Below are 57,671 nucleotides of genomic sequence, written 5' to 3'. Positions count from 1 at the left end.
CGGCGAAACTCGGCATCTCGAACTCGGGTCTGGTTCGCGGCGGCATCACCGAGGCACTCACGACGGCGCAGATCGACGACCTCCTCGCCGAGATGCCGGATTGGCTGGCCGCCGAACGCGCCACCCAGATCGAGGTCCGTCGCGAGGAGCGGCGCGTCAAGTCGCTGCATGCCGACCGACGACGCGCCCGCGAAGAGGGTGACACGGACCCGGAGAGTTAGTCCTCCGACCGGTCCGCAGCAGCACAACGGTATCCGCCCGACAGCGAGTATCGCTTCACTGCAACGTCTCTCGGCTCTCGGCCGCCAGCCCTGTCAGATGCTCCCGGAGCACGCGCTGCGCGCGAGCCGGCGGATCCGTGTCGGCGAGGAGCAGGTGCATCGCCAGACCGTCGACAAGGGCGTGTACCGCGATCGCATGAGAGTCGAGATCGCGGCCGGCGCCGATCAGCCCGTGCTCGCCGAGGACGCCCAGCACCGTCCGACAGAGTGAACGCAAACCGTCGTGGGCCTCACGCGCAGCATCCGCGAGACCGGGATGTGCCACCGACTCGGTCACCATCGCGAGGTTGACGTGCATCTCGACGCGCCGCTCGTCGTCCAGCGGTAGGACCTCGGACAACACGGCTTCGGCCCAGCGGAGCGGATCGCGGATGCGGTCGTGCTCGCGGATGCGGAGCGCCACCCGTTCATAGATCAGGCGCATCGAGAACTCGAGCAGCTCTTCCTTGTCCGCGAACACGTGTCGAAGCGAGCCCACCGAGATGTTCGCCTCGGCCGCCACCTCGCGGACCGATACTCCGGATGCGCCTTCGCGCAACACGATCCGCCACAGGGCCTCGGCTATCTCGGCGCGTCGCCCGTCCCGGTCGATCAACTTGGGCATTGACCCATGCTAGTACACCCGTGCTACCTTGACTTCGAGTTTTGATAGCACGGTTGTGTCAGCAAAAAAGTGGCACAGAACGGAGACACGATGGCGACCCGACACGCGGCGTTGGACGTCCTGCGCGGCATCGCGATTCTGGGCACCCTCGCCACCAACATCTGGATCTTCACCAACCCGGAGGGGTTGATCGGCTACATCCAGGGCGCCTACCGGGCCACCGGCTCCTGGGCGGTGGCCGAGGACCTCCTGCAGCAGCTCGCCCAGGGCAAATTCCTCGGTCTGCTCACGATCATGTTCGGAATCGGGCTGGCCATCCAGCAGCGGTCGGCTGTTCGACGAGGCCGGCCCTGGCCGGGACGGTACTACTGGCGAGCCGCGCTGCTGTTCGTCGACGGCGTGATCAACTACTTCCTCTTCACCGAGTTCGACGTCCTCATGGGATACGCGGTCACCGGCCTCATCGTCGCCTACCTGCTGTCGATGCGACTGCGTCGCCAGTACGTAGCGATCGCGATCGCTGCGTCGACGCACCTGGCGCTGCTGGGGCTGCTGAGCTGGGCCCTTCTCGCCGCGCCCGCCGCATCGAGTCCGGGCGCCGGGCTGTCCCCGAACCCCTACGCAGACGGCAGCTTCGTCGACCTCGTCGCTTTTCGCGCCGAGAACTTCCTGATGTTCCGTGCCGAGGTCCTCTTCATCCTGCCGATGTCGATCGCGCTCTTCCTCATCGGCGCGGCCCTGCTGCGCGCCGGCGTCCTGGAACCGCGCGGCGTCCGGCTTCGGCGACGCCTGATGGCCGTCGGGCTGGGGATCGCCCTACCTCTCGACTTCGCCGTCGGACTGGCCGGTGGCGATGCCGGACTCGTCGTGGGGCGGTACGGGTTGGCGCCGGTCGTCGCACTGGGGTTGCTCGCATGGGTCGCCGGGTACTACGCCGACGGCCGCTCTCCCGGGCGGTGCGGCCGCGCGCTGACACCGGTCGGTCGAATGGCGTTGTCCTGCTACGTGTTACAGAACGCGATCGCGGGTGCCGTCTGTTACGGCTGGGGCCTGGGGCTCGCGCAACATCTCGACGGCTCGACGCTGGTCCCCGCCACGGTGTCCCTGTACCTGGGCATCGCCGTGGTGCTCATGCTGTTCTCCCGCTTCTGGCTCAGCCGGTTCGAGCGGGGCCCTCTCGAATGGCTGTGGCACCGAAGCTACGACCGCATCACCACTTCCGCCGACCGGCGAATGTCACCCGAACGAGTGGACTACCCGCGGTGACGGCTGCTCGACCGCAGGTCAGCGAGCTGACCGGGATGGGTTAGCCATCCCCGCCGCGGGGTACCCGACGCGCACCATCATCCGACCGAGGAGTGAGTCGTGGACACCGCCATCTGGATCATCATCGCCGTCGTCGTCGTGATCGTCATTCTTGCGCTCGTGTTGCTGCTTCTTCGTCAGCGAAAGGCACGCCGACGGGTTCAAGCCGAGGAGATCAGGCAGAACGCCACGCAACAGGTCTCGACCGTCCGCCACCGCGAGGCCGTCGCCGAGGAGGCCGACGCCCGGGCACGGAAAGCGCAGGCCGAAGCCGACGCCAAGGCCGCAGAGGCCAAGCGGCTGCAGGAACAGGCACGCCACCACCAGGGACACGCGGCCGAGTCGCGGCACGAGGTCGAAAGCGAGTTCGCCCGTGCGGACCGTCTCGACCCCGATGTCCGACGGAACGCGGATGGACGGGACACCGAGGGACAGGGCGCCGACGGGCGTGGTGCGGACGGGCGGGACGACCCGAACACCGCAGGCCGGCACGCCGGTCAGCCGTCGAACAACCCGATCGATCCGCGTCACCGCCCGGACGCCGATCCCCGCGGACACCAGACGCCGCCGAACGCCCGCTGACGAGACCCTCTCGCAAGCGACGCCGGCCACACCTGCAGCGCGGTGTGACGGAGCCCGCTCCCAAAAGTGGTACTCAGTCCCGAGTGTTAGTGGGTACCATTTCTCTCGTCATCTGCGCCGGGACCTTCGGGGGCCGGTCTTCCGCAGCACCAGAGGGGTCCACGCATGGCGTCGTTTCTGTTCAAGCTCGGAAGCTTCTGCTTTCGCCACAAATGGTCGGTGATCGCGGCCTGGCTGGCTGCGCTCATCGCGGTCGCCGGACTGGTCGGCGCACTCCAGCCCAAGTTCGCGCAGGACTTCAGCCTTCCCGGCACCGACTCGGGGGTTGCCACCGAACAGGTCGAGCAGTACTTCCCACAGGTCATGGCCCAGCAGGAACAGGCGTCGACGAGCATCCTCGTCGCTGCCGAGGACGGGCTGCAGAACCACACCACGCAGCTGAACGAACTCGCCGCGGCCCTCCGCGGACTCCCCGACGTGATCGAGCCGCAGACTGTCGTCAACCCGCTGACGGTTGCGGCCGCTGAACCAGCACTCGCAGCGCAGGTCGTCGGCGACAACGGTCGGGTCGGCCTCTTCCAGGTTCGCCAGGACATCCCGATCCTCGACCTCACCGTCGAGAACAAGGAAGAACTCGTCTCGATCCTGGACGAGTTCTCCGTCGACGGTCTGCAGGTGGAGGCAACCGGGTCGCTGATGCAGGTGATGGAAGCCGGCGGCACGGCCGAACTGCTCGGTTTCGCCGTCGCCTTCGTCGTGATGATCGTGGCGTTCGGAGCTCTCATCGCCGCCTTCATACCTCTCGTCACCGCGATCGTCAGTGTCGGCATCACCATCCTGCTGCTCACGCTGTCGGCCGAGGCTCTGTCGATCAACGAGTCCGCCACCGCCATCGTCACGATGCTCGGCATCGCCGTCTCCATCGACTACGCGCTGTTCATCGTGTCCCGGTACCGCGCGGAACTACTCCGCGGCGGCGCGCCATCAGACGCCATCGGCCGAGCCGTCGGCACAGCCGGGTCGGCGGTGGTTTTCGCCGGCCTCACCGTGATCGTGGCGGTGGTGGCCCTCATGGTGATCGGCATCCCGATCATCACTCAGATGGGCGCGGGTGCCGGCGTCGCCGTGTTCATCGCGGTGCTGGCTGCTCTGACCCTCATCCCCGCCATTCTCGGCGCGTTCGGGCGATTCGCCTTCCTACCTCGAATCCCCTGGATCAAGCACGCCGTGGAATCCGAGGACGACACTATGGGCGTCAAGGTCGGGCGCACCGTCGTCAAGTGGCCCATCCCGTTCATCGTGATCGGCCTGCTGGCGCTCGCGGCCGCGGCCATCCCGGCAACCAAGCTGGAACTCGGTCTGTCGCTGTCCAGCGAAGCCGAAGCACCCGCGCAGGAACTGCTGAGCCGCGGTTTCGGTGAGGGCATCAACGGCCCATTGCTCGTCGTCGTGCACGACGAGGACGGCGCGATCAACGCCCCGGCCGAGGAGACCGTGCGGCACATCGCAACCCTGAGTGATGTCGCCAACCCCGAGGGGCTCACCTGGACGGGCAACCGAGCAGGCGACACCGCGCTCATCATGGTCACCCCGGAGAGCGCGCCGTCGTCAGCCGCCACACACGACCTCATGGAGCAGATCCGCGCCTTTGCACCAACGGTCGAGAACCGTGGCGCGGAACTCCACGTCGGCGGTCAGACAGCCATCATGTCCGATCTCTCCCAGAAACTCGACGATGCACTCATCCCCTACCTGGTCGTGGTCGTCGGTCTCGCATTCCTGATCATGATCGGCGTCTTCCGGTCGCTCTGGGTCCCGCTCATCGGCACCCTCGGATTCGTCTTCTCGGTCCTGGCGACCTTCGGCGTCACCGTGGCGATCTTCCAGGAGGGCTGGCTGGGATTGATCACCCACACGCAGCCGATCATCTCCTTCCTACCGATCTTCCTCATCGGCGTGGTGTTCGGGCTCGCGATGGACTACCAGGTGTTCCTGGTGACCCGAATGCGCGAGGAGTTCATGCACGGCTTGTCGGCCAAGGAGGCGATCGTCGCCGGTTACCGGCACGGAGCCCGGGTGGTCACGTCGGCGGCGATCATCATGATCAGCGTCTTCGCGGCGTTCATGCTCTCCCCGGAGACGACCGCCAAGATGATGGGTTTCGCGCTGGCCGCGGCAGTGTTCTTCGACGCCTTCGTGATCCGCATGCTGGTCGTACCCGCGGCGATCGCGTTGCTCGGCGACCGGGCCTGGGGCCTCCCGCGCTGGCTCGACCGCTTCGTGATCAACTTCGACATCGAGGGCGAAGCAGTCCGCCATCGTGGGCTCGAGGAACCGGACGACACCAGGTCCCCGGTCCCGGCGAGTTGATAAGCCGCACAATCCTTCTGACAAGAAGTGAGCACGTATGGGCAACTGCCTGACTGTGCACGCCGGCTCCGACGCCCCGGAACCCGCACCGGGGCGTCGGATGGGCCTGCGTGAACAGAACAAACTGCGCACCCGCAACGCCATCCGGCAGGCGGCGATCACCCTGATCGCCGAGCAGGGGTACGCCAAGACCACCGTCGAGCAGATCGCCGAGGCCGCCGGCGTCTCACACACGACGTTCTTCCGCTACTTCCCGTCGAAGGAACAGGTGGTCGTCGGAGACGAGCACCTGCATGCCGAGGCGCACGCGATCGTCGAGTCCATGCCGCCCGGCCTCAGCCACTTCGATCTCATCCGGCGCCTGATGACCGAGCTGCACCGCCTGACGGTCGACGACCCCTGGGTCGGCAATCCGCTCCGCATGCAACTGATCCGCACCGAGCCGTTGCTGCAGAAGACCTTTCAGGTCGAGTCCGAGCGCATGATCTCGGACATGACCCAGCTCATCGCCGACTACTTACGGATCGCGCCCGACGACTTCCGGCTCAAGGTGTTCCTCGACGCGGTGGCCGGGGTGACCTTCCATCTGGCCACCGAGTTCGACGACAACCGGGAGATGCCCCAGCTCGAGACGACCCTGCGCGCGCTCGATCTGCTCGAGCAGGGGTTGCCGGTCGGGTCGACGCACCCGTCTGACCGTTCGTCCCGCGAACATTCCCTCTAGGATTCAGAGCGTGATCTCGGACAGCGTGGCCCGACCGCGAACGACAACCCGGCTTGCCTCGTCGCTCATCGCGCTCGCGGCGTCGGTCGCCGTCGCCCTCTCGCTCGCGGCATCGGCCCAGGCCGCGCCGGCCAAGCCGACCCCGACGCCCTTCCCGGTGACCGACATCGCGCGGCTCTACGCCTCGGACATCTCGTCGTATCCGGGCGGCGTGTACCTGCAACCGGTCGAGACCTTCACCGCCCTGCGCCGCGATCACCCCGAGGTGATGGCCCGCAATCTCGAGACGGCGGTCGCGATCAACCAGTCGGCGGCCGGCAACCCGGGACTGCAGCGCCGAGCGCTCGCCGACGCACACGACGATCCGCTCTGGACGATGTCCGATGCCTTCGGCGACCGGCTCGGACGGGATTTCCGGAACGCCCTCGCCGCCGATCGCCTCCCGAAGACCACGGCCCTCTTCAGCGACTACCTCGCCCGCGCCGGTGGGCTCGCGAACGCGACGCTCGTCGAGAAGTACGTGTTCGGGTACGAGCGGCCGTTCATCGTCGCACCCGAGCGGATCCGCAAGTACATGCGCGCCGGAGCCAGCGAATACGACGCGCTGGTCAGCAACCCGTCCTTCCCGTCCGGCCACACCAGCCTGTTCTTCTGGCGGGGCACCCTGTTCGCGTCGATGCTCCCGGAACTCGCGCCGCAGTTCCTCGCCCGTGCCTCGGAGGGTGGATATCACCGCATCGTGCTGGGCGTGCACTACCCGCTCGACGTGATCGGTGGAGCGATCGTCGGGCAGGCCGCCGCCGCCGATCGCTGGAACGACCCGCAGTTCCGCCGGCTCCTCGCCGCGTCTGCCACCGAGATCCGCAAGGAACTCGAATGGCGTTGCGGCGCAGCCCTCTCGGTGTGCATCGCGCGTGACACGCCCTACGCCACCGATGCCGCGGCCCAGACGATCTACGCCCAGCGCATGACCTACGGATTCGGACGCGTCTCGTCGCCGACACATCCGATGGTGGTGCCCCGACAGGCCGTCGAACTGATCGCCGGGGCGTACCCGCGACTGACCGACGAGCAGCGGCGTCAGGTCCTGGAACAGACCGCGTCGCCCGCGGGATATCCGCTCGACGACCAGCGTCCCGGCCGCGCCTCCTGGCAGCGCCTGGACCTCGTCCGTGCTTACACCGCCGACGTCACGGTCGGCCGCGACGGTCGGGTGACCGTCCACTGAGGACCGCCCTGACCTGCTGGTAACTGAATCGTTTGTCCCACTGCCCGTTGCGAACTCGTTCGTGACGGGCAGTGTCGTGCCATGTGGTCCACTGTGTGTCCAGTTTCGCCGAACAGCTTGACACCGGCGTAAGGGTATGGCTACTTTTCGAGTGGCCCACATCACATCCGACGTGGACTCACCGCCTTGACCAGGGCGGACGGTGCCGGAATCGCGGACCCAGACACAGCGCTGGGTCGATGAACTCAATCCTTCTAAGCCCCGCCGGGGCGATGTCGCCGTGCCCTCTCGCAGGGCGGTTCCGTCGTGCCCGGAGATCATCGGGAAAGGCAGTCGAAACATGCGTTGGTCGAATTCACGCAGGAGAGCCGGACGGTTGGCGGCGGTCGCCGTCGCCGCGGCGTGCATCTTCTCGGTCGTGTCGTGCAGCAGCGACGACGGCGGATCGTCGGACGGCTCCGCCGCGGATGCCAGCGGCACCAAGGCGTCGGGCGAGGCGATCAAGGTGGGGTTGTTCAACCCCACCAAGGGCCCCGCCACCCAGGGTGGCGTGACCACCGGCAAGGACGCCGCCCTGGACTACATCAACAACCAGATCGGCGGCATCGGGGGCCGGCCCGTCGAGATCGTCGACTGCGGAATCGACCAGACCGCACCGGAATCGACGGTGTCGTGCGCCAACCAGTTCGTCGAGGCCGGCGTGGTCGCCGCGATCGACGGCTACAATGCCGAATCCGCCTCCGCGGTGCCGATTCTCACCTCGGCCGGCATCCCGCTGGTCGGCCAGATCCCGTTCAACACCTCCACCGGCGCCTCGGCGGAGAACCGCGTGTACTTCGGTCCGCCACCCGCCGCGTTCCTCGTCGGTTTCATGCAGCAGCTCAAGGCCGCGAACAAGAACTCGCTGACGCTGGCGAATGCCGATCTCCCTCAGGCACATCAGGTCTTCGACGGTTTGATGAAGCCGCTCGGCGCCCAGCTCGGCATCGACGTCAAGTCGGTCTACTACCCGCCGACCGGCCCGAACTTCACCTCGCTGGCCACCACCCTGGCCGAGGGCAACCCCGCCGCGGCCGGCCTGATGACCTCACAGAACGACAACGTGTGCACCAAGCTCGCGCAGTCGCTGCGGTCGGTGAACTACGAGGGCACCATGTTCATGGCGGCCTGCACCGACTTCATCGACACCATGGGTGCGCAAGCGGTTGGCGCACAGACCTACTCACCGATCTGGCAGCCCCCGGCCATGGACTCCGCACCGGAGCCGGCCAAGGCGAATCTCGGGATCGCCCAGAAGTTCATCGACGAGCAGGGTGGCACCGGCGGTTTCTACGCCTACGGCACCTTCGCGACCCTCGCCGACTTCGCGATCACGCTCAACAACGCCAAGGTCACCGATTTCACCGGCCCGAACGTGCTCGGTGCGCTCAAGGCAGTCACCGACTACCAGTCGTTCATCGGCCCGAAGCTCAACTGCGGTAAGCCGACCACGCCGAACTGCACCACCGAGATGCTGCTGTTCGACGTCGTCGCCGAGAAGAAGACCGAACCCGCCACCGGCGGCTTCATCACCCCGCTTCCGGCTGCGCTGCAGCGCATCCCGGGCGCTTACTGACACGGGTCGCTGGTGTGGCGGGGTGGTCACCCACCCCGCCACACCCGGCTCTGCTCCCCGATCCGAACGCTCCGCATCCTCACACGCGCGTGAGATCCGTACGCGCCGAACGAATGAGTACGCCACATGGGCCAGTTCCTCCAGTTCGTCTTCCTCGGACTATCCGCCGGTGCCATCTATTCGGTGCTCGCGTCGTCCCTCGTGGGCATCTATGCCGCCACCGGCATCATCAACTTCGCGCAGGGCGCCATCGGCCTCTACTCGGTCTATCTCGTCGCCGCACTGCGCACCGACGGCAGTCTCGTCCTGCCCATCGGCACACTGAAACTCGGGAGTGAGTCCGACCCCACCTCGATGGAGTTGGCACTGGTCCTCGGCGTGCTCAGCGCGGTCGTCTGGGCCCTGCTCGCACACGTACTCATCTTCCGGCCGCTCCGCTCGGCCCCGGTGCTCGCCCAGGTCGTCGCCTCGGTGGGACTCATGCTCTTCATCCAGGCGCTCGTCCATCTCCGCTTCGAGACCGAGAACCTCTTCGCCGAGGCCATCCTGCCGGAGGACACCGTCGACATCGCCGGCGCGGTCGTCAACGTCTCGGACCTGATCCTGGCCGGCGTCGCCATCGCCATCTCACTGGTGCTGTGGGCCTACTTCCGGCTCACCACCCTGGGCGTCGCCACCCGCGCGGGCTCCGAAGACGAACTCGCCGCCCGACTGTCGGGTTACTCCCCGGACCGCCTCGCGGCGATCGTGTGGGCACTCACCGGTGCGGCAACCGGTCTCATCGTCGTCCTGGCGTCCTACACCATCGGACTCACCGAGACCAGCTACACCTTCTTCGTCATCCCGGCCCTGGCCGTCGCCCTCGTCGGCCGGCTCACCTCATTCGGGATCGCCTGTGCCGCAGGTCTTGTCCTCGGCGCATTCCAGTCCACCATCACGTGGCTCACCACCAAGGACTGGTGGCCGGAATGGGCGCAGGCCGGCCTCGGTGACGCCGTTCCGTTCGTCATCGTCGTCATCGCCCTCTTCCTGCTCGGCGGTCGGATCCCGTCGCGCGGCTCGCTCGGCGAGGTGCGCATGCCCGCGGTCCGGATCCCCCGCATCCGGCTGATCCCGACCGTCGTCTGCATCGCGGTGGTCGTCGTGGCGATCCTCCTCACGTCCGGCAGCTGGCGGTTCGGCGTCGTCACCTCGGTGATCCTCAGCCTCATCGCATTGTCGTTGGTCCTGCTCACCGGTTACCTCGGCCAGATCTCGCTGGCCAGCATGGCCTTCGCCGGCGCGGCCGGGTTCGCCCTGTCGAAGCTGACGACCAACTGGGATGTGCCGTTCCCGTTCAGCATGATCTTCGCCGCCCTGATCGCGACCGGCCTCGGTGTCCTGGTGGGCGTGCCCGCACTCCGGATCCGCGGCGCCCAGCTGGCCGTCGTGACATTGGCCGCGGCCCTGGCCATCCAGAGCTTCGTCTTCAACAACCCGGCAATCACGTCCTTCGAGGGCAACCTCATCGCGGACCCGACGATCTTCGGCCTCGACCTCGGGGTGCGCGACGGCACCAACCTGGTCACGATCCGGTTCTCGCTGATGGTCCTGATCGTCGTTGCCATCGCGACTCTCGTGGTGCTGCGTTTCATGGGCGGCTCGACCGGCCGGGCCTTCCTGGCCGTCCGCTCCAACGAGCGCGCCGCGTCGTCGGTCGGGATCAACGTCGCCGCAACCAAATTGCTCGGCTTCGCACTGTCGGCGTTCCTGGCCGGCATCGGCGGTTGCCTCATCGGTTACAGCCGCGGACAACTGTCGGCCGGCTCGTTCACGGTGATGATCGGGCTGACGCTGCTCGCGATGACCTACGTCGGCGGCATCACGTCGTTCGCCGGTGCGGTCCTCGCCGGCATCATCGGACCGCTGGGCGTGGGTTACGTGTTCCTCAACCAAACCCTCGCTCTCGGTGAGTACTACGAGCTCTTCGCCGCCGGCAGCCTCCTGCTGATGGCGGTGCTGAATCCCGTCGGCGTCGCGGGGGCCATGTCGGAGCTCGGCGAGAAGCTACGCGCCCACCGGCACAAACCGTCCCCCCGTCCGGAAGCGCCCGGCGCGGCACAGAACGCACAGGAGGGTGCACATGTCTGAGTCGACACTCGAGAAGCCGGCCACGTCGACGACACTCCTCGAGACGGGCGGGCTGTCGGTCCGGTACGGCGGCGTCAGCGCCAACTCCGACATCGACATCTCGGTCTCGGCGGGCGAGATCGTCGGACTGATCGGACCCAACGGCGCGGGCAAGACCACGTTCGTCGACGCGGTCACCGGATTCACCAAGGCCACCGGCACGGTGTCGTTGCGCGGGGAGAGACTGGACAAGGCGAGCCCCCATCGTCGCCGCCGGGCCGGCATGGCCCGGACGTGGCAGGCGGGCGAACTGTTCACCGACCTCACCGTCGAGCAGAACCTGGCCGTGGCGGTCCAGCCGGTCGGCCTGCGGGCCATGCTCGCCGACGTCCTCAACGGTTCCCGTCCGCCCGCCGATGTCATCTCGTCGGCACTCGAACTCGTCGGCCTGGCCGATGCCGCCGACCAGTTCCCCGGCGAGCTGACCCTGGGACAGCAGAAACTTGTCGGTGTCGCGCGGGCGTTGGTCGGCGGGACGCAACTCGTCCTGCTGGACGAGCCGGCCGCCGGACTCGACACCCACGAGAGCCGCGACTTCGGGACCGAACTCCGCCGGATCGCGGCGACCGGTATCGGCATCCTGCTCATCGACCACGACATGTCGCTCGTCCTCGACGTGTGCGACCGCCTGTACGTGCTCGACTTCGGCCGGGTGATCGCCAGCGGGCCCCCGGCCGCCATCCAGGACGATCCGGCGGTCATCTCGGCCTACCTCGGCAGTCCCGAGGTGGACCCGGACGCCGCCCCGACCGGACCCGACCCGAAGGAAACGCGATGAGCGCGCACGCCGCCCCCGGCCAGGCGACACCGGACCCGACGACACCGGATTCGACGACCCCGGTGTTGACGATCGACGACGTCACCGTCGGTTACGGCGGGGTTCCCGCCGTCCGCGGTCTCAGCGCCGCCGTCCGTCCCGGCGAGATCCTCGCGCTGCTCGGTCCGAACGGGGCGGGCAAGACGACGAGTCTGCTCGCCGCGGTCGGTGCCCTCGGACTGATGTCGGGCACGGTGACCGCCCTCGGCGACCCCATCGACCGTCGCATCGAACGCAACGCGCGGCGCGGGATCACCCTGGTCCCCGACACCCGGGGCGTCTTCCACCGTCTGTCGGTGTCGGACAATCTCCGTCTCGCCAAGCGTCGTAACGGGCCCGACCTCGACACCGTCTACCAGTACTTCCCGAAGCTCAAGACGATGCGGGGCCGACGCTGCGGCAATCTCTCCGGCGGCGAACAGCAGATGCTCGCACTCGCCAAGGCGCTGCTGGCGGACCCGAAGGTCCTCCTCATCGACGAGCTGAGCCTGGGCCTGTCCCCGGTCGCGGTCCAGGACCTGCTGCCCCGGCTCCGGTCGATCGCCGACGAACACCAGATGGCTGTCGTCCTCGTCGAACAGCACATCGATCTCGCCCTCGGCATCGCCGACGCCGCCATCGTGCTCCATCACGGTCGGGTCGCGCTCTCGGCACCCGCGAGCGAACTCCGCAACCGGCGGGACATGGTCGAGGCGGCCTACTTCGGGCGCACCGTCGAGGACCGCGCCTCCTAGGGCCGCGCGGTCTGCAGGCGTACGGACGAGACGACGGAACCGGGACGACGTGGCCATCGGGGACGCAGACGATCCGGGGCGGACGGATGCCGGCGTCGCACGAGCGGCACGCAACACGCGCAACCGGCCCACCGACGACGAGTTGCTCGACGCCGCATGCGCAGTCATCGCCGAGGTCGGTGCCGAGCGCACCACGATGACCGCCATCGCCGAACGCGGCGGCACCACCCGGGTCACCCTCTACGCACACTTCGGGTCCCGCGACGAGCTGGTCAACCGGGTGATGACCCGCGAGCTCGACACGTTCACCTCGTTCATGTTCGAGGTGTACGACGCGAGTGAGGACATGCCGTACGGTGCCCGCGCCCGCTACTCGGTGCAGGCCCTGTTCGACTACGCCCGACGCCACCCGGCAGGTCTGCGTGTCCTCATCGGCCACCGGGAGGGCGGCAGTGACCGCCGGTTGTACGCCGCACTCGAACCCCGTATCGCCGCACGCCTACGCCAGAACTACGCCGAACGCGGCGCGCGGATCGCGGCCAGTGCCGACACCCTCGCGTCGCTCCTGCTGGGGATGAGCCTCGACGTCGCCCACCGCGCGCTGATCGTCGACGGCGCCGGCGTCGACGAGGCCTGCGACCTCGCGATCACCGCGACCCTCGCCGTGCTCCGCGACGTCCGCGCGGACCAGCTGCGCGCTCTCGACGAATCGCTCGGGCGGCGCTGAACCCGTGACCGGCGGTCGACACGGGCGCGCTCAGGACCGGGGCGGTCACCCCAGCCAGCGGCCGGCACGCCGGCTGTGGCCCGCCTTCGTCGCCGCGGGCAACCGGTCGTAGGCCCGGGCGAGGAAGTTCGACCGCGCATTGGCCTCGAAGACGTCCCGGTGGTCGCGAACGAACGTCCAGTACAGCCCGTCCCAGTCGGCGGTCCAGTCGCCGGGCGGTATGTCCGACATCTTCTTCAGATAGTTGCTGCCCGAGACGTAGGGCTTGGTGGTGATCGCCTCACCGGCCGCGAACTGACTCATCGCGTACACGTTGGGGACCATCACCCAGTCGTACGCGTCGACGAACATCTCCATGAACCACTCGTAGATCTGCTCTGGGTCGATGCGGAGCAGGCACATCGCGTTGCCCAGGACCATCAGTCTCTCGATGTGGTGGGCATACCCGTTGGCGAGAATCCGCCGGATGACGAAATCGACTGGTTCGAGCCCGGTCTCGGCGGTCCACCACCCGTCGGACAGCTTGCGATCGTGGCCCAGATGATTCCGGCTTCGGAGAACACGCCCGCGGGTCTCGTACGACGCCCGCATGTACTCCCGCCAGCCGATCAGCTGCCGCACGAACCCTTCGACGCTGGCCAGTGGGACGCGGTTACGTCCACCGGCCTCCAGCGCCCTTCTCAGCACCGTTCGCGGGCTCAGGAGCCCGGTGTTGAGTGCGGGCGTCAGCAACGAATGGAAGACGAACGGGTGCTCGGTGCTGATCGCATCCTCGTAGGGTCCGAACTCCGCGAACCGGTCGGCCAGGAACTGCTCGAGCATGGCCCGCGCCTCGTCGTGGGCGGTGGGCCAGGCGAAACCGTCGGCGTCGCCCGGGTTGTCGGGAAACTCGTCGGCCACCCAGGCGATCGCGGCGTCGACCTCGGTATGTCGCGCCGGCGGTGTCGGTTGCGGGACCTCACGGTTCTTCGGCAGTTTCTTACGGTTCTCGGTGTCGAAGCTCCACCGACCGCCCGCCGGTTTGCCGTCGTCGTCGACGAGGATGCCGAGCCGTCGTCGCTGCCAGGTGTAGAACTGCTGCATCCGCGGTCGCTTGCCGGCGAAGAACTCGTGGATCTGCGAACGGGTGGTGAGGAAGTTCGGACTCTCGGCGATGTCGTCGGCCGCGAGTGGACACCCGGCGTGCTGGAAGGCCGCCAGCAGGTCGCCCGTCAGCCAGTCGTCGACGACGTCGTACAGGTGAACCGACGCCGGGGCCCGGCGGGACAGGTACTCCACGAGCTGGTCGTGACTGGACTCCTCCGCGTCGGTCTCGAGCACGTCGACCTCGAAACCCCGGTCCCGCAGCCGGTCTGCGAACCTGCGCATACTCGCCCGGTGCAGGACGAGTTTCTGCACGTGGAACCGGTACTGCCGGAACATCAGATCGTGTTCGACGAGGACGAAACGGGTGCCGGGCTCCGCGTCGAGGTGCGACTCGAACAACTGATGCGGCAGCACCACGCGGACGACATCGCCGGACGGACCTGACATCGGCTCTCCTCTCGCCGCCGCTACACGCTCCCGACTTGGACGGCCCTCTCAAGGGCCGGACAAGTCGACCCCAAGTTCGCACCAAGCGCCCGGCGACATCCTGTCGTTCATCACCCGAACACCACGATGAGCCGCCGAAACCGGGCACCCGCCCACTCCAGACGATAGGAACCACGATGTCGCGCAGCACCGCCAGCTATTCGCACCCCTCCGACGATCGGATTGCCGAGTCCGGCGGCGACGTGCCGTCCGTGGACAAGCCCCTCTGGCAGCTGGGCCGGCGTGCGGTGGTCATCGCCGCCTGCGTGGGCTTCTCCGCGCTCGCGGCCTGCAGCGTCAGCGTCGGCACGCAGTCGATCGAAGAGGCCTCCGACATCGACGTGGGCGAGTGCCTGCAGATCGGTGCCGAAGCCGGCGAAGGCAAAGTCGAGGCGACCAAGGCCGAGTGCGAGGGAACCGAGGGGCTCACCTTCTACGCGGCCGACAAGGTCAGCACGTCGGCGGAGTGCGGCACCCCCAACACGTCCGCGCTCACCTTCGGCGAAGGCGACCAGAAGCTCTGCCTCACACCCAACTTCGCCGTCGACACCTGCTACCAGATCCCGATCGGCGGCGGCAAACTCGCCGACTACCGCGAGGTCGCGTGCGACGCCTCCCCCGCGGAGAGCACCATCCTCGCCAAGACCGTCAGCCGCGGTGCGGACTCCCTCACCTGCACCGAGGACGAGACGAAATGGGCCTTCACACAGCCGCTGTCGGTCAGTTACTGCTTGACCGAGGACGTCACGGCCGCGAGCCGATTCGACGGCTGAGCGGCGGCCTGCGGGCCGGGCGCCGCGTCGACGAGGTCGTGGGTGACGCGGTAGTCCTCCCGCATCCGCGCCATGGCGACATCCCGTGCGCGGTAGTACTTCTCGACGCGTGCTCGTGCCCGGCGGGCGCCGCCGACCCGCTGCGCCGAATCCGCCACCGCGAGAACCGGTCCGACCCGTCTCAGCAGATGTTTGAACCGGCCGTCGGGGATGCCGAGCGCGTCGGCGTCGGCGTCACCGATGAATACCCGCTGCAGTCCGTGCATGGTCTTCGTGGCCAGCCGGCGTCGCAGGGCCTGCGGCCCCGGGAACACCGCGGCCAGTTCGGGCACCAGATAGTCGTCGGTCAACGCGACCACGAAATCCCGGTCGTCGGGACCCGGCCCCGGCGAGGTCAGCCGATAGAGCTCTTCGATCCGGACGTGGTCGGCCTCGCAGACCGGGGAGCTCGGGGCTCATCCCGACCACATGCCCCACGTACCGCCACAGGTGATAGATGTCGTCGAGCTCGCGGTCGGTGAACCGCACCCCCAACTTGTGCATCGCGTCGATCGCGATGTGCCCGAACTCGGCGATCGTGAACGCCATGTACGGCTGCGGGATCGGCACGCCCCACGCGGTCTCGTCCCAGTCTCCGCGCGCGAGCAGCATGGACCGGACATGTGCGTGGATCATCCGGACCCGCACCGTGTACGCGAAACCGTCACCGCCACGGCGCATCCCGCCGGGCGTCAGTACCTGCCCCAGCCATTCACCGACCTCCACCGATCGCACCGCCGGCTGGGACACGTAACGCCCGGTGACCGCGAGTGGCTTGCCCGCGATCGTGTTTCCCGCCCCGCGGACCAGCGATGCCGCGCCGAGCACGATGCCCAGCGGTGCGGTGTTGACGACCAGCGCGTCGGCCGCGCGATTCATCCGATCATGATCGACCCAGTCGGGCTCGTCATCGAGGAACTCGAAGAGCGCGCGCAACGAGTCGGTCGCGTCGTCGACCGAGTCGATGCCGTTCTTCAGCGCCGCCCGCAGCACTGTCGTGGTCGGGCCGCCGGGTTGCCGGTCGGCGGCCACGGCGTCGGCGAGCGGGTCGGCGATCCACATCTGATCGAGCCAGTGACGGCCGGCCGTCCCGAACCGCTGCACGGCGAGGTCGGTGTTCACGAGGTCGGCAGGTGCGCTCCGTTCCATGGATCCATGAGAACACGAGCAATCCTCACTTACGATTCACTTTTGATGGCATCGTCGACAACTCCCAAAACCACCGCATCGCAACGACGCAAGGCACCCAAGCAGCAGCGCAGTCGTGAGATGAGGCAGCGCCTCCTCACGTCGGCGCTCACACTCCTGGAGCGTCGTCCCGGCCGACGGCCCACCACCGCCGAACTCGCCGACCACGCGCACGTCAGCATCGGGACGGTGTACCGCTACTTCGCCGACATGGACGCGATCGTCGAAGAACTGCGCCTCGCCGCCGTTCACGACATCACCGCCACCCTCGCGAGCGGGATCGGCCGGGCGATGGATCAGCAACCGGACACCGCGATGGTCACGGTGGTCGAGACCCTCGTGTCGTCATTCGAGTCACATGCGCCGGTCCTGCGCGCCTCGCTCGAGATCGGGGAACACGGCTTCGGCGACGCCTGGGCCGAGGTCGAGGGACCGCTCCTCCCGCTGGCGCGGATCCTGCCGTCGCGGATGAGGCCCGACCTCGACGATCAGGCGATCGACGAACTGGTGTTCCTCACCATGGGTGCGACCGCGAGTCTGTGCCTGCGCATAGCCCTGCAACGACCCCGCGACGCCGACCGGACCTCGCTCATCGCGATGGCGGCACGAATGTTGTTGGCGGCATTCGACTCACCGCCGTCGGCCAGTGCTGGTCGGATAAGTGCTGGCTGAGTCGGCGACTCAGAGGCTGCGCTGTTTCGCGTACTCCGCCATCGCCGTTCGCTCCGCCTCGTGTTTGGGGTAGAAGAAGAACACCACCGCCGCACCCACCACCACGATGGCGGCCGCCGCGCCGTAGGCGTTCTTGTCGCCCTGTACGAAGGCGTCGCGGGCCGCGGCGATGATCTGATCGGCGTACTGCGGATAGCGTTCGGCCAGGACCTCGGCACTCGAGAACGACTTCGTCAGCGCGGCTTCGGTCTGTTCGGTGACCTGATCGGCCTGCGGCGAACCGGAGATCGTGTTCTGCAACTGCTTCGCGTAACCCGCGGTGAGGATCGCGCCGAGGGTGGACTGCAGGATCGCGCCACCGAGGTCGCGTTGCAGATCGGACATGCTCGATGCCATGCCCGCGCGCTGCACCGGCACCGAACCGGTCAGCGACTGCGACGCCGGGGTGCCGGCGAGACCGACTCCCACCCCGACGAGGACGTAGACGAGGCCGACATGCCAGAAGTGGGCGTCCTCATCCCAGGTGAGCATCGCGAGCACCAGGCCGACGACGATGAAGGCATAACCGGACAGCAACGTGAACCGCGACCCCATGCTCTGCACGAGTTTGGCCGAGCGCGGGGCCACGATGATCATGGCGGCCGCCGCCGGGAGAATCGTGGCGCCGGCCGCCAGCGTCGAATAGCCGAGCACGTTCTGCATGTACTGCTGGCCGATGAACATCGCGCCCATGAGCGTGCCGAACACGATCAGCCCACCGACCGCCGCGACCCAGAAGGTGCGTCGGGCCGCGATCCGCAGGTCGAAGAGCGGCACCCGCACACGAAGCTGCCGCCAGACGAAACCCGCCCCTGCCAGCAGCGCGATCGCGGCCAGGATGTAGACCTGCAGTCGCTGATCGGAATTCGGGGCGAAGTTGATCGCCAGCACCAGCGAGCCCACCATCACGATGGACACGACGCCGCCCAGGTTGTCGACCACCGCCGCCTGGTCGCCGTTGTCGTCGGGCACCAGCCGCCACGCCGCGATCAGCGCGACGACGGCGAGCGGCAGGGTCACCAGGAACACCGAGTGCCAGGCCAGGATCTCGAGGAGTGCCCCGGACAGGACCGGTCCCAGCGCCGAGATCGCACCGCCGAATGCCGACCACGCGGCGATCGCCCGGACCCGTTTCGGCCCCGACCACAGTGCGGTGATCACCGCGAGGGTGGTCGGGAAGGCCAGGCCCGCGGCGATGCCGCCCACCAGACGAGCACCGAACAGGACCTCGACGTTGGGCGCGAAACCGGCGACGAGCGACGCCGGGATCGACAGGCACATGCCGATGACCAGCATCCGCTTGCGCCCGTGCCGATCTCCCAGCGCGCCGAAGTAGAGCACCGACGCCGCCAGGCCCAGCGAGTAACCGACCGCGACCAGATTCAACTGAGTCGAGCTCGCGTCGAGCGCCTTGCCGATGTCGGGTAGCGCGACATTCGCCACCGCGAGATTGATGTTGGCCACCCCGGCGACCAGGATCAGCGCGACCAGGATCGCCTTCGCCCGCTTGGGAGCCGTCCCCGCCTCGACCTCGGCCGTTGTCGACGTCATCGGGGAATCGTACGTGCGCGAGCGCCATCGGGCCGGGGATCGGGACGCTCCGGCACGAAATGGTCACGGACTCCCGTTTAATCAGATCAGAGGCAGACGCTGATGGTCACCGGCCCGATGGGGATGCCGAAGCAGATCGCCACCGAACCGACGGCCTGCACCGGCTGCACCGGCGCCGGCGCTGCGGAGGCGGCCGGCGCGGTGGCCAGTCCGATCGCGCAGACGGCACCGACAGCGGCCACCCCGACAGACGTACGACGCATGATCCCGGACATGTTCATGAGCAGCTCCCCTCGAGCTCGAGTCCCCCCGGACAACCCTGCGGATGGGGTCAACACGCAGGTGATGGTGACTGGAGATTCTACGCCTCGGCGTCGGCGCCGTCCCCATCCCTAAGGGCCGAATCCGCGACTGGTGTCACAGGCTGATGCGGAGGCCGTCCCACTCGTGATCGTGCATGAAACCCTCCGCCAGCCCGACCCGGTACTTGAGGCAGCTGCGCAGGATCCCGGCATAGGCGAACGGGAGCATCAGCGCGGGCTTCTGGTCGCCCGGACTGCTGACGACATCGGACGCGCCGCGGAAGTCGCGCAGGGTCCGGTCCTTGCGCGACGACGGACGCCACCCGTAGAGCAGCATGCCCAGCCCGATCATCTTGTCCACCCCCGACCCGGGCGTGATCGGTCCGTCGTCGGGATCCCAGGTCCCGAGGAACGCGCGATCGACGCCGTCCTCGGGCGTGAACATCATGATCCCGCTCGTGGCGCGCGGGTTGCACTCGATGCAGAACAGGTCGCCGCCACCGTTCCGGTCCTCGATGAAGTCGAAGCCGATCTGGCCGGTGAAGTTCACCCGGCGAACGAAATCGCTGACCCACCCGGCGATCCGCGGATGATCGACGGACCGGAAGTTGAGGCACGAACTGCCGTCGATGGCGTAGTCCACCGGATAGGTGGCGTGGGCGTAGACGCGACCCTCGTGGCAGACCGAATACGTGCAGAAGTTGTTCCCCGAGGCCCACTCCTGTGCGATCCACGGGTTCTGCTCATCGTGTTCGAGCCAGGTGAGCGGATCGCCGGGAGCCACCTTGTGAACCTTCTGCGACCCCCGCGAATAGCAGTGTTTGAGCGCGAACGGCTTGGTGAAATCGAGCGATCCGACGTCCTCGGGTCCGGACACCCGCGCGAACTTGCGCGTCGGGATTCCGAGTTCGACGAGCAGCTCCTGGAAGTCGTACTTGTTGTGCAGGCGGTTCTCGGTGGTGAAATCGGAGAGGAACAGCCGACATTCGGGCGGGAACACCTCGGCGAGCATCGCGATGATGTCGGTCTCCTCGTGCACCGGGATCACCATGTCGACGTCGTTGTCGGCCACGATCCGGGCGAGGGCGAGGCAATATGCGAGCGGCTCGAACTTCGGCGGGGGCACGCGGTGAAAGTCGCTCACCGCGTTGGAGAATCGGCCGATCCCGACCGGGATGGAGTCGACGATGCTCACCCGGTGACCCGCCGCGGCCATGAGCCGCGCGAGTTCCAGGGTGAGGAACGATCTGCCGAATGTGATCAGTACATGGGTTTGTCCGGCGCTGTTCACCCGAGCGAGTGTAGTGCCGACGGGCCCTGAGCACGGAAGCCGGACGGCCTGCGAAAAAATCCGGTCGGGTCGGGAATATTCAGTACCGTCCTGTCGGTTCACGCTGTTAGCTTTTTGCACGATCGGCCGGTCCGTGTGCTTCGCTTCCGGTTGCGGAACAGCAGTTGCGGAGCAGCGCTGGTGCGGCCCGAGCCGATCGCGTGCGTACGCAGTCGGGGTGGTCGTCGGTCCGAGCCTGTCGAGGCTCATCCGGGCCGAGTTGGAGGAGGCATGCAGCTGTTCGTCATCGGCGTCATCGCCGCGTGCCTCGCCGCAGTCGCCTATGGGATGTCCACGGTCCTGCGCGCGCTCGGCGCCCGCCGCGTGGCCGAAGCCGCTGCCGACGAGGGTGAGGGCATCACCACCGAGAACGGCGCACCGACCCTCTCGTCGACGATGTCGACACTGGTCGATCCGGCCTTCATCCTCGGCACGACGCTGGTCGTCCTCGGCTTCGCGGGTGGCGCCCTGGCTGCTCGGTTCCTACCGCTGTTCCTCTCGCAGACCATCGTGTCGGCCAACCTGGTCATCACCGCCCTGCTCGGCACGATCATCCTCAACATCGCCCTGCACACGCGAGAATGGGTCGCCATCTGGCTGGTCGTGATGTCGCTCTGCCTGCTCGGCGTGGCGTCGTCCCATCACACCGGCGGCGGAGAAGAGGTCGGATTCCACTGGGGCCTGTTCGTCGCGACGCTCGCCCTCTGCGCTCTTGCTCTGGTGGGCGTCTACAACCTCGGTCCGGCGGGCGCCATCGTCGGCGGCGCATCGGCGGGTCTGCTGTTCGGCATCATCGCCATCGCCGTGCGCATCCTCGACGGAATCCAGCCGTTCGATCCCGTGGCGCTGCTGACCGATCCGGCCGCCTGGACCATCGCCGCCGCGGGTGCGGTGGGCTTCTACGTCCAGACCGTCGCCCTGCAGCTCGGCGCGGTGAACGGGGTGACCGCGGTGCTCGTGGTCGGCGAGACGGCCGGTCCGAGCCTGGTCGGGGTCGTCTTCCTCGATGACACGGCCAAACCCGGACTCGGCTGGCTGGCCATCCTCGGTTTCGTCGGCGCGGTCGTCGGTGCCGTGCTGGTCGCCTGGTACGGCTCGGTCGACCCGGATCACCTCGGCGAGGCGCCGCCGATGAAGGGCGGGTGGCGCCGTGGCCGCGAGGAACCCGCGTCCGACGAGGAGCACGAAGCGCCCGCGGCAGACGCCGATCCCGACCTCGCGGATACCGATCTGTGGACGACCGACGACCCCGCCCTCGACACCCGGGACTCCCGGCGCACCTGACGCTCCCGCTCTCGTCGTCGCAGGTGGTTGACACCCGCCCCGCGGATGGAGAGGGTGGGTTGATGACATCGACCAGCACGGGCTCCGCTGCCCGGCTCGCCTACGAAACCCTCGAACCCTTCCACATCCTGGCCTACTTCAACCCGGGACTGAAAGGCGCGCAGGCAGACACCGGGCTCGATCCCTACGCCTTCTACGTCGGTGCGCGGGGCGCGCCGTTCGGTCCGTGCGCGGCCTCGGTTGTCGCCTCCGCCTTCTACAACTTCAACCACGAACTCATCGCGAAGGGCTGGGCGGCCGCCGTCGACGCCGGGCTCGACCGGGTCCACGAACGACGCAATCAGATGCTCGACGACTCGCTGCGAGAGATCCTGGGCGACTCCATCGACGACTCCCTCCTCGACGAACTCGCCTCCGCCTATTACGATCTGGCGGCCCGGCTCCCGCTCGGCGGACGCCCGCTCGCTGCCGCGTGGTCGACGGCCCCGCGACCGGACACCGCGCGCCTACGTCTGTGGCACGCCATCGCGATTCTCCGAGAGTGGCGCGGCGACAACCACATCGCCGCTCTCGCCCTCAACGGTCTGAACGGCTTCGACGCGGCCGTCTTCCACGAGTCGCAGCTTCCCGACCCCACGGTTCGTCGTCGCACCCTGGGCAAGCGCATCGTGCTGATGACCCGCGGCTGGTCCGAACAGGACTGGCAGGACAGCGTCGATCGCCTGGTCGACGCCGGGCTGGCCGAGCGCGTTGAGGACGGGCACCGTCTCACCGCTTCCGGCGCGGCGACCTACGACGACATCGAGGCCACCACCGATGCTGTCGGAGAAGCCATCTGGGCCGGCACCGACGACCTCCTCACTCGGACGAGACCGGTCGTGAAAGCCGTCATCGATGCCGGAATCCTGCCGGGAACGAGGACGAAGTGAGCGCGCCCGCCGGCGGCTTCGAGGACCTGCGGGCGATCGAGAGCCTCAAGTATCGCTACCTGCGATCTCTCGACACCAAGGACTGGACGGCGTTCGAGTCGACGCTCACCGAGGACGTCACCGGTAACTACGGTGAGAGTCTGGCCTTCTCGAATCGGAACGAGCTGGTCGGATACATGCGCGAGAACGTCGGTCCCGCAGTCATCACCGAACATCGTGTCGCACACCCGGAGATCGAGATCGACGGGGACACCGCACGCGGACGCTGGTACCTGCACGACCGGGTCATCGTCGCCGAGTTCTCCTTCATGCTCATCGGGGCGGCGTTCTACGACGACACCTACCGCCGCACCGCAGACGGATGGCGGATCAGCAGTACCGGTTATGACCGCACGTACGAGGCCACCGTCGGGCTCGCCGACGTGCCGAGCTTCGCACTGAAGGTCGGTCCCGCAGTCCAGGTCTGAGGCCTGCCCATGCGCGCCCGCATCTTCGCCGACCGCCGCGAGGCGGGTCGGTTGCTGGGTGCGCGGGTCGTCGAACGGCGTCGGCATTCCGGAGGCCGGTACAACAGAACCTGTTGTCCTGGGACTCGCGCGCGGCGGGGTTCCGGTCGCCCGCGAGGTCGCCGACGCCATCGCGGCGTCGACAGGCAGGTGCGCGATGGACGTGCTGGTGGTGCGCAAGATCGGGGCGCCCGGCCACGAGGAGTTCGCCATGGGCGCGCTCACCGCGCACCACCTGGTGGTCAACGACGACATACCGCGTCGACTCGAAGTGTCCCGCAGCGAGTTCGACGAGGCCGCCGATCGACAGCGGCGCATCCTCGACGACCGCGAACGACGTTACCGCGGTGGCCGTCCGCGCGCCGAGCTCTCCGGCCGAACGATCATCCTGGTCGACGACGGTCTCGCCACCGGGTCGAGCATGGCCGTCGCGGTCGACTCCGTCCGGTCCGCCGGCGCCGCCCACGTGGTGGTGGCCGTACCCACGGCACCGTCCGATTCGATTCAGCGACTGCGGGATCGCGGCGTCGACGAGGTCGTCGTCCTGGTGACGCCGACGCCGTTCCGGGCCGTCGGCCTGTCCTACGACGACTTCACCCAGGTGGACGACGACGAGGTGATCGCGGCCCTCGACCGGCCGGGTGACTGAGCCGTCGAAGACCCCACTGAAAACCACCCGTCCGAGCGGCACCGGCGAGCTGTCGTCGACTGTCCTTTTCTACGGGTGGTTTTCAGCCGGGCTTTCGCTGGTCTTTGAGGAGTAGCTCAGCAAGCTCGGCACGGTCACCCACATCCAGCTTGGTGTAGGCGCGGAACAGATGACCTTCGACGGTGCGGACCGAGACGGTGAGTCGCTGCGCGATGTCCTTGTTGGACAGGCCCGCCGCAGCGAGGTTGGCGATCTCCCGCTCGCGCGACGTCAACGGCAACGGTTGCGCGGCCGAGATCAGCGCCGGAGTCCGCAGGCCACCGCACTGCGACGCCAGTCGGTTCGCCACCGCGGCCGACGCCACGGTCGCGGACCGTCTGCCCGCCGCGTCGTGCAGGACACTGGCCTGCGCGGCCGCGTCCGCGGCGGACAGACACACCCCGGAGTCCTCGAACGCCGTCGAGCACAGATCGAGTTCGACCGCATCACCGTCGCGGAGGGCCGCGGCGTGGCGCGCGTACAGATCCGAGAGCGGACCGTCGACGCGCTCGGCCAGTTCGGTGAGCCGGTCGGCGACGCCGCCGTCCCCGAACCGGGCGGCGGTGTGCAGGGCCTCGGCCTCCACCGCGAACTGACCGGCGGCACGGGCGGATGCGGCCGCGGAGTGCGCGAGTTCGACGGCGGGCGTGACGGTTCCGGCGGCCGCCGACTGCCAGGCCGCCGCGATGGCGAGCATGGGCCCGAAGACGGCCACATGCTTGCCGGACCGCTTTCGCGCCTTGGCCAGCGCGGCCGCGGCACGGTCGGCCTGTCCCAGCGCACTCAGGGCCTGCACCAGGAAGATGTGGGCCGGGAAGTTCCACGACTCGGAGAACCGGCCGCTGTCGAGGATGGCGAGGGTCTGCTCCATCCGCCGGGTCACCGAGGCGCACGATCCGCGGGCGAGTTCGACTGCGGCGACGAGTATTCCGGACATCGCCCAGCCCAGGTACTGCGCGGTCTGCGCGGCGGACACGAAACGCCCCGCGGCGCCGTCCGCGTCGTCGAGTCGGCCGGTGAGGGTCAGCGCGAGGGTCTCGCCGAAACCGGTGGGGAACCGGAGCAATCCGTCCACCTCGACCTCGCGCGAGTGTTCGGCCAGCGCCCCGACCTCCGCTCCCCGACCGGCGACCGCACGGGCGAGGCTGCCACCGAAGACCGCCCACTCCACCGCCCACGGCAGCGCCCTGGATTCGGCGAGGACGGTGTCGGACAGCGTGATCGCCTCGTCGATCCGGTTCTCGAAGAGGGCGCACGCCGAGGCGATTCCGGTGACGATCGGCGCGAGTGCCGGGTGGGTGACCCGCTCGGTCAGCAACCGCAGGATCTCGTCGGCCCGATCAGCGTCGCCCAGAGCCCAGAACGTGTTGCCGATGATCGAATTGCCCCACAGCACGAGTCGACCCTCGTCGAGATCGTCGGGCGAGAAGCGGGACAGGATGTCCCGCGCCTCGTCCGGATGCCCCTGCCACATGACCGCCCGCGCGAGCAGCTCGGCCTCCTCGAGTCCACCGCCCTCGTCGAGCGCCGCCCGCGCGAATCGCTCGCCGAGCGGCGTCTGCGCGAGGTTCAGGGCATCGCGTGCGGCGGTCCGTACCAGCGCGAGGTCGATCTCCACGTCGCTCTCGATCGCGAGATCGGCGAGCCGAATCCGCTCGGCCGGCGTGTTCGTGGGCCGTGACTGCAACGCCTCGACGAGCCGGCCACGCAGCCGCCGCGACGACACGAGACCCAGGCGGCGCCGGATCACCTCACCGAACAGCGGATGGTGGAAGGCGACGTCGAGACGCCGCCCGTCGCGGGTGATGCGCACCAGCCCGGCGATCTCCGCCTCTTCGACGGCTTCTTCGCCGGCGAGCTCGGCGAGGACGTCGATGTCGAGGGGTTCGCACAGACTGAGGTATTTGAGGGCCCCGAGGACCGGCGCGTCGAGTTGCTCGATCCGCCCCTCGAGCAGCGATGCGAGCTCCGAGGTGATGGCGGCGCGTCCGCGTAGCTGCCACACGCCGTTGACCTGCCGCAGCGTGTCGGCCTGCCGCGCACCGTCGACGAGATGCCGTAGGAACAGGGCGTTCCCACCGGAGGCCTCCCACATGAGATCGGCCGAATGCTCCTCGAGCTGCCCGCCGAGCACCGACTCGATGAGGTCGACGCTCTGCTCTTTGGTGAACGGCGACAACGTGATCCGCGTGAGGTGATTGTCCTTCCACAGCGAGGTCACCGCATCCGGGACGGTCTCGCCGCTGCGGACCGTCGCGACGATGTGCACCGCACGGTCGATCGCGAGCTGATGCAGCAGCGTCGCCGACAGTTCATCGAGCAGGTGGGCGTCGTCGACCCCGATCACGACATCGCCGTCGGCGAGGAGCGATTCACGGGCCGCCGCAAGGTAGGTGACCGGATCGCTCGACGTCGCCGGACCGACGAGATGCGCGAACACACCGAGCGGGATGGAGCGCGCGGACTCGGTGCCCGCCACCCAGCGCACCCCGGTCGGCAACTCGGCGGTGACGTGCCGGGCGAGGGTCGTCTTGCCCACGCCGGAGTCACCGGTCAGGACCACCCCACAGCCGGTCGTCTCACCCCTGAGAGCCGCCTGGATCGTGCGGAACTCCCGATCGCGCTCGACGAGCGGCCAATTCGTGGACATAACCGCGAATTTTAGTCTGCTGGGCCCTACAATGGGCCGCCCGGAAGCACCAATGTGGTCCGACCGGATGGCCCTGTCGACACACGGCTAATCCCGGATTTGACATCGGCGGAAGAAAATCCGCGAACTACGCATCCCGGGCATTGGTCACGGCCACTGCCGCCGCCAGCAACACGATCGTGAAGCCCGCGAAGTAGGCCAACGAACCGTAGGCGTTCCAGTGGAAGGTGTCGCTCCCGCCGGCGAGGAAGTTCCACCCGTTCAGGAACGGCAGGACCGACACGATGTGCTCACCCACGCGCGGCAGCACCGACACGATGCGCTCGAGGGCCAGCATCCAGACGAGCACGATCGCCACCGCACCCGCCGAATGCCGCACCAGCGCGCCCACCGCGAGGCCGATCAGCGCGCACAGCATCGCGAAAACCGGCGTCCCCCAGAGATGCCGGACGGTCTCGGGTCCGGTCAGCGAGACTCCGACGCCGGCGAGCACCTGCGCCGCCACGACCGCGACGACGGACACGATGGCCACCACCGCGAACGAGAGTCCGCCGAACACGACCGCTTTCGCGAGGAGGACCTGTGGCCGACGCGGGATCGCCGCGAACGTCGGTCGGATCGTGCCGAAGCGATATTCGGTGGTGACGCCCAGGATCGCCATGATCGCGAGCACCGCGACCCCGAACTGGTTGACGCCGAGCAGGAAGTCGTCGGTCAGGGTGTCGGTCTCGCCGGGACTGCCGTAGGAACCGCCGGCGATGGCGCCGAGCAGCACCGCGAAGCCCAGGCCCAGCACCACGACGACGCCGAGGCACCAGTACGGCGACCGGGTGCTGGCGAGTTTGATCCGTTCGGCGTTGATCGCGGCGATCACCGGTTCACTCCCCCGTGGTTCCCGACGGCCCGGTTGTGGGCGTCGGGGTCGTGGACGGCGCGGTTGTCGACGGCGGTGTAGTCGACGGCGTGCGCCGTCATCGACATGAAGACCTCTTCCAGTGACGCCGACTCGGCGGCGAGTTCGTGCAGGGTGATGCCCGCGGCGGCGGCGAGGTCGCCGACCCGATCGGTCGTGGTGTCCGGCACGCGCATCACCGGGCGCCCGTGGGCATCCGGGTCACCCGGCGCGGGATTCAGCCCCGCCGACGCGAGCGCGGCGTGCAACTGTTCGAGCCGCGGGCCGCGCACCCGCACCGACTGCCGGGCCCGCCCGGTGAACTCCGCCACCGAACAGTCGGCGATCAGCCGGCCCCGCCCGATGACGACGAGATGGTCTGCGGTGAGCGACATCTCGGTGAGCAGATGGCTCGACACGAGTACCGTTCGCCCCTCCGCGGCGAGCTTGCGCATGAACCCGCGGATCCACACGATGCCCTCCGGGTCGAGGCCGTTGACCGGCTCGTCGAACAGCAGTGTGTGCGGGTCGCCGATCAGGGCACCCGCCAGCCCGAGCCGCTGCGACATACCGAGCGAGAAGCCGCCGGCGCGCTTCTTGGCCACCGAGGTGAGCCCGACCGTCTCGAGCACCTCGTCGACGCGGGCGGCCGGGATCCGGTTGCTCGCCGCGAGCCACCGCAGGTGTGACCGCGCACTGCGATTGGGGTGCACCCACCGGGCGTCGAGCAGCGCACCGACCTGCCGCAGCGGATGCTCGAGGTCCCGGTAGCGCTGCCCGTTGATCGTCGCCGTGCCCGACGTCGGGCGGTCGAGTCCGAGCATCATCCGCATGGTCGTCGACTTACCCGCACCGTTGGGCCCCAGGAAACCGGTGACCCGTCCCGGCCCCACCTCGAAGGTGAGGTCGTCGACCGCGCGTTGACCGCCGAAGTCCTTCGTCAGATTCGCTACCTGCAACACGCCTCGACCATAGCCGCCGAACCCGGAGCGGCCCGGTCCGTCGTTCGGATGGCCGGTCGCGGGATCGCGCGTCAGTCCCGGTCGCGCCCGGGCGAGGACGCGTGCGCCCAGAAGCGCTTGGGGATCCGGCCGGCGCGCGCGGCCAGTCGGCCCCCGGCCACCGCGTGCCGCATCGCCGTCGCCATCAGTTCGGGGTTCTCCGCCCGGGTGACCGCCGTGGCCAGAAGCACGCCGTCGCAACCGAGTTCCATCGCCAGGGCCGCGTCGCTCGCCGTCCCGATGCCCGCGTCGAGAATGACCGGCAGCGGGTCGTCGAAGCGGGTGCGGCAGTCGTCGACGATCATCTCGATGTTGTGCGGGTTGAGGATTCCGAGTCCGGTCCCGATGGGCGATCCGAGGGGCATCACCGCCGCCACCCCGAGATCGGCGAGGCGCGCGGCCAGGACCGGATCGTCGTTGGTGTAGGCCAGCACGACGAAACCATCGGCCACCAGTGCGGCCGCGGCGTCGACGAGTTCGATGGCGTCGGGCATCAGGGTGCGTTCGTCCGCGACCACCTCGAGCTTCACCCAGTCGGTCTCGAACGCCTCGCGCGCCAGCTGGGCGGTCAGGACGGCCTCGGCGGTGGTGTGACAGCCCGCGGTGTTGGGCAGGACGGCGATGTCGAGCCGGCGCAGCAGATCGAAGACCCCGGTGCCCGAGGCCGCGTCGACGCGCCGAACCGCGACGGTGGTCAGCTCGGTCCCCGACGCGACCAGCGCGCGTTCCAGGGTCGCGAGATTCGACGCGCCGCCGGTGCCGGTGATGAGTCGCGACGAGAAGTCGCGACCGGCGATGCGCAGATGGTCCGCATCCGGGATCGTCTCGTCGCCGGACTTCTGCTCGGTCCGCGAGGCGTCGGGCTTCAGATCGGCGAGCTCAGCCACCCTGCACCGCCGTGACGATCTCGACGACGGCACCGTCGGTCATGGTGTGCCGGTCCCAGCGGCCGCGCGGGACGACCGCGCCGTCCACCGCGACCGCTATCCCCCGGTCCGGCAACCCCAGCCCGGTGACGACGTCGCGCACCGACGTGTCGGCGCCGACGTCGACGCTCTTGCCGTTGACGGTGATGCTGGCGGTGATACTCATTCCTCTGCTCCTTCCAGAATCGACAGCACGCGGGCGGCGGTGCCCGGGGCGAGGACGATCCCGTTGCGCCCGTGCCCGGTCGCCACGACCGTTCGTGTGTCCACACGGGTGACGATCGGCAATCCGTCCGCGGTGCACGGCCGCAGACCCGCCCCTGCTTCGGTCAGTTCGTAGGTCCGCAGCCCGGGGAAGACCTCGATCGCGTCGGCGAGCAGATCCGCGACCCCGCCGGCCTGCGGCGCGCGGTCGGCCGTCCCCTCGGCCTCGTACTGGGTGGCGCCGACGACGACTCCGTCCTCGCGCGGCACCAGGTACACGGCCCGCCCGTGGAGGCGTGCCCGGACGACGTGACCGGGCGGCGGCACCGACCAGCGCGTGCGGCGCAGACGGAGGATCTCCCCCTTCGCCGCATGCAGGTCCACGTCCGGCCAGAGGGCCGCGGTGCCGAGTCCGGCGGCGAGCAGGATCTGGGTGTCGGAACCGAGCTCGTTGAGATCGGCCAGGGATTCGACACGCGCGGAGACCAACTCGGCACCCGCCGACGTCGTGGCGGCGCGCAACGCCTCGAGCAGCCGCCGGTTGTCGACGGACCACTCGCCGATCGCGCGGTAGCCACCGACCAGTCGAGAGCTCAGCGACGGTTCCAGGGTCCGGATGTCGCGGCCGGTCACCGGCTGCAGCGCGGCATCGGTGGCGGGCTGCCCGGCCCAGACGAAATCGGCGAGATGCCGCAGGTATTCGATGTCGGTGGCCGAGGCCGCGACGAACAGCGAGTCGGTGGCGGTGACGACACCCGGGTCGTCGAGCCGCTTCACGAGCGCCGGCCACAGCCGGACCGATTCGACCGAGAGGGCCAGGGACGCGTCCTCGCCGGGATGACCCTCGCCGAGTGAACCGAGCATGCCGCCGGCGACCCAGGACGCGCGCTCGTCGGTGCCGGCGTCGAGGACGCGAACCCGCCATCCGGCGTCGGCCGCGGTGAGCGCACAGGTCAGCCCGATGACACCGCCCCCGACGACCGTCAGGGCGCGGTGGGCAGGGCGCTGCGGTGGGGAATCCACGCTGGGAATCACCTTCCTTCGCCGGAATGACCCGGATCAGGTTCGACGGTCAGCGGAATCTGTCCGCACTCTCAGCCCGGCCGATCCGGACTCCCGTGTGTTCGTGCGATCCACCCTACGCCGGGGCGTCGGGGGTCCGGTTAGCCTGGTCGGCGTGACGACCCCGAACCGCACCAGCTCCGCGTCGACGGACCCCGGCTCCGCGACGGACCGTCGCCGGCGGCTCTCCACGGCCCGCCTGTACCTGTGCACCGACGCCCGGCGCGAACGCGGTGACCTGCTCGACTTCGTCGACGCAGCGCTCGCGGGCGGCGTCGACATCGTGCAGCTGCGCGACAAGAACTCGCCGGGCGAGCGCGAATTCGGGACCCTGGAGGCGGGCGAGGAACTCGAGATCCTCGCGGGCATGCGGACGGTCGCCGACGCGCACGGTGCCCTGCTGGCGGTCAACGACCGCGCCGACATCGCGGCGCTCTCCGGGGCCGATGTCCTGCACGTCGGACAGGGCGACCTGTCGCCGTCGGCGGCCCGCCGGATCGTCGGACCGGACGTCGTCATCGGCGCCTCGACCCACGACCCCGCGCAGGCCGCCGCCGCGATCGCCGACGACGACGTCGACTACTTCTGCGTCGGTCCGTGCTGGACCACCCCCACCAAACCGGGCCGCGCCGCCGCCGGCCTCGACCTCGTGTCCTCAACGGCCGCAACACAATCAGCCAAGCCGTGGTTCGCCATCGGCGGGGTCGACGCCGGCCGCGTCGGGGAGGTCACCGCGCTCGGGGCGCGGCGCATCGTCGTCGTACGGGCCATCACCGCGGCCGACGACCCGGCCGCCGCAGCCGGCGACCTCGCCGCGATGCTCTAGCGGTTCCCTGGCGGAAACACGTTTGCCCGGTCGGTGTCGCGGGTCTATGGTGGACCGATCATGTTGTGCATCACGAGCGTTCTCGTAACCCGCCGCAGCGGGGTCTGAATCTGACCGACCCCCCGCTGCGGGTCGGTTGCGCTCTCCAGTCGGTCATCCGTTCTTCGACCGAAATCGGTTTTCGAGATGCACCCTCTTCATCTACCTCGTCGATCCTGTTCGTGGACCGAGCGCGACGACCGGCACGGCGGCGACCACTTCGCCGCACGTTTCGGCCGCCCGCTTCCCCCCGGGATGCACGAGGAGGCCGCCGGGATGACCTGGCAGGAATTCACCGACGAGTACTCCCGTGGCGGCACGATCCGGCTGGGCTCATTCTCCGCCGTCCCGTGCTCGGGCGACCTGGTCGAGTGCCGCGCGACGCTCGCGATCGCCGACCGCATCATGTCCCGCAGCGCCGTCGCCGCCGGCCCCGTCGGGGCAATGACCTCGATCCTCTACGACGTCGGCGCCCCGGTTCAGATCGTCCGGCTGCACCAGCGGGTCGTCGACGGCCTGGTCACGACGTTCCTGCTCTGCGAGCACGACGGCCGGCAGGCCTGGGCCGTCGGTGAGGGCGCGAGCAGCGACGAGGCGAACGTCCACGCGCTGGTCGCCGGGGCGAACCGACTGCTCGAGTCCGACCGCGCCGGGGTGTGAGGGCTCAGCTCTGGGGATCCAACATCGCGATCCGCTCGCGGAGGACGGGCCACGCAAGTCCGAACGCGGGGTGCAGCGGGAGTTGATCGACGCGCTTCTCGTCGACCCATCGCAGTTCCGTGGATTCGAAGTTGGCGACCGTGCGGACCGGCGAGTCCGTCTCGGCGATGACCGTCGTGTAGGTCCATCCGCCGGGCGCCTCGAGGGTGACGACCGCGGCGACGACGCGCAGGTCGTCGGCGGTGATCCCGGCTTCTTCCTCGGCCTCGCGGATCGCGGTGTCGATGGCACCCTCATGCGAGTCGCGGGCCCCGCCGGGTAGCGCCCACGTGCCGCCCTGGTGCGACCACGCGGCGCGGTGTTGGAGGAGCACCCCGGTCGATCCGTCCGGCAGCGGCGCCCGCAGCAGCAGACCTGCCGCGCCGTGGATACCCCAGTATCGAGAACCGTCGGGATCGATCACCCAGCCGTCGCCGTCGCCGCGCACCACGCCTCCTCGCAACCCGGTCGCCCCGACCGGGTGCCTCCACCGTAAGTGAGATGCGCAACACCTGCCAGGGAGACTCCGAAGCCCTCTCATCGCGGCTCGGAACCACGAGGTGCCATCGACGAGCACCTGGCACGCGCGAACCGCCGAGGTCGGCGGCGCGGCGCTGGTCGACTCGGGAGGAACCCGGCACGATGACATAGGGTGAAACACGCACGACCCGGTGAACGATGACCCAGATGACACAACCCCTGACGTTGATCGCCCGGTCACGCGAATCCGGAACGGGGAACCGGTGACCGTAGGACCGCACCGGAGACGATCCAGCGTTTGAGAAGGGATCAGGTAGGTGACCGGCGACGCGTCCTCCGTGCGGACGGCGCTGACGCGTGGCGGTCGCACGATCCGTCCGGCGCAGGCCTCACCCCCGATCCGACAGGTGCTGGCCGACCGACGCGAACTCGTCGCCACCGCCCGGGAACGCGCCCAGTCCCCGTTCCAGACCCTGCGCCACTTCGCGGTCACGACCCCGGGCAAGCTGATCATCATCTGCGGAATCCTGGCGCTCGGCTGTCTGAGCACCGGCCTGTACGCATCGACGGTCCTGGAGGATCGCACCCAGACCCTGCAGCGCCTCATCGATCGGACCGAACCGCTCGCCGAGGCCGCGCAGGTTCTCTACAGCTCGCTGTCGATCGCCGATGCGTCGGCGAACGCGGCCTTCATCTCCGGCGGACTGGAGACCCCCGATCTGCGGCAGCGCTACTCCGACGCGCTGGCGACGGCGTCGTCGTCGCTGATCCTGGCCACCGGTACCTCCAGCGAACCCGGTTCCGGCATGGTGTCGGACCGGGCCGAGCAGGCGGTCAGCGCCGATCTCGAGACCCTGTCCACCTCGATCCCGGTCTACAGCGGACTCATCGAGACGGCGCGGACGAACAACCGGCTCGGCAACCCGGTGGGATCGGCGTATCTCGGCCAGGCGTCGTCGATGATGCAGGACCAGATCCTCCCGGCCGCCCAGCGCCTCTACGAACGGCGATCGATGGCCATCGCCGACCCCCAGCAGACGCTCACCCGTCCACCCTGGACCGTGTATGCGCCGCTCCTGTTCCTGCTCGCCGCGCTTGTCCTGACGTCGCGCTACCTGGCGCGGCGGACCCGGCGGCGGTTCAACATCGGCATCGTGGCGGCCATCTTCGCCCTCAGCGTCGGGACCCTGTGGTTGCTCGCCTCCGGTCTGATGTCGGTGGCCGCCACCAGCGATGCCCGCACCGAGGGCGCCGACCCGCTCCGCGACCTGACCGCCGCCCGGATCCTCACCCAGCAGGCGCGGTCGGCCGAGACGCTCTCGCTCATCCGCCGCGGTGATCAGGGCGGTCTCGAGCGCAGCTTCTCCGCGGCGACCAGCGAGATCGGCAACATCGTCGACGACGTCCGCGAGGGCACCGAAGACGGCGACAGCGCGGTCACCGGCGAACAACTGGACACGGTCACGGCGGCGCTGACCGAGTGGCGCCGCACCGACGCCGCGGTCCGCCGCTACATCCAGACCGGCAACTTCGGTCTCGCGCGCCTGCACACCGTCGGCGACGGACCGGACAGTTCGGCCCGCGCCTACACCGCGGTGGACACCGCGCTGGTCGATGCGATCACGACTGCCCGGAACTCCTTCCGGGACGACATCAACACCGCGCAACGGGTCCTCGGGTTCACCGGCACCGGCATCCTGCTGCTCACCGTCTTCGCCGGCGTCGCGGTCGTGGGCGGTCTCATCCCGCGCATCCGGGAGTACCGATGACGACCGTCCCCTCGCCTCGCCGCCTGCTGACCGTCGTGGTCCTGCTCGCGCTCACCGGCCTCGTCGCCACCGGCTGCGTGCGTTTCCCCGCACCCGACTCACCCCCACCGACGGCGACCGCCGGGCAACCGATGCTGCCCGGCGTCCAGTTCGACGTGCCCGTCGAACCGCCGCCGAGTTCCGAGGCCTGCAACGCGACCCTGACCCTGCGGCCGCCCGCCCAGATGCCGCCGCCTGCTCAGATGCCGATCAATTCGACGATGGCCGGCATCCTCGAGCGGGGCCGGCTCATCGTCGGGCTCGACATCGGGTCCAACCTGTTCAGCTTCCGCGATCCGATCACCGGCGACATCCAGGGCTTCGACGTCGACATCGCGCACGAGATCGCCGGCGCCATCTTCGGCGACGACCGCCGCGTCGAGTTCCAGGTGCTGAGCTCGGCGCAGCGGATCGACGCCCTGCGGGACATGACGGTCGATCTGGTGATCAAGACGATGAGCATCACCTGCGACCGGTTGCGCGACATCAGTTTCTCGGCTCCTTATTACGTCGCGTCCCAGCGCATCCTGTCGTTCCGGAACTCGAACGTGACCGGTCCGGCGCAGCTCGCCGACAAGCGGGTCTGCGCCGCGCGCGGGACCACCTCGATCGGTCGTATCCAGGCCATCCAGCCCCGAGCCAAGATCGTCAGCACGACGACCTGGGCCGATTGTCTGGTACTGATGCAGCAGGGTCAGATCGACGCGGCGACCACCGACGACGCGATCCTCGCCGGTCTCGCCGCGCAGGATCCGTGGTTGCGGGTCGTCGGCCCCAGCCTCGGCGAGGAGTTCTACGGCGTCGGGATTCCCAAGGGCCAGGACGACATGATCCGGTTCGTCAACGGCGTGCTCGAGCGCATCCGGGTGACCGGCCGCTGGCAGGAGATCCGGGACCGGTGGCTGTCCATCCTCGACAGTGGGTACGGCGCTCCCCAGCCGTACTACCGGGACTGATCCCCATGGACGACGCGGCCCGAAACGATCACGACACAGACGACGTCACCCACGGCGACCGGAGCGACGACCTCGGCACCCAGCGGGTCTCGCTCGACGCCCTGCTCGGCGACGACGACACCGGCCTCGACGGTCCCGGCCCGGGCGGTGGCCGTCCCGGTGGTGAGGACGCGGAGACGACCGCGAAGGTGGTCGACGTCGGCACCCAGCGGGCCGACCTGGCGGCGCTGACCGAGGGCCCCGACGACATGGACGACACCACCGACCCCCGGCCCGGCCGACGCACCGACCCGGATGTCGGAACCCAGGCCGTCGCACCGGTGTTCACCGTGGGGGTCGACCCCGACGACCGGACCGACCGCGTCGAACGGCAACCTCCGGCCGTGCCCCTTCCGGAACCCGACTCGGGTCCGCTCGGCCGGCGTCTGGTTCCGCGGCGTCGGCCTCCGGTGCACGAGCGGCGGCTCGGCAGCGGCCTGGTCGAGATGCCGAAGATCACCGACATCGAACCCGAGGACGCCGTCATCGACGACCCGGTGATCGCCGACAGCAAGCGGTTCTGCTGGCGCTGCGGCAAACCCGTCGGTCGAGCCGAGGGCGAGGGCGCCGGTCCCCCGACCGGCGACTGTGGCAACTGCGGCGCCCGGTATTCCTTCGTCCCGGGACTGGCTCCCGGAACATTGGTCGCCGACCAGTACGAGATCGCCGGCGCCATCGCCCACGGCGGCCTCGGCTGGATCTACCTGGCCATCGACCGCAACGTGAGCGACCGGCCCGTCGTCCTCAAAGGCCTGCTGAATTCCTCGGATTCGGAGGCGCAGCGCGTCGCGGTCGCGGAACGGCAGTTCCTGGCCTCGGTCAACCATCCCGGGATCGTCAAGATCTACAACTTCGTCGAGCACGTCGACGACGATGACCGCTTCGGCTACATCGTGATGGAGTACATCGGCGGCCAGACGCTCAAACAGATCACCGCGGGCGATCCGGACAACTCCCTGCTGTCGGTGGAGCAGGGCCTGGCCTACATCCTGGAAGTGCTTCTCGCCGTGGGCTATCTGCACTCGGTCGGCCTGGTCTACAACGACGTGAAACCCGAGAACATCATGGTCGGCAGCGACGAGGTGAAGCTGATCGATCTCGGCGCCGTCTCGCCGATCAACGGCTACGGGCACCTCTACGGCACGCCCGGGTTCCAGGCACCGGAGATCGTCAAGACCGGACCGCAGATCGCGACCGACATCTACAGCATCGGACGCACCCTCGCAGTCCTGACCGTGCCGATGGAGATGCGGAACGGACGCTACGTCGACGGTCTACCCGCCGCGTCGAAAACGCCTGTCTTCCGGAACAATCCGTCGTACTACCGCCTCCTGCAACGCGCCACCGCCCCTGACCCGGCCGACCGGTTCGTCTCCGCGGAGGAGATGAGCACCCAGGTGCTGAACGTGTTGCGCGAGACGGTCGCCGTCCACACGGGGGTCCCGCGGCCCGCGCTGTCCACGGTCTTCACCCCGCAGCGCTCGACGTTCGGCACGGACCTGATGCTCGCGCCGGTCGACGGCTTCTTCGACCCCGATCAGGCGGCGTTCTACGATCCGGTGGACATCGCCAACGCTCTGCCCGTCCCGCTGGTCAACCCCCTCGACCCGGCGGCGAGTCTGCTCACCTCGGCGGCGCTGTCCGACCCGCGACAGACCCTGGATTCCATCAACACCGCCCGGGCAGAGGGTTTCGCCGCGCTCTTCGGCGGCCGGCCGGTCAAGAACGCTCACCCGTCGCGGGAGATCGACCTCGCCGAGGCCCGCGCGCATCTGCAGCTCGACGACGTCGACACCGCGCTCGCCCTTCTCCAGGAAGTCCGCGCCCACCACGGTGATTCGTGGCGGGTCGAGTGGTACATGGGCATCTGCGCGTTGATGAACGACGAACCCGAACTGGCCTACGAGCGCTTCGACGAGGTCCTCGGTGCGATGCCGGGCGAGGTCGCGCCCAAGCTCGCCGTCGCCGGCACCGCCGAACTCATCGGCCGTTGGCTGGCCGACGAGAAGGGTCCGGCGAAGTCCGCGGAGAAGATCGCCAAACTGTATGACGTTGCGCAACATCACTATCACGATCTGTGGTTGACCGATCACAGCATCGTGACCGCCGCGTTCGGTCTGGCCCGACTCGCCGTCGCGGCCGGTGACATCGACGCCGCGATCCAGCCGCTCGACGAGGTGCCGGCGACCAGCCGCCACTTCAACACGGCGCGGGCGACGGCGATCATCGCGCTCGTGCACGGCCGACCCACCTCGCAGGTGACCCGCGAGCAGATCGTCGAGGCCGCACGGCGTCTCGAGCAGATCCCGGACACCGAACCACGCAAGGCGCGGATGCTGCTCATCGTGCTGGGCACCGCGCTGGGCTGGATCCACGACAATCCCGACGACGCCAAGCAGGACAACGAACCCTCGACGCTGCTCGGCTTCCCGTTCACCGAGTACGGCATCCGCACCGGCACCGAACGTTCGCTGCGCCAACTGGCCCGCCTGACCCGCACCAACCGGGACCACCGGTTCATGCTCGTCGACCTCGCCAACTACGTCCGGCCGAATACGTTGTTCTAGGGCTATCCGAAGAACGTCCCCGCTGCGTTGCGCACGAGCGGGTCTTCGCCCAGGAGCTCCGCGAGGTGGGCCTCGACCGGTGACGGACGGGTGCTGCGACGCACGCGCAGTGGCGGTCGGACGTCGATGACGTGGCTGGTTTTCAGCCATGAGCGGCGCGCTCGATCGTCGGGCCCCCTGCTCCCTGCGGAGCTTGCGGAAGGCGCGTCAGCCCGGTTCCCTGAGGAGCGCCCGGAGCTTGCGGAGGGCGCGTCACGAAGGGTCGGGCGCGTCTGACCGCCGGGCCGGGTTGGTGGTCCGTGGATCTCGTCGCGCACGGTGTTCAGGTGTTCTGCGAACCGCCGCGGTATGTCGGGTCGGCGGTTCAGGCGACCGGGATTGGGTGGGGCGCCGGGTTCAGCGTTCAACCGCCAGACGCAGCGGCCTTCGTCGGGTCCGGATCGGGCGATTCGGGTGGTGTACTGCCCGGGTTGGTCACCGACCATCCGGTTATGTCGCGGGCAAGCAGGGGCGAGGTCGTCGATGTCGGTGAGACCGCCCTTGGCCCAATCCCTGTGGGCGTGATGCATGTCGACCTGGGTGGCCGGCTGATCACACCCGGGTGCCGAACACACTTCCCCGTCGGGGCGGGCAAAGGACACGAGGCGCTGTTCGCGGGTGGCCAGACGTCTGCCGCGCCCGAAGTGCAGCGGCACAGTGGTGGCGTCTTTGAAGATCGCCAACCACGGCTGGACCTCACCGGCCATCGCGATCAAGTCCCGGATGGGCAGCAGGGTGCCGGTGGCCGTGGTCGCGAGTCCGGCACCCTGGATCAGGTCGGAGAGGTCGGCTTTGACGATCAACTGGACGGGCAGGCCGCGATGCGAGGTGCCGAGTGCGCCGTCGGCGAAACCGGCGGCCAGTGCGGCGTCGAGCGCGTCGTGATTGGACTGGGCGGGGGTGCGTCCGTCGCGATCGGCGGCGGCGGTGAGGGCGTCGGGGTCGGCGGTGCCGGCCGGGCCTTGGTGCGACTGGGGGTCGTCGGGGTTGTTGAGCCCGGGTTTGCCCCAGACAGCGAACATCATGGTGAGCCGGGCGGCGAGTGCGGGAGTGAGGGTGCCCGAGATCTTGGCGGTGCCATCGGCGCGTTGCCGACCGATCCACAGGCCGCGGCGTCGTTTCTGGTCGGTGTCGTCGGCCAGGGTGCCGTCGGGATCGAGGTGGGCAAGCAACCGCGAGCCGAGCTGGGCGATCTCGGCAGGGGTGTGGGCTTCGGCGATCTCGGCCATCTGCCGCTCGGCGGCGACTTTCACGTCGTGTTCGACAGCATGCGGAATCTGGTCGAGGACATCGATGACGGCCTGGACGTGCCCGGTTCCCACGGCACCTTTGGCGAAAGCTTCTGCCAGCGTGGGGTGTTCAGGTTCGAGACGGTCGCCGTTGAGGCAAGTCAGCGCGGCGGTGGCGTTCAGCTGCTTGCGTCGACGCATCGGGTTGGAGATCCGCAGCCGGTGGGTCATGAACTGCATCAGAGTGCGACAGCCGGTCTTGCGGGGCAGATCACGAGCCTCGATTTCGGCGACTTGCCGGTCGCCGGCGTAAGTAATTCGAGCGATCGCGCGTTCGGTAGCGGCGGCGACTTCCATCAGTTCTTCGTCGGTGCACGGGGACAAGTCGACGGTCTGCAGTTTGTCGAGGGTCGCGTGCAGCTCGGCCACCAACTCGACGGCGCGCGGTTGCGGCGTAGCGGAATCGTCGAACATGGTCACCTCCCCCGAGAACCGTTGCTGCGAATGTACGTACGTTCGAGTCTACTTGCTATATCGCTGCACTGCAACGCTTTTGGTTGTTCGATCACGGTGTGTATCTTGTCGGTGGCCCGTGGTAGGGGCGTCCGATTCTCGAACTACCCTGCAGTCGGTCTGCTATCCGGCCGGCTTCCGAACGCAGCCGTGCTGCCTGAACACCCGCTGCGCCGGCCTTCTTCATCGCCGGAACGTCACCCTTCGAGTTCTCACCCACCTCGGTTCACACATTGAGATGACGTCATCGTGCGAGCACTAGTCGCCACATCCGTCATGCCGCAGCGGGTCCCTTCCACGACTGTCTACCGATAGGTGCTCGTCTGATGGGATTCAGCACCGCTGACGACGAGACCGAGCTACAGGCCAAGCAGATCGAACGCGACGGTCTGACCCTAAACGAGCGGAGGCCGGCCAAGCTGAACGCATGATCCTGCGTTGGATTCTGGATCTCGCGGCCCGGATCACTGATGGTTCGTGTCGACTTGGCCGACGTCGTCGACCTACAGTCTGACGCCTACCACTGCTGGTCCGGACCCCAAGGGGCTACCTCTCCGAGGCCGACGGCAACTACACGTACATGGCTCCACCCCGACCTATAGTCGAGCCGCATACTCAAGATCACAGACAATGAGTAGGAGATTGTGAGACTCAGCCTGACGTAGGCGCCTGTCGATAATCCCCCCAAGAATCACCGCACCTCAATCAACTACCGCGCTTGCGAAAGGTGGCTAGCCGCTGCGACTAGGGACGGGGAGAGCCGCATCAGGATTAATTATCATCTCCGTAACACGCGTCCCATAGATCTGATCCCCGGGCTCTCCCGAGAATCCAGTTATAGTCAGGTCAACTCTTGAGATCGTAGTGTTGCTTTTGAGCAGGCTGCGAATATCGGAATTCAGATGGGCAAGCTCTTCAGTTCCTTCACGCGCTGGGATTGATGAAATGTCAAGCGAGACGACTGCTGGATTGCGCCCGGAGAACTGGCGCGCCGCCTTCTTCACTGACTTCACTGTCCCTTTCACGCAGTCCTGACGAACTTTGCAACCAGCATTGAGCGTTAGTACTCGCGCAATGCCGAAGTTCTGATCGACAGTCCCCCCCGTCGACCTCCAGTCGAACTCATCGGCCTCGCCGGTAGACGGCATGGGGAGGAATAGCTCTGCAACTCCGGTGTTAGTATCAGCGTTCGCTTCTGCGCCAACTACCTCAAAATTGGCTGTAAACAGCCCGGGCGCAATGTCGCTGAAACTTGACGGTTGCGGCTTTCGCAAACCCTGTCGCGCAGACTCCACGATTCGGCCGACAAATTCTCGTCTTGGCTCTACTTTAAACATAACCTCGACAGCTAAAGCCGAATGATCAATATGCTCGGGAAAAACGCTCACCAACTTCCTCTCAAGAAGTTTATAGAGTTCGAGCCTACCCCTGTCGCGGGCGCTAGTTCCTGCTCTGCGTTTACATTCGACTTCGACGCGATCGTCTACGATGAAATCGGGTGTTTTTGTACTCGTCTCGGGTATGAATACGACGCGGCCACCGGACATCACGTATCCGCTCGCGGCGCGGATCTCGTGGATTGCGCTCTTTACTCGCTCCTCATCGTCAAGGCGAAGATCGTCCACTCTGGCCATCAGGTTTTGGGTGCCAGAGTCGCGTAACACTCGGATGTGCATGGCCAGTTCAGCGATCTGTAGGAGTTGTTGCGACGGATGGAGTGGATCTGGCTCTCCGCGTTTGTACTGGCATAACCACGCAGCAGCGGTATGTTTTTCTCGAGACGGGTGAGCCAAACGCTCTTCGAGCCAATCGGCACCCATTAGGTCAATAAGCTCGTCCGCCAGTGCGATGAGTTCTTGGGTCCTAACTTGCTGAAGCCCACCCCGAATAACCATCCTCGAATGATAACGATCAGGACTGACGGCGCCAGGACTGCAACACCGACAGGTCGCACAGGTGTAATCCGCAACTGCCGAGTATGCGGACGATGCCAACGCGCCGGCGTGCTGGACCCCACCTACCGTCCCGCGCTTCAACGCGACGGGCAGGCGAGACACGACCCAATCCCGAGCTGCTACCTCTACATGAGTTCGCACAGCGTCCCGCCATCAGCACACCTATAGCAGACAAGTGGTCCTCAACCGGGAATCAGCCCCCAACCACCGCCGCCGACTGCCGCGCGATGGCCAGCTCCTCATTCGTCGGAACCACAAGGACCTCTACCGCACTGTCATCCGCCGAGATGCGTCGAGCCTCTTTGCCACGCACAGCGTTTCGCTCGTCATCGACGATGATCCCGAACCCTTCCAACCCCGCCAGCGCACGGGCGCGGACGACTGCGGAGTTCTCCCCCACCCCGGCCGTGAAAGTGATGGCATCGACGTGGCCGAGGGCGAACGCGTACGCACCGAGGTAGCGGCGCAGACGGTGGATGTAGACGTCAAAGGCGCGTCGGGCGGCGTCGTCACCGTTGTCCATCAATTCGGTGATCGTGCGGAAGTCGTTCTCGCCGCACAGACCTCGAAGTCCCGAACGCTTGTTGAGCAGCGTGTCGATCTCGTCGACGGACAGGTTCGCCACCCGGTTCAGATGCAGGACCAGCCCGGGGTCGAGGTCACCGCTGCGGGTTCCCATCACCAGTCCCTCGAGCGGGGTCATACCCATCGACGTGTCGATCGGCTGCCCGCCCGCGATGGCCGACGCCGACGCGCCGTTGCCCAGGTGCAGCACGATCTGGTTCAGCGACGCCGGGTCGCGGTCGAGGAACTCGGCCACCCGACCGGAGACATACTCGTGGCTGGTGCCGTGAAAACCGTAGCGGCGGATCGCATGTTCGTCCGCGACCGCACGGTCGATCGCGTATGTCGCCGACGCGTCGGGGAGACCGTGGAAGAACGCGGTGTCGAACACGGCCACCGAGGGGACGTCGGGGAGCAACTCCCGGGCCGCCAGGATGCCGACCAGGTTGGCCGGATTGTGCAGCGGCGCCAGCGGGGAGATCCGCTCGATCTCCGAGATCACCTCGGGGGTCACCACCGTCGGCTCGTAGAACGACCGGCCACCGTGCACCACCCGATGTCCGACCGCGCTCAGTCCCGCGTCGGCCAGATCGGTTCCGTTGTCGGCGAAGAAGCGTTCCGCGCGTCGGACCGCGGCGAGGTGATCGTCGAGTTCCAGTGTCTCGGTGACGGTCTCGCCGTTCTGTTCGTGTGTCATCGACGAACCGGAGTCGCCGATCCGCTCCGCGATGCCCTCCGCGATCACCGTGCCGTCCGCCGGTTGCACCAGTTGGTATTTCAGCGACGACGAGCCGGCGTTGAGCACCAGCACCGCACCCGACGCCCCGCTCATCGGGGACCCTCGGCCTCGGCGGAGGCGGCGTTCTCGGCGAGTGGGTCCACGCCCTCCTGCTGGGCCTGGATCGCGGTGATGGCGACCGTGTTCACGATGTCCGAGACGAGGGCGCCGCGGCTCAGGTCGTTGATCGGCTTGTTCAAGCCCTGCAGCACCGGGCCGATCGCGACCGCCCCCGCGCTCCGCTGCACCGCCTTGTACGTGTTGTTGCCCGTGTTGAGGTCGGGAAAGATCAGCACGGTCGCACGGCCGGCCACCGGCGAGTCGGGCATCTTGGTCTTCGCCACCGAGGGTTCCACCGCGGCGTCGTACTGGATCGGCCCCTCGACCAGCAGATCGGGTTGCCGCTCGCGCACGAGTTCGGTTGCGGTCTTGACCTTCTCGACGTCGGCGCCCGATCCGGACGTCCCGGTCGAGTACGACAGCATCGCGACCCGGGGATCGATACCGAAGGCCGCGGACGTCTGCGCCGAGGAGATGGCAATGTCGGCGAGCTGTTCGTCGGACGGATCCGGGACGATGGCGCAGTCGCCGTACGCGAGCACCTTGTCGGCCAGGCACATGAAGAACACGCTCGACACGGTGGACACACCCGGTTTGGTCTTGATGATCTCGAAGGCCGGCCGGATCGTGTGGGCCGTGGTGTGCGACGCCCCCGACACCATCCCGTCGGCGCGCCCGGTGTGCACCATCATCGTGCCGAAATACGACACGTCACGCATCTTCTCCTGGGCCCGTTCCAGATCCATACCCTTGTGCTTGCGCAGCTCGGTGTAGATCCGGGCGAACTCGTCGAGATACTCCGACTCGGCCGGGTCGATGACCGTGACGTCGGAGAGGTCGAGTCCGAGTTCGATGGAACGCTCGCGCACCGCTTCGGGATCACCGAGCAGAGTGAGGTCGGCAACGCTGCGCCGCGCAAGCCTGTTGGCGGCCCGCAGGATCCGGTCATCGTCGCCCTCCGGTAACACGATGTGCTTTCGGTCGGCGCGCGCACGGGAGATCAGGCGGTACTCGAACATCTGCGGCGTCACCACGGTCGGCGTCGACACGTTGAGGTTGCGCATGACCTTCTCGGGGTCGACATGGGTCTCCATCATCGCCAGTGCGGCCTCGATCTTGTGTACCGAGCCCACCCCCACCTTGCCGCGCGTGTGAGCGGCGGTACGCGCGGTGTCGTAGGTGCCCTGCGGGCAGCTGATGATCGGCAGGGTCGGCTTCAACCCGCTCACCAGCGCCTCGATCATCGGGTGCGGTTTGAGTCCGCCGTTGAGGATGATGCCGGCGAGACGCGGGAAACCCTGTGCGGTGTTGGCGTTCACGAGTGCCAGGAGAACATCCGACCGGTCGGCTGGCGTGATGACCACGGTGCCGTCGGTGAGCCGCTCCAGGATGTGCTCGACGGTCATGCCCCCGACCATCACCCGGAGCGCCTCGCGGTCGAGCAATTCCTCGTCACCGCTGTACATCGTCGCGCCGAGAGCCTCCTTGAGCTCCCCCATCGTGGGGGCGAAGAGCACCGGCTCCTCGGGTAGGCACAGTGCCGGAATCCCGGTGCTGCGCAACTGGTCCCGGATCTCGTCGAGGCGGTCGGGGTCGCACCGGTTGGCAACCAGGGCGACGGGGGTGGCATGGGCAGCGGTCACCTCGGCGATCAGCCCCTCGGCCAGACCGTGCATCTCTTCCGGCGACCTGTCGATCGCCTTGATCGCCAACACCATCGGCGCCGAGAGATTCGCGGCGATCCGGGCGTTGTAGCTCAGCTCCGACGGGGTGCCGACGTCGGTGTAATCCGAACCGACGATGACCACGCGGTCGCAGCGGGACTGGATGGCGTGGAAGCGCGCGACGATCTCGGCGACCGCACCTTCGGGATCGTTGTGCACCTCCTCGTAGGTGACACCGAGACAGTCCTCGTACGGGAGGTCGGCGGATTCGTAGTCGAGGAGGAGATCGAGGATCGGATCACGATCCTCCGCGGCCGTCCGCGAGATCGGACGGAACACTCCGACCCGCCCGCCGGTCGCCGACAGCAAGGCCAGCAACCCCAGCGCGACGATGGACTTACCGGTCTCGCCTTCGGCCGAGGCGATGTAGATGCTGGTCGTGGGGTCGGCGACGATCTGATCCGCGCTCGCGGGTCCGTCGGCGTTGGCGGTCTGGACTCTATCCGTGGCCATGCGCCCCAGCATAGTGGCGGACGGACCGGGCAACCCCGGTCCCGGAGTCGGGCGTCAGAGCAGAATACCCGGGTTGCACACACCGTCGGGATCGAGCGACGCCTTGACCGCCCGCAACGTGCCCAGGGCCAGGGGCCCGATCTCGTCGTGGTACGCGTCACGGTGATCCCGCCCGACCGCGTGATGATGGGTGATGCTGGCACCGGACGCCCGGATCGCGGAATTGGCCGCGACTTTCGCCGCCGCCCACTGCGCCAGCGGGTCGTCGGCGAACGGTGCGACGACCGTGAAGTACAGCGAGGCACCCGACGCGTAGACATGACTCACGTGGCACATGATCAGCGGCGGCGTACCCGAGGCAGTGAGCGAGTCCGTCAGCGCGGCCGTCACCGCGGCGCGCACGTCGTGCAACCGCGACCAGAACGCGACGGTCTCGAGCGTCTCCACCAACACCCCGGCATCGAGCAACGGGTCGCGAAGGTACGGTCCCGCGAAACGTCCTGTCCGCCAGGCCTCCCCGGGACCCTCCCCCAGCGCCCTGCCACCGACCTCGATCAACACCGACGATGCCGCATCGCGTCGCCGCGCCACCTCGTCGGCCGCACCCTCATATCCGGCGACGACCAGACACCCGGCCCCGTCATCGCCGTGCTCGCTCCCGGCGCCGCTCTCATGCGGCCCGCTCGCTTCGCTCCCGGCGCCGGCGGGATCAGCGAGATTCAACGCCGTCTCCACCTCGTCGGACAGGCGGAGCACCGTCGGCAGCGGACCGTCCTGGGCCAGCCGACGGAGAGCGGTCGCGCCCTCGGCGAACGAGGCGAACCGCCAGGCGTCGAAGACGCGGGCCGTCGGGGCCGGGCGGATACGGATCTGCACGCTCGTGATGACCCCGAACACGCCCTCCGACCCGAGGACCAGCTGACGCAGGTCGGGTCCGGCCGCCGACCGCGGCGCGGTACCGAGTTCGACGGTTCCGCGCGGAGTCGCCAACACGAGGCCCTCGACCATCTCGTCGAAGCGCCCGTATCCGGCCGACGACTGGCCGGCCGAGCGAGTGGCGGCATAGCCACCGATCCCAGCGCCCTCATAGGACTGCGGAAAATGACCGATGGTCCAACCCTTCTCGCGCAGGAGCGCCTCGGCCGCGGGTCCGCGCAGACCGGCCTGCAGGGTCGCCGTTCGGGAGATCTCGTCGATCTCCACCACGCGGTCGAGGCGGCGAAGGTCGAGACTGATCACGCCGGCGAGTCCGGCGCGGTCCGGCGTCAACCCACCCACCACGGATGTCCCGCCGGTGAACGGCACCACCGCGATCCGTCGCTCCGAACACACCCGCAGGATCGCGACCACTTCGTCGTGGTCGCCCGGGTACACGACGAGGTCGGGCGCGTCGTCGGCGTCACCCGCGCGCAACCGCAGGATGTCCGGGGTGGAGTACCCGCGCGTGTGCTGCACCCGTGCCGCGTCCGCGTCGGAGACGTGGTCGGCGCCGACGACCGCCGAAATATTCTCGCGGACAGCAGCATCGACCGTCGACCGAGCCGGCGAGATGGTGTCCGGGTCGACGCCGGCGGCGGCTTCCCGGTCCCCGGCCAGAGCTGCTGCGGCGCCGGGCAGCTCGGCGGTGCACGCCGGGTCTCCCCACCGCGGGCGGAGCATCCCCACGACGGGGATCGCGGTTTCGTCGGACATGTGCTCACCGGTCATCGGACCGGGCCCGGCCGGTTGCCGCCCGTCGGCGCGCCACCGCTCTCGGTGTCGTCTCGGACGATCGCCCGCACGACCAGTTCGGCGATCTGCTCGTCACTCAGGAAGCTGTCGGGGATGAGCATGAGGGAGTAGATGGTGCGCACGAGGAACTCCGCGGCCCCCCGCGGGGTGGGGAACAGCTGGTCCCCGATCTCGGGTTCCAGATCGGGCAGGGCCTCCGACACGATCTGATGGATGAGCGTGGGCCCGGCCGAATCGTTGGTGGCGACGAGCGCGCGGACCACTTCCTCCGGCTCCCTGCGCAGCACGTACTGCAACGCGTCGTGGTTGCGGATGTAGGGCAGCACGTTCACCACCTGCGCGTGGATCTTGCCCGCGGCGTCGGGCGCGGTCGCCGACCACTCGATCAACTTGACCCGCAGCAGCGACACCTCGCGTTCCACGATGGCCGTGACCAGCGCTTCGCGGCCGCCGAACATCCGGTAGGCGGTCGCCCGCGCCACCCCGGCGTGCCGGGCCACCGACGTCAGACTCAGCGTCTTGGCCCCGAACCGGGACACCAGCCCGACTCCGACATCCACCATGCGGTCACGATCCATGCGAAAACCGTAGCGAATCAGGATGAGGCGGGAACCGTCGTGGTGGTCGTCGTGGTGGTCACGGCGTTGCCCGGTGCGGCGTCCTCGGTGGTCGGAGGCGTCGTGGTGATCTCGGCGGGGCCCTCCGGCTCGGATGACGTCGAAGGCGCCGACGGGACAGGCGCCGGTGACGTACGGCGGACCGAAGGCGTCGTACGCGCCGGCTCCGGCGTCTCGGCGCGCGCGGTGATCGTGGTCTGCCGGTCCACGCGGTCGGCACCCGCACCGCCGCCGAGGCAATGGACGACGAAGGTCCTCGGCACATTCGGATACACCGACGCCGTGAGAACCCCACGCGCCCCCGGCCCCATCGTGGTGGCGGCCGTGGGATGGACCGCGCCGCTCGGTGTGAGGGTGCATTCCACCGCCGGATTGCGCGTCGCATTGTTGTAGAGACTGATCTGCAACCGGGTCCCGTCGACGCGGTACGAACACCCGGGGATCGGTCCGGAACCGGCGAGCGGTCCGCAGTTCACACTGGGCGACGCCGCGGGCGACTCCGAGTCGACAGCCAGAAGCGTTGTCGCCGTGGCGAAAGTCAGTGATCCGCCGATGGCGAGGCCGGCGACGAACTTGCGCATGGCGATGTCTCCTCGGTTGCGGTCGTGCCGGGAACGCGTCGTGTATCGGAGGGCGTCATCGTCGGCGACGACACGTCCAGGCTACGCGCCGACCGGCCCGTACGCGGTCTCATCGGCAGCAATCGGCGGGCGATGGCGACCCCACCGAGACAGAGGAGTCCCCCGACGATGCCGACGCCGGTGGGCAACTCGTCGAGCAGCGCCCACGACAGGACGATGACGATCGCGGGGACCACGAGGGTGGTGGCCGCCATCGCACTCGCATCAGTGCGGGCCAGCGCATAGGCCCACGTGGAGAACGCGATCGCGGTCGGCCCGACCCCGAGGTAGATCACCGCCCAGATCGCCCCCGACTCGGCGCCGGACAGTTCGGTGACGGCCACGGGGGCGAAGGGCGCGGTGGCCACGAGACCGGCGACCGCACCGAGCCAGGTCGCGGTCAGCGCGTCGACGCTGCGTAGGGCCGATTTCTGGATCAGCACCCCGGTCGCGTACAGAACCGCCGCGCCGACCCCGAGCACGATGCCGAGCCAGTCGGCGTGCGCGTCCGCGGTGGCGGACCCGCCGACGGCGATCAGCACCACGCCGGCGAAGGCGATCGTCATACCGATCACGAGGTGACGCGGAAACCCCTCTCCGAGAAAGAGTCCCGCGGCGACGGCCACGAGGATCGGTGCCAGGTTCACCAGCAGCGCCGCGGTCCCGGCGTCGAGGTGGCGTTCGGCCCAGTTCAACAGGACGGTGTAACCCGCGAACCAGGCGACCCCGTACGCCGTCACCAGGGCGAGCGCACGGCCGCGCGGTAGCAGCGGACGGGCCGGCGCCCCGGTTGTCCGTGCGCGCAGACGTACCACCATCACGATGAGCGTCAGCGGGATCACCGCCGCCAGCAACCGCAGGAACGCCATGGAACCCGGCGAGAACGTGTCACCGAGCGCGCGGATGCCGATGAACGCCGACGCCCACAGCACGACGGTGACGACGGCGGCCAGAGCCGGCAGGGATGCGGTGGCGGACCCAGCCGATGCCGGTGTCGGGCGCGAGGACATGTGTTCCAGATTTACTCATCCGGCACTTCAGGACAATTGAATACTTGTTCCGAACATTTCAGCGCCGCTGCACAGTCGCCGCGGTATCGTCGCCCCATGGTCGACATCCATCGCCTTCGGGTTCTGCGCTCGGTCATCGGCGAGCAGTCCATCGGCGGAGCCGCGGCCTCGCTCGGATACACGCCGTCAGCGGTCAGCCAGCACATCGCCACCCTGCAGCGCGAGACCGGGCTGTCGCTGGTGGAGCGAGACGGTCGCGGCATCGTGCCCACCGAGGCCGGCACCATCCTGGCCCGCGAGTCCGACACCGTCTTCGAGCAGATCGCCCGTATCGACGGTCTGATCTCGGAGCTGCGCGACGGCCGGCTCGGTCAGCTGCGCATCAACTACTTCGCCTCGGCGGGCGCCACCTGGATCCCGCCGATCGTCGCCACCATCTCGCGCGAATTCCCCGGACTGCGACTGGATCTCCGCCTCATCGAGCTGATGGGCCCGTCGTCGGCGGCACCCGACATCGAGATCTATGTCGAGGACAGTCAACGCCCGTCCGCGGACGTGGCCGGGTTCGTCGGACGCCGGCTGACCACCGACCCGTATTCCGCTGTCGTACCCGTGGATTCAGCATGGGCGGCGCTGGAGTCGGTGACCCTGCGCGAACTGTCCCAGGTGCCGTGGGTCGACAACGACGTGGCGCGGGGACCCTGCCGGCAGGCAGTGCTCGACGCATGTACGTCGGTCGGTTTCGTACCCGACTTCAGCGTCGAGACCCAGGACTACCCGACCGCGATACGGTTCGTCGCGGCCGGGGTCGGACTCACCGTCGTCCCCCGGCTCGCGCTCGTCGACCTGCCGCCCGGCGTCACGGCAGTTCCCATCGTCGACCCGACGCCCGCACGCGAGGTGCGGGTCCGGGTACGACAGAGCGGACTCGACCTGCCGCCCGTTCGACGAGTGCTCGAGATGCTCGACGCCGCTGTTGCGCAGGGGTTTTCGTGATCAGCCGAGTTTGCGTAGGCGCGGGGCGAGGTCGCGTTCGAAGTTCTCCAGGAAGCGCTGCTGGTCGTGGCCGGGGGCGTGGAAGACGAGGTGGTTGAGTCCGGCGTCGGTGTAGAACTTGACCTTCTCGACAGCCTCGTCGGGGTCGGAGGACACGATCCACCGCTTGGCGACCTGTTCGATCGGCAGCTCGTCGGCCAGCCGCTCCATCTCGGTCGAGCTGTTGACGCTGTGCTTCTGCTCCGGGGTCAGCGACAGCGGGGCCCAGAACCGGGTGTTCTCCAGCGCCAGTTCGGGATCGGGATCGTAGGAGATCTTGATCTCGATCATCTTGTCGATGGTGTCGACATCGCGCTCGGCCTTTGCCGCTCCTTCGGCGACCGCGGGTAGCAGCTTCTCGGTGTAGAGCTCGGGACCCTTGCCCGAGGTACAGATGAAACCGTCGCCGGCACGCCCGGCATAGCGGGCGACGACCGGCCCGCCGGCGGCGACGTAGACCGGGATCGGTTGCTCGGGAATGTCATACATGTAGGCGCCCTGCGTGTGGTAGTACTCGCCGTCGAAGTTGACCTCTTCCCCGGTCCACAGTTCGCGCATGAGCGTGATCGACTCGCGCAGGCGCGCGAAGCGTTCCTTGAACTCCGGCCACTCTCCCTGAAAACCGGTCGCGTACTCGTTGAGCGCCTCGCCGGTGCCGACACCGAGCATGATGCGTCCGGGGTAGAGGCAGCCCATCGTGGCAAAGGCCTGCGCGATGACCGCGGGGTTGTAGCGGAAGGTCGGGGTCATCACCGAGGTGCCGATCTGCACGCGCTTGGTGCGCTCGCCGACCGCCGCCATCCAGGCCAGCGAGAACGGGGCGTGGCCGCCGTTGTGCCGCCAGGGCTGGAAGTGATCGCTCACCGCAACCGAATCCATGCCGTGCTCTTCGGCCGCGACCGCGATCTCCACCAGCTCGCGCGGATCGAACTGCTCCGCCGACGCCTTGAAACCGAGCTTGAGTTCTGCCATGTCCATCGCTCCTTCGCCACCGGCCCTCACCCGCCGGCGCGGGCCGGTCTGCGGAGTCGGCCCAATCGTCGTGTGACCTCGCATACCAACGTAGAGCATGCGGACAGACGCCGACGGAGGGAGCCGGACGGGACCTCAGCCGGCCGGGGCGACGGCGTCCAGATCACCCGGGGCCAGCGTCCGGGACGCCCCCGCCCGGGTGTCGGCGATGTGCCGTTCCAGCAGCTCCGCCGCGCGTTCGGAATCGCGGTCGCGCACGGCGTCGAGGATCGCGCGGTGCTCGGCCACCGACACGTCGTGACGGCGCCCCGCGGTGGGCAGGTAGTAGAAGCGAACCCGCTTGTTCACGTCGGCGACCATCGACTCGAGGACGCGGTTGTGCGCGCAACCGGCGAGCCCGACGTGGAAGTCGCAGTTGATCGCGGACAGCGTTGCATCGTCGGTGGTCTTCTCCTGCCGGTCGACGATCCGTACGAGCGCGTCGAGCTGCGCCGCGGTGCGTCGTTGCGCGGCGAGCCAGGCCGCTCGCCGCTCGACGATGAGCCGCGCCTCGAACAGGTCCGACAGTTCGGCGGAATCCCGGTCGCGGACATAGGTCCCCCGGTTGTGGCGACGGACGACCCACCCCTCGGCCTCCAGCGAACGCAGGGCCTCCCGCACGGGGATGTGACTCACCCCGGATTCGCGAGCGAGTTCGTCCGCGTTGATCCGCGTGCCGGGCGCGAGTCGCCCTGAGAGGATTCCCTCTTCCACGTCGAGTCGGATTCGGTCGGCCGGGGCGGGGGTCGCGCCCAGGTCGGCGCCACGCTCGATCATGCCGGTGATGCTATATGAATCTGTCGATGCAAGGTCGGTGGCAGACGACGCCGGTATGCAGCGTAAATGTGCGCACCCACGGTGAAGCGGGTTAATCGGCTGTTTACGAACCGGCAACGGCAGCGCGACGAGTGAAGAGTTTCCTATAGGAAATTTCCATCCAGGTTTCGGGAGGAACCCATGAGCGCCACCTCTGACATACCGGTCGCCGGTACCGGCCCCGACGGGGCCGCCGCGTCGGCAACGTTCGACGAGTACGAGGACCGGCCCGTCCCGGCGTCGGCGCGCAAATCCCTCTTCGCGGTGTCGTCGGTGTGGCTCGGGTTCCCGATGATCCTGACCTGCGCCGTGTTCGGCGGCATGATCGTCTACTCGCTCGGATTCTGGCCGGGCATGGCCGCGATCGCGGTCGGCAACCTGATCCTGATGGCCTACGTGGGACTGCTCAGCTACCAGGCGGGCCGGACCGGCGAGAACTTCGCGCTGATGGCGGCCCGGACCTTCGGCTCGAAGGGCTACCGCATCCCCGCCGCTTTCCTCACCACCGTGGTGATCGGCTGGTTCGCCTTCCAGACCGGGTTGACCGGGTCGACGCTCGAGGCGAGCATGGGCTGGAACGCCACCCTCATCGCGCTGATCGCGGGCGTCGGATATGTCGCGGCCACGCTGCTCGGTATCCGGGCATTGACCGTCATCGGGATCATCGCGGCCCCGCTCTACCTGATCCTGGGGGTCCTCGCGATCGTCGATGCCTCTTCCGCGCCCGGCGCCGGCGACTTCACCTCCTACGCCGGTGGCGCCGGCGCGACGGCGCTGACGTTCGGCGCAGCGGTCACGCTCGTGGTCGCCTTGTTCGCCGACTCCGGCACCATGACAGCGGATTTCACCCGCTGGTCGGTCAACGGCAAGCAGGCCTTCTTCGCCGCCTTCAGCGCCTTCCCGATCGGCAACACCATCGCGCTGACCATCGGCGGCGTCATCGTGGCAATGGGCGCCGGTGACGATCCGGCCGCCAACGGCGGCGGCTTCCTCGGCATCCTCATCGACAACGGCGGGGTGCTGATCCCGATCGCGATCGCCTTCGTGTTCATCAACCTCGGTTCGGTGTGCACACACTGCCTCTACAACGGCGCCGTCGGGTGGAGCGAGCTGACCGGCATCCGGATGCGCGTCCTGACAGTGTTTCTCGGAGCCGTCGGCGTCGCGCTCGCCGTCGCCGGGATCTGGCAGCACTTCGAGGACTGGCTCAACCTGCTCGGCGTCGTCGTCCCGCCGCTCGGCGCAGTTCTCATCGTCGACCAGGCGCTCCCCCGGACGCGGCGGCCCGCGGCGGCCGGTACCCCGGCGGCCTGGCGTGTGTCCTCGTTCGTCGCGTGGGTCGTCGGCGCGGTCGCGGCCCTCGTCACGCACTACTTCGCGCCGGCGCTGTGTGTCGTCGCGGTGGGGATCGTCGTATCCGGTGCCCTCGCAGCAGTTCTGAGCCGGCCGGCTGCCACCGACGCGTCGTCGACGCCCGCGCCGGTCGCCGAGGACACGGCCTCGGCGCCGGTGTGACCGCCCTTCGAGGCTCGTCGCTTCGCTCCTCGCACCTCAGGGAACAGAAACAGGCTCACCCCGACCCGACCAGGAATCGACCATGACTTCTTCTGCACCACATCAGTTTCCGACGATCGACGCCGCACGCCCGTACGCCTGGCCGTATGATGGCGGCTTCGATCCCGCCACCACCGCACTGCTCTGCATCGACTGGCAGACGGACTTCTGCGGTCCCGGCGGCTACGTCGACGCGATGGGATACGACCTGTCGCTGACGCGGACCCCGCTCGAACCGACCGCCCGCGTCCTGGCCGCGGCACGCGATGCCGGCCTCACCGTCATCCACACTCGTGAAGGACACCGCGCCGACCTCTCCGACCTCCCGGCGAACAAGCGCTGGCGGTCGGGACGGATCGGGGCCGAGATCGGCTCCACCGGCCCGTGCGGTCGCATCCTCATCCGCGACGAACCCGGTTGGCAGATCGTGCCGGAGGTCGCTCCCCTCGACGGCGAGATCGTGATCGACAAGCCGGGCAAGGGCGCCTTCTACGCGACCGATCTCGACCTCGTGTTGCGCACGAATGGGATCACGCACATCATCCTGACCGGGATCACCACCGACGTCTGCGTCCACACGACGATGCGGGAGGCCAACGACCGCGGTTACGAGTGCCTCATCCTCTCCGACTGCACGGGTGCGACCGACCCGGCCAACCACGAGGCCGCGCTGAACATGGTCACGATGCAGGGCGGGGTGTTCGGCGCCGTGGCCACGTCCTCGGAACTCCTCGCCGCGATGAGTGCCACGCCAGACGCCGCGATGGCCGTCTAGTCGCTTGACCAGCGTGTTCGCCGCCGGCGATTCCTCCCGCAGCGGACACGCTGGACCTCAAGTTGGGTTTAAGTTCTACCGTGGACGGCATGAGTATGCAGTCCGTGGCCTGGGACATGATGTACAAGTCCTCCACCCAGCCCAGCAGCAAGCGATTGCGGGGCGACCGCCGGGTGACACTTCGCCGTATCGGTGGGTTCGCCCGACCGCACCGACGCCGGATCGGATGGTTCCTCCTGCTGTCGGTCTTCACCGCGGTGCTGACCGTCGTGACCCCGCTGCTGGCGGGTCGCGTCGTCAACCTCATCACCGAGAGCGGCTCGGAGATGATGATCGTCGGACTCGCGGTCGCCATCGCGCTGATCGCCGTCGCCGAGGCCGCCGCGGGAATCGGGGTCCGGTGGCTGTCGGCGAACATCGGGGAGGGTCTCATCCTCGACCTACGGCGCGCCGTCTTCGACCACGTGCAGCGGATGCCGATCGCGTTCTTCACCCGCACCCGCACCGGGGCCCTGGTGAGCCGGCTCAACAACGACGTCATCGGCGCCCAGCGGGCATTCAGCGACACCTTGTCCGGCGTCGTCTCGAACATCGTCACCCTCACCCTGACGCTGGGCGTCATGATCGCGATCAGCTGGCAGATCACGTTGCTGGCGCTGATCCTGCTGCCGGTCTTCGTGATACCGGCACGGCGGATGGGCCGGCGCATGGCCGCACTCTCCCGCGAAGCCGCCGAGCACAACGCCCGCATGTCCACGCAGATGACCGAACGCTTCTCCGCCCCCGGCGCCACGCTGGTGAAACTGTTCGGGCGCCCCGATCTCGAGTCGCGCGAGTTCGCCGACCGCGCCGACCGGGTCCGCGACATCGGCGTACGCCGGTCGATGTTGCAGGCGTACTTCATGACGACGCTGATGCTGGTGTCGGCGCTGGCCCTCGCCCTGGTCTACGGGCTCGGCGGATGGCTTGCGGTACAGGATCATCTGTCCGCGGGCGCGGTCGTCTCACTGGCCCTGTTGCTCACCCGGATGTACGCGCCGCTCACGGCCCTGGCGAACGCACGGGTCGAGATCATGAGCGCCCTGGTCAGTTTCGAGCGCGTCTTCGAGGTCCTGGACCTACAACCCCTCATCGCCGACGCACCCGACGCGGTACCGGTGCCCGGCACCGAGAGCGGGCGGCCCGTGCCGGTGTCCGTCCGATTCGACGACGTGTCCTTCGCCTATCCGGCGGCGGACAAGGTGTCGCTGGCATCGCTGGAAGAGGTTGCCCAACTCGACAATCGGGCCGGCACGACGGTCCTGCACCATGTCGACCTCGATGTCCCGGCCGGCAGCATGGTGGCTCTCGTGGGCAGTTCCGGTGCCGGCAAGTCGACCATCGCGAGTCTCGCGACCCGCCTCTACGACGTCGACGAGGGCTCGATCCAGCTGGCCGGAGTCGACATCCGGAAACTGCAGACCGCATCGGTCCATCGAACCGTCGGTCTCGTCACCCAGGACGGCCACCTCTTCCACGACACCATCCGGGCGAATCTCGTGCTCGCCCAGCCGAACACGTCCGATGACGAGATCTGGGACGCACTGCGACGGGCTCGGCTCGACGAGCTGGTCGGCTCACTGCCCGACGGACTGGACACCGTCGTCGGCGAACGCGGGTACCGGCTGTCCGGCGGTGAGCGCCAACGCATGACGATCGCCCGCCTGCTGCTGGCACAACCGTCGGTGGTCATCCTCGACGAGGCGACCGCGCATCTCGATTCGACGTCGGAGGCGGCGGTCCAGGCGGCGCTCGGCGAGGCCCTCGAGGGACGGACCTCGATCGTCATCGCGCACCGGCTGTCGACGATCCGGGCCGCCGACGAGATCGTCGTGCTCGAAGCCGGGCGTGTCGTCGAACGCGGTGATCATCCGACGCTCCTGGCGCGCAACGGACGCTACGCCGAGCTCTACCGGACGCAGTTCGCCGAGGACGACCCCGAGGACTCGGATTCGCTGACGGCGTGACCCTTCGTGACGCGCCCCGGTTTCCTGCTCCCTGAGGTGCGAACGAAGCGAGCCCAACCACCGCTCCCTGAGGTGCGAGCGAAGCGAGCCACGAAGGGTCTCGCAAGGTGTCTCACCAGGCCCTTCGTGGCTCGTCGCTAGCGCTCCTCGCACCTCAGTATCTGCGGCCTGGCGGCCGTCGTGGGGGTCGAAGAGTTCGTGCTGGTCACCGGCGCGTGGGGGGTTGATAGTGGAGGGGTGGGATGCGGTGACCTTGAATTCCTCCCTTGTGCCGAAGAGCCAGTACCTCAGTGTGAGGCGCGGGGCCTGCCACGGGAATCGTGGATTGTTGCTACGAGCACGCGGATTAGACTCCTGCATTTGTTTGCCCCGTCCGCAGCCCACTTCCGAGGACTCGAAAGGAAACCGAGATGGAAGTGCTGCATCCCCGATGCGCCGGGATGGATGTCTCCAAAAAGGATGTGAAAGTCTGTGTCCGCCTGGCTAGTCCGGGCCGAAAGACCGTGCAAGATACCACGACCTGGTCGTCGATGAGCGGCGACATTCTGCGGCTGCGGGACTATCTGATCGCCGAGCAGGTGACGTGTGTGGTCATGGAAGCCACCGGCGACTACTGGAAACCGTTCTACTACCTCCTCGAAGACGCCCCGTTCGGAGCTTGTCAAGATGTCTGTGTAAGAACGTGACTCCTGGGTTTCCTGTGGTTGCTGGTTGGGTCTAGTTGAGGTGGGGTTCGATGCGGTCGGGGTAGGCCAGGGCTAGTTGCCCGAGGGCCTGTTTCCAGTTCGTCACGACTTGGCCCTCGACGAGCCTGCCGGGGGCTCTGCGCGTGGCGGCGGGCTTGCCGCGTTCCTTCTCGCGTTGCCGGGCACGTTTGTCCTCAATGTCGCAGATCGCCAGCCACAGCAGTTTGCGCGCCGCGAGATCGTTGGGGAAGTGTCCCCGATTCTTGATGACCTTGCGGAGTTGGTAGTTCAGCGACTCGATCGAGTTGGTGGTGTAG

General features: G+C 68.1%; 48 protein-coding genes, 3 pseudogenes and 1 riboswitch (1 of these 52 running past the window's edge). Of the genes and pseudogenes, 27 read left to right on the top strand and 24 right to left on the bottom strand.

Translation table 11 applies throughout. From position 1 onward, the window contains the following. A protein-coding gene (locus AS181_RS00250; RefSeq protein WP_058249924.1) for a DUF5997 family protein crosses the window boundary here: on the top strand, positions 1–221 show its 3' portion. 169 nt of this gene lie to the left of the window's left edge; 221 of the gene's 390 nt are visible here — the last part of the coding sequence; the start codon falls outside the window, past its left edge; the stop codon is at positions 219–221. A gap of 55 nt (positions 222–276) precedes the next feature. On the opposite strand, the gene AS181_RS00245 is transcribed toward AS181_RS00250, so the two are convergent. Further along, on the bottom strand, positions 277–885 hold the full coding sequence (locus AS181_RS00245; protein ID WP_058249626.1) for a TetR/AcrR family transcriptional regulator: 609 nt from the start codon (positions 883–885) through the stop codon (positions 277–279). Between the two features lie 90 nt (positions 886–975). On the opposite strand from AS181_RS00245, the gene AS181_RS00240 reads away from it, so the two are divergent. The 10 genes from AS181_RS00240 (at position 976) to AS181_RS00195 (ending at position 13,156) form a co-directional block, all read left to right on the top strand. Next, positions 976–2,151, top strand: coding sequence for a DUF418 domain-containing protein (locus AS181_RS00240; protein ID WP_058249923.1), 1,176 nt, complete (start codon positions 976–978; stop codon positions 2,149–2,151). A gap of 99 nt (positions 2,152–2,250) precedes the next feature. Continuing rightward, a complete protein-coding gene (locus tag AS181_RS00235; RefSeq protein WP_058249625.1) occupies positions 2,251–2,772 on the top strand; it encodes a hypothetical protein in 522 nt (173 codons plus the stop codon). Positions 2,773–2,937: 165 nt separating this feature from the next. Continuing rightward, positions 2,938–5,142, top strand: coding sequence for an MMPL family transporter (locus AS181_RS00230; protein ID WP_058249624.1), 2,205 nt, complete (start codon positions 2,938–2,940; stop codon positions 5,140–5,142). Positions 5,143–5,179: 37 nt separating this feature from the next. Beyond that, complete coding sequence (locus tag AS181_RS00225; protein ID WP_058249623.1) at positions 5,180–5,866, top strand: TetR family transcriptional regulator; 687 nt, start codon at positions 5,180–5,182, stop codon at positions 5,864–5,866. A gap of 10 nt (positions 5,867–5,876) precedes the next feature. After that, on the top strand, positions 5,877–7,094 hold the full coding sequence (locus AS181_RS00220; RefSeq protein WP_175404241.1) for a phosphatase PAP2 family protein: 1,218 nt from the start codon (positions 5,877–5,879) through the stop codon (positions 7,092–7,094). A gap of 340 nt (positions 7,095–7,434) precedes the next feature. Continuing rightward, positions 7,435–8,709 (top strand): ABC transporter substrate-binding protein, encoded by a 1,275-nt coding sequence (locus tag AS181_RS00215; protein ID WP_171011606.1) that lies wholly within the window; start codon positions 7,435–7,437, stop codon positions 8,707–8,709. 126 nt (positions 8,710–8,835) lie between these two features. After that, complete coding sequence (locus AS181_RS00210) at positions 8,836–10,839, top strand: ABC transporter permease (protein WP_058249621.1); 2,004 nt, start codon at positions 8,836–8,838, stop codon at positions 10,837–10,839. Further along, the gene (locus AS181_RS00205; RefSeq protein WP_058249620.1) at positions 10,832–11,656 is read left to right on the top strand and encodes an ABC transporter ATP-binding protein; all 825 of its coding nucleotides are present in this window, start codon (positions 10,832–10,834) and stop codon (positions 11,654–11,656) included. The genes AS181_RS00210 and AS181_RS00205 overlap by 8 nt, the downstream gene beginning before the upstream one ends. Further along, entirely contained in the window at positions 11,653–12,429 is a 777-nt protein-coding gene (locus tag AS181_RS00200) for an ABC transporter ATP-binding protein (RefSeq protein ID WP_058249619.1), read from the top strand. The genes AS181_RS00205 and AS181_RS00200 overlap by 4 nt, the downstream gene beginning before the upstream one ends. A 55-nt stretch (positions 12,430–12,484) precedes the next feature. After that, entirely contained in the window at positions 12,485–13,156 is a 672-nt protein-coding gene (locus AS181_RS00195) for a TetR/AcrR family transcriptional regulator (RefSeq protein WP_396275660.1), read from the top strand. Between the two features lie 45 nt (positions 13,157–13,201). Here AS181_RS00195 and AS181_RS00190 read toward each other — a convergent pair whose 3' ends face one another. Continuing rightward, entirely contained in the window at positions 13,202–14,689 is a 1,488-nt protein-coding gene (locus tag AS181_RS00190) for a cryptochrome/photolyase family protein (RefSeq protein ID WP_058249617.1), read from the bottom strand. 176 nt (positions 14,690–14,865) lie between these two features. Between AS181_RS00190 and AS181_RS00185 the strand changes: the two genes are divergently transcribed. After that, on the top strand, positions 14,866–15,501 hold the full coding sequence (locus AS181_RS00185; protein WP_058249616.1) for a hypothetical protein: 636 nt from the start codon (positions 14,866–14,868) through the stop codon (positions 15,499–15,501). Here AS181_RS00185 and AS181_RS00180 read toward each other — a convergent pair. Next, positions 15,453–16,689: pseudogene (locus AS181_RS00180) on the bottom strand (oxygenase MpaB family protein). The gene AS181_RS00185 and the pseudogene AS181_RS00180 sit on opposite strands and share 49 nt — an antisense overlap. Positions 16,690–16,809: 120 nt before the next feature. Between AS181_RS00180 and AS181_RS00175 the strand changes: the two are divergent. Further along, positions 16,810–17,400, top strand: coding sequence for a TetR/AcrR family transcriptional regulator (locus AS181_RS00175; RefSeq protein ID WP_058249615.1), 591 nt, complete (start codon positions 16,810–16,812; stop codon positions 17,398–17,400). 9 nt (positions 17,401–17,409) lie between these two features. Here the strand turns inward: AS181_RS00175 and AS181_RS00170 are convergent, their stop codons facing one another. From AS181_RS00170 to AS181_RS00160, 3 genes are all read right to left on the bottom strand, one after another. Further along, positions 17,410–18,990 carry an MFS transporter gene (locus AS181_RS00170; protein ID WP_058249614.1) on the bottom strand — a complete coding sequence of 527 codons (1,581 nt, stop codon included), beginning with the start codon at positions 18,988–18,990 and terminating at the stop codon, positions 17,410–17,412. Positions 18,991–19,076: 86 nt separating this feature from the next. Then, positions 19,077–19,271, bottom strand: a complete 195-nt coding sequence (locus AS181_RS00165) for a hypothetical protein (protein WP_058249613.1) — start codon at positions 19,269–19,271, stop codon at positions 19,077–19,079. A 136-nt stretch (positions 19,272–19,407) separates the two neighbouring features. Beyond that, a complete protein-coding gene (locus AS181_RS00160) occupies positions 19,408–20,583 on the bottom strand; it encodes a carboxylate--amine ligase (RefSeq protein ID WP_058249612.1) in 1,176 nt (391 codons plus the stop codon). 270 nt (positions 20,584–20,853) lie between these two features. Here AS181_RS00160 and AS181_RS00155 point away from each other — a divergent pair, with 270 nt between their 5' ends. The 4 genes and pseudogenes from AS181_RS00155 to AS181_RS00140 all read left to right on the top strand — a co-directional run bounded on the left by AS181_RS00155 (position 20,854) and on the right by AS181_RS00140 (position 23,990). Beyond that, positions 20,854–21,906 carry a hypothetical protein gene (locus AS181_RS00155; RefSeq protein WP_082652824.1) on the top strand — a complete coding sequence of 351 codons (1,053 nt, stop codon included), beginning with the start codon at positions 20,854–20,856 and terminating at the stop codon, positions 21,904–21,906. Between the two features lie 62 nt (positions 21,907–21,968). Further along, positions 21,969–22,835, top strand: coding sequence for an SCO6745 family protein (locus AS181_RS00150; protein ID WP_058249921.1), 867 nt, complete (start codon positions 21,969–21,971; stop codon positions 22,833–22,835). After that, entirely contained in the window at positions 22,832–23,302 is a 471-nt protein-coding gene (locus tag AS181_RS00145) for a nuclear transport factor 2 family protein (protein ID WP_058249611.1), read from the top strand. Before AS181_RS00150 ends, AS181_RS00145 begins: the two co-directional genes overlap by 4 nt. Before the next feature lie 9 nt (positions 23,303–23,311). Further along, positions 23,312–23,990 (top strand): annotated as a pseudogene (locus tag AS181_RS00140) (phosphoribosyltransferase). 82 nt (positions 23,991–24,072) lie between these two features. Here the strand turns inward: AS181_RS00140 and AS181_RS00135 are convergent. The 6 genes from AS181_RS00135 to thiO all read right to left on the bottom strand — a co-directional run bounded on the left by AS181_RS00135 (position 24,073) and on the right by thiO (position 30,725). Further along, complete coding sequence (locus AS181_RS00135) at positions 24,073–26,679, bottom strand: LuxR C-terminal-related transcriptional regulator (protein WP_139114171.1); 2,607 nt, start codon at positions 26,677–26,679, stop codon at positions 24,073–24,075. Positions 26,680–26,806: 127 nt separating this feature from the next. Continuing rightward, entirely contained in the window at positions 26,807–27,553 is a 747-nt protein-coding gene (locus AS181_RS00130; RefSeq protein WP_058249610.1) for an ABC transporter permease, read from the bottom strand. Next, on the bottom strand, positions 27,550–28,533 hold the full coding sequence (locus AS181_RS00125) for an ABC transporter ATP-binding protein (RefSeq protein ID WP_058249609.1): 984 nt from the start codon (positions 28,531–28,533) through the stop codon (positions 27,550–27,552). Before AS181_RS00125 ends, AS181_RS00130 begins: the two co-directional genes overlap by 4 nt. 71 nt (positions 28,534–28,604) lie before the next feature. Further along, a complete protein-coding gene (locus AS181_RS00120; RefSeq protein WP_058249919.1) occupies positions 28,605–29,393 on the bottom strand; it encodes a thiazole synthase in 789 nt (262 codons plus the stop codon). Between the two features lie 58 nt (positions 29,394–29,451). Next, entirely contained in the window at positions 29,452–29,664 is a 213-nt protein-coding gene (thiS, locus tag AS181_RS00115) for a sulfur carrier protein ThiS (RefSeq protein WP_058249608.1), read from the bottom strand. Next, positions 29,661–30,725 (bottom strand): glycine oxidase ThiO, encoded by a 1,065-nt coding sequence (thiO, locus tag AS181_RS00110; RefSeq protein ID WP_058249918.1) that lies wholly within the window; start codon positions 30,723–30,725, stop codon positions 29,661–29,663. Before thiO ends, thiS begins: the two co-directional genes overlap by 4 nt. Next, a riboswitch (TPP riboswitch) is annotated at positions 30,721–30,832 on the bottom strand. Its footprint overlaps the gene before it by 5 nt. Positions 30,833–30,879: 47 nt before the next feature. Here thiO and thiE point away from each other — a divergent pair. Further along, complete coding sequence (thiE, locus tag AS181_RS00105; RefSeq protein ID WP_058249607.1) at positions 30,880–31,590, top strand: thiamine phosphate synthase; 711 nt, start codon at positions 30,880–30,882, stop codon at positions 31,588–31,590. Positions 31,591–31,905: 315 nt separating this feature from the next. Further along, positions 31,906–32,289, top strand: coding sequence for a hypothetical protein (locus AS181_RS00100; RefSeq protein WP_058249917.1), 384 nt, complete (start codon positions 31,906–31,908; stop codon positions 32,287–32,289). A 4-nt stretch (positions 32,290–32,293) separates the two neighbouring features. Here the strand turns inward: AS181_RS00100 and AS181_RS00095 are convergent, their stop codons facing one another. Then, complete coding sequence (locus tag AS181_RS00095) at positions 32,294–32,776, bottom strand: NUDIX hydrolase (RefSeq protein WP_058249916.1); 483 nt, start codon at positions 32,774–32,776, stop codon at positions 32,294–32,296. Positions 32,777–33,125: 349 nt separating this feature from the next. Between AS181_RS00095 and AS181_RS00090 the strand changes: the two genes are divergently transcribed. The 3 genes from AS181_RS00090 to AS181_RS00080 are packed head-to-tail and all read left to right on the top strand — an operon-like array spanning position 33,126 to position 38,178. Beyond that, the gene (locus AS181_RS00090; protein WP_058249606.1) at positions 33,126–34,577 is read left to right on the top strand and encodes a hypothetical protein; all 1,452 of its coding nucleotides are present in this window, start codon (positions 33,126–33,128) and stop codon (positions 34,575–34,577) included. Further along, positions 34,574–35,572: a glutamate ABC transporter substrate-binding protein gene (locus tag AS181_RS00085; protein WP_058249605.1), complete on the top strand. Its 999-nt coding sequence runs from the start codon at positions 34,574–34,576 to the stop codon at positions 35,570–35,572. The genes AS181_RS00090 and AS181_RS00085 overlap by 4 nt, the downstream gene beginning before the upstream one ends. Positions 35,573–35,577: 5 nt before the next feature. Then, complete coding sequence (locus AS181_RS00080) at positions 35,578–38,178, top strand: serine/threonine-protein kinase (RefSeq protein ID WP_058249604.1); 2,601 nt, start codon at positions 35,578–35,580, stop codon at positions 38,176–38,178. A 2-nt stretch (positions 38,179–38,180) separates the two neighbouring features. Here AS181_RS00080 and AS181_RS00075 read toward each other — a convergent pair whose 3' ends face one another. The 8 genes from AS181_RS00075 to AS181_RS00040 form a co-directional block, all read right to left on the bottom strand. After that, on the bottom strand, positions 38,181–39,920 hold the full coding sequence (locus AS181_RS00075) for an HNH endonuclease signature motif containing protein (RefSeq protein WP_058249915.1): 1,740 nt from the start codon (positions 39,918–39,920) through the stop codon (positions 38,181–38,183). Between the two features lie 770 nt (positions 39,921–40,690). Beyond that, positions 40,691–41,593 carry a hypothetical protein gene (locus tag AS181_RS24860; protein ID WP_217491642.1) on the bottom strand — a complete coding sequence of 301 codons (903 nt, stop codon included), beginning with the start codon at positions 41,591–41,593 and terminating at the stop codon, positions 40,691–40,693. A gap of 514 nt (positions 41,594–42,107) precedes the next feature. Further along, positions 42,108–43,310: an acetate kinase gene (locus AS181_RS00065; RefSeq protein WP_058249602.1), complete on the bottom strand. Its 1,203-nt coding sequence runs from the start codon at positions 43,308–43,310 to the stop codon at positions 42,108–42,110. Continuing rightward, a complete protein-coding gene (pta, locus tag AS181_RS00060; RefSeq protein ID WP_058249601.1) occupies positions 43,307–45,505 on the bottom strand; it encodes a phosphate acetyltransferase in 2,199 nt (732 codons plus the stop codon). The genes AS181_RS00065 and pta overlap by 4 nt, the downstream gene beginning before the upstream one ends. Positions 45,506–45,547: 42 nt before the next feature. Further along, on the bottom strand, positions 45,548–47,185 hold the full coding sequence (locus tag AS181_RS00055) for an FAD-binding oxidoreductase (RefSeq protein WP_058249914.1): 1,638 nt from the start codon (positions 47,183–47,185) through the stop codon (positions 45,548–45,550). Between the two features lie 11 nt (positions 47,186–47,196). Continuing rightward, entirely contained in the window at positions 47,197–47,802 is a 606-nt protein-coding gene (locus AS181_RS00050; RefSeq protein ID WP_058249600.1) for a TetR/AcrR family transcriptional regulator, read from the bottom strand. 17 nt (positions 47,803–47,819) lie between these two features. Then, positions 47,820–48,422 carry a hypothetical protein gene (locus AS181_RS00045; protein WP_058249599.1) on the bottom strand — a complete coding sequence of 201 codons (603 nt, stop codon included), beginning with the start codon at positions 48,420–48,422 and terminating at the stop codon, positions 47,820–47,822. Continuing rightward, positions 48,380–49,471 carry a DMT family transporter gene (locus AS181_RS00040; RefSeq protein ID WP_058249598.1) on the bottom strand — a complete coding sequence of 364 codons (1,092 nt, stop codon included), beginning with the start codon at positions 49,469–49,471 and terminating at the stop codon, positions 48,380–48,382. Before AS181_RS00040 ends, AS181_RS00045 begins: the two co-directional genes overlap by 43 nt. A 96-nt stretch (positions 49,472–49,567) precedes the next feature. Between AS181_RS00040 and AS181_RS00035 the strand changes: the two genes are divergently transcribed. Beyond that, positions 49,568–50,467: a LysR family transcriptional regulator gene (locus AS181_RS00035; protein ID WP_058249597.1), complete on the top strand. Its 900-nt coding sequence runs from the start codon at positions 49,568–49,570 to the stop codon at positions 50,465–50,467. Here AS181_RS00035 and fgd read toward each other — a convergent pair whose 3' ends face one another. Together fgd and AS181_RS00025 are read right to left on the bottom strand one after the other, a co-directional pair. Further along, positions 50,468–51,478 (bottom strand): glucose-6-phosphate dehydrogenase (coenzyme-F420), encoded by a 1,011-nt coding sequence (gene fgd / locus AS181_RS00030; RefSeq protein ID WP_058249913.1) that lies wholly within the window; start codon positions 51,476–51,478, stop codon positions 50,468–50,470. Positions 51,479–51,613: 135 nt separating this feature from the next. Then, positions 51,614–52,294, bottom strand: coding sequence for a GntR family transcriptional regulator (locus AS181_RS00025; protein ID WP_058249596.1), 681 nt, complete (start codon positions 52,292–52,294; stop codon positions 51,614–51,616). 180 nt (positions 52,295–52,474) lie between these two features. On the opposite strand from AS181_RS00025, the gene AS181_RS00020 reads away from it, so the two are divergent. From AS181_RS00020 to AS181_RS24430, 4 genes and pseudogenes are all read left to right on the top strand, one after another. Further along, positions 52,475–53,848: a cytosine permease gene (locus tag AS181_RS00020; RefSeq protein ID WP_058249595.1), complete on the top strand. Its 1,374-nt coding sequence runs from the start codon at positions 52,475–52,477 to the stop codon at positions 53,846–53,848. A gap of 82 nt (positions 53,849–53,930) precedes the next feature. Continuing rightward, positions 53,931–54,662: a biuret amidohydrolase gene (biuH, locus tag AS181_RS00015; RefSeq protein WP_058249594.1), complete on the top strand. Its 732-nt coding sequence runs from the start codon at positions 53,931–53,933 to the stop codon at positions 54,660–54,662. 89 nt (positions 54,663–54,751) lie between these two features. Further along, a complete protein-coding gene (locus AS181_RS00010) occupies positions 54,752–56,668 on the top strand; it encodes an ABC transporter ATP-binding protein (protein WP_058249912.1) in 1,917 nt (638 codons plus the stop codon). Positions 56,669–57,078: 410 nt separating this feature from the next. Further along, positions 57,079–57,312 (top strand): annotated as a pseudogene (locus tag AS181_RS24430) (IS110 family transposase); the annotation flags it as partial. A gap of 73 nt (positions 57,313–57,385) precedes the next feature. Here the strand turns inward: AS181_RS24430 and AS181_RS00005 are convergent. Beyond that, a partial coding sequence (locus tag AS181_RS00005) for a transposase (protein WP_139114169.1) occupies positions 57,386–57,671 on the bottom strand: 286 nt, incomplete at its 5' end.

The organism is Gordonia sp. SGD-V-85, assembly GCF_001456905.1.
Taxonomy (GTDB): Bacteria; Actinomycetota; Actinomycetes; order Mycobacteriales; family Mycobacteriaceae; genus Gordonia; species Gordonia hongkongensis.
The sequence above is the reverse complement of the archived record's forward strand: the minus strand, read 5'-3'. Positions and strand labels throughout refer to the sequence as shown.

What these genes read in the sequence shown, in the direction of transcription:
- fgd (WP_058249913.1), bottom strand. Translation starts at nt 51,478, where the DNA reads ATGGCAGAACTCAAGCTCGGTTTCAAGGCGTCGGCGGAGCAGTTCGAT.
- AS181_RS00050 (WP_058249600.1), bottom strand. Translation starts at nt 47,802, where the DNA reads ATGGATCGTGACCGCATGGTGGATGTCGGAGTCGGGCTGGTGTCCCGG.
- AS181_RS00080 (WP_058249604.1), top strand. Translation starts at nt 35,578, where the DNA reads ATGGACGACGCGGCCCGAAACGATCACGACACAGACGACGTCACCCAC.
- AS181_RS00085 (WP_058249605.1), top strand. Translation starts at nt 34,574, where the DNA reads ATGACGACCGTCCCCTCGCCTCGCCGCCTGCTGACCGTCGTGGTCCTG.
- AS181_RS00020 (WP_058249595.1), top strand. Translation starts at nt 52,475, where the DNA reads ATGAGCGCCACCTCTGACATACCGGTCGCCGGTACCGGCCCCGACGGG.
- AS181_RS00170 (WP_058249614.1), bottom strand. Translation starts at nt 18,990, where the DNA reads ATGACGTCGACAACGGCCGAGGTCGAGGCGGGGACGGCTCCCAAGCGG.
- AS181_RS00025 (WP_058249596.1), bottom strand. Translation starts at nt 52,294, where the DNA reads ATGATCGAGCGTGGCGCCGACCTGGGCGCGACCCCCGCCCCGGCCGAC.
- AS181_RS00185 (WP_058249616.1), top strand. Translation starts at nt 14,866, where the DNA reads ATGTCGCGCAGCACCGCCAGCTATTCGCACCCCTCCGACGATCGGATT.
- AS181_RS00150 (WP_058249921.1), top strand. Translation starts at nt 21,969, where the DNA reads ATGACATCGACCAGCACGGGCTCCGCTGCCCGGCTCGCCTACGAAACC.
- biuH (WP_058249594.1), top strand. Translation starts at nt 53,931, where the DNA reads ATGACTTCTTCTGCACCACATCAGTTTCCGACGATCGACGCCGCACGC.
- thiS (WP_058249608.1), bottom strand. Translation starts at nt 29,664, where the DNA reads ATGAGTATCACCGCCAGCATCACCGTCAACGGCAAGAGCGTCGACGTC.
- AS181_RS00230 (WP_058249624.1), top strand. Translation starts at nt 2,938, where the DNA reads ATGGCGTCGTTTCTGTTCAAGCTCGGAAGCTTCTGCTTTCGCCACAAA.
- AS181_RS00055 (WP_058249914.1), bottom strand. Translation starts at nt 47,185, where the DNA reads ATGTCCGACGAAACCGCGATCCCCGTCGTGGGGATGCTCCGCCCGCGG.
- AS181_RS00200 (WP_058249619.1), top strand. Translation starts at nt 11,653, where the DNA reads ATGAGCGCGCACGCCGCCCCCGGCCAGGCGACACCGGACCCGACGACA.
- AS181_RS00135 (WP_139114171.1), bottom strand. Translation starts at nt 26,679, where the DNA reads ATGTCCACGAATTGGCCGCTCGTCGAGCGCGATCGGGAGTTCCGCACG.
- AS181_RS00155 (WP_082652824.1), top strand. Translation starts at nt 20,854, where the DNA reads ATGCAGCTGTTCGTCATCGGCGTCATCGCCGCGTGCCTCGCCGCAGTC.
- AS181_RS00045 (WP_058249599.1), bottom strand. Translation starts at nt 48,422, where the DNA reads ATGCGCAAGTTCGTCGCCGGCCTCGCCATCGGCGGATCACTGACTTTC.
- AS181_RS00165 (WP_058249613.1), bottom strand. Translation starts at nt 19,271, where the DNA reads ATGAACATGTCCGGGATCATGCGTCGTACGTCTGTCGGGGTGGCCGCT.
- AS181_RS00175 (WP_058249615.1), top strand. Translation starts at nt 16,810, where the DNA reads ATGAGGCAGCGCCTCCTCACGTCGGCGCTCACACTCCTGGAGCGTCGT.
- AS181_RS00225 (WP_058249623.1), top strand. Translation starts at nt 5,180, where the DNA reads ATGGGCAACTGCCTGACTGTGCACGCCGGCTCCGACGCCCCGGAACCC.
- AS181_RS24860 (WP_217491642.1), bottom strand. Translation starts at nt 41,593, where the DNA reads ATGGCCAGAGTGGACGATCTTCGCCTTGACGATGAGGAGCGAGTAAAG.
- AS181_RS00035 (WP_058249597.1), top strand. Translation starts at nt 49,568, where the DNA reads ATGGTCGACATCCATCGCCTTCGGGTTCTGCGCTCGGTCATCGGCGAG.
- AS181_RS00205 (WP_058249620.1), top strand. Translation starts at nt 10,832, where the DNA reads ATGTCTGAGTCGACACTCGAGAAGCCGGCCACGTCGACGACACTCCTC.
- AS181_RS00040 (WP_058249598.1), bottom strand. Translation starts at nt 49,471, where the DNA reads ATGTCCTCGCGCCCGACACCGGCATCGGCTGGGTCCGCCACCGCATCC.
- AS181_RS00010 (WP_058249912.1), top strand. Translation starts at nt 54,752, where the DNA reads ATGAGTATGCAGTCCGTGGCCTGGGACATGATGTACAAGTCCTCCACC.
- AS181_RS00190 (WP_058249617.1), bottom strand. Translation starts at nt 14,689, where the DNA reads ATGTCAGGTCCGTCCGGCGATGTCGTCCGCGTGGTGCTGCCGCATCAG.
- AS181_RS00065 (WP_058249602.1), bottom strand. Translation starts at nt 43,310, where the DNA reads ATGAGCGGGGCGTCGGGTGCGGTGCTGGTGCTCAACGCCGGCTCGTCG.
- AS181_RS00210 (WP_058249621.1), top strand. Translation starts at nt 8,836, where the DNA reads ATGGGCCAGTTCCTCCAGTTCGTCTTCCTCGGACTATCCGCCGGTGCC.
- AS181_RS00075 (WP_058249915.1), bottom strand. Translation starts at nt 39,920, where the DNA reads ATGTTCGACGATTCCGCTACGCCGCAACCGCGCGCCGTCGAGTTGGTG.
- AS181_RS00245 (WP_058249626.1), bottom strand. Translation starts at nt 885, where the DNA reads ATGCCCAAGTTGATCGACCGGGACGGGCGACGCGCCGAGATAGCCGAG.
- AS181_RS00100 (WP_058249917.1), top strand. Translation starts at nt 31,906, where the DNA reads ATGACCTGGCAGGAATTCACCGACGAGTACTCCCGTGGCGGCACGATC.
- pta (WP_058249601.1), bottom strand. Translation starts at nt 45,505, where the DNA reads ATGCTGGGGCGCATGGCCACGGATAGAGTCCAGACCGCCAACGCCGAC.
- AS181_RS00240 (WP_058249923.1), top strand. Translation starts at nt 976, where the DNA reads ATGGCGACCCGACACGCGGCGTTGGACGTCCTGCGCGGCATCGCGATT.
- AS181_RS00215 (WP_171011606.1), top strand. Translation starts at nt 7,435, where the DNA reads ATGCGTTGGTCGAATTCACGCAGGAGAGCCGGACGGTTGGCGGCGGTC.